The 57671-nt window shown below is 54.9% G+C and carries 52 protein-coding genes (1 of these 52 running past the window's edge); 36 read left to right on the top strand and 16 right to left on the bottom strand.

All coding sequences use genetic code 11. The features are described from left to right. Positions 1 to 598: the 3' portion of a chitoporin gene (chiP, locus tag INF61_RS08060; protein ID WP_017694280.1), read on the top strand. 800 nt of this gene lie to the left of the window's left edge; 598 of the gene's 1398 nt are visible here — the last part of the coding sequence; its start codon lies off the left edge, out of view; it ends in the stop codon at positions 596 to 598. Between the two features lie 47 nt (positions 599 to 645). Further along, on the top strand, positions 646 to 972 hold the full coding sequence (chiQ, locus tag INF61_RS08055) for a ChiQ/YbfN family lipoprotein (RefSeq protein ID WP_193547737.1): 327 nt from the start codon (positions 646 to 648) through the stop codon (positions 970 to 972). Between the two features lie 142 nt (positions 973 to 1114). Here chiQ and fur read toward each other — a convergent pair whose 3' ends face one another. From fur to ybfF, 4 genes are all read right to left on the bottom strand, one after another. After that, positions 1115 to 1561: a ferric iron uptake transcriptional regulator gene (gene fur / locus INF61_RS08050; RefSeq protein WP_010428651.1), complete on the bottom strand. Its 447-nt coding sequence runs from the start codon at positions 1559 to 1561 to the stop codon at positions 1115 to 1117. A gap of 291 nt (positions 1562 to 1852) precedes the next feature. Continuing rightward, positions 1853 to 2383 carry a flavodoxin FldA gene (gene fldA, locus INF61_RS08045; RefSeq protein ID WP_003858653.1) on the bottom strand — a complete coding sequence of 177 codons (531 nt, stop codon included), beginning with the start codon at positions 2381 to 2383 and terminating at the stop codon, positions 1853 to 1855. A gap of 155 nt (positions 2384 to 2538) precedes the next feature. After that, positions 2539 to 2826: a LexA regulated protein gene (gene ybfE / locus INF61_RS08040; protein ID WP_003858652.1), complete on the bottom strand. Its 288-nt coding sequence runs from the start codon at positions 2824 to 2826 to the stop codon at positions 2539 to 2541. Positions 2827 to 2954: 128 nt separating this feature from the next. Next, positions 2955 to 3728, bottom strand: a complete 774-nt coding sequence (gene ybfF / locus INF61_RS08035) for an esterase (RefSeq protein WP_193547677.1) — start codon at positions 3726 to 3728, stop codon at positions 2955 to 2957. A gap of 183 nt (positions 3729 to 3911) precedes the next feature. On the opposite strand from ybfF, the gene seqA reads away from it, so the two are divergent. Beyond that, positions 3912 to 4457 (top strand): replication initiation negative regulator SeqA, encoded by a 546-nt coding sequence (seqA, locus tag INF61_RS08030; RefSeq protein WP_003858650.1) that lies wholly within the window; start codon positions 3912 to 3914, stop codon positions 4455 to 4457. 24 nt (positions 4458 to 4481) lie between these two features. Next, complete coding sequence (pgm, locus tag INF61_RS08025) at positions 4482 to 6122, top strand: phosphoglucomutase (alpha-D-glucose-1,6-bisphosphate-dependent) (RefSeq protein WP_015571122.1); 1641 nt, start codon at positions 4482 to 4484, stop codon at positions 6120 to 6122. A 145-nt stretch (positions 6123 to 6267) separates the two neighbouring features. Here pgm and potE read toward each other — a convergent pair whose 3' ends face one another. From potE to kdpF, 9 genes are all read right to left on the bottom strand, one after another. Beyond that, positions 6268 to 7581: a putrescine-ornithine antiporter gene (potE, locus tag INF61_RS08020; RefSeq protein ID WP_017694147.1), complete on the bottom strand. Its 1314-nt coding sequence runs from the start codon at positions 7579 to 7581 to the stop codon at positions 6268 to 6270. Continuing rightward, positions 7578 to 9776, bottom strand: coding sequence for an ornithine decarboxylase SpeF (gene speF, locus INF61_RS08015; RefSeq protein ID WP_047637504.1), 2199 nt, complete (start codon positions 9774 to 9776; stop codon positions 7578 to 7580). The genes potE and speF overlap by 4 nt, the downstream gene beginning before the upstream one ends. Positions 9777 to 10031: 255 nt before the next feature. Beyond that, positions 10032 to 10136 carry a leader peptide SpeFL gene (gene speFL, locus INF61_RS08010; RefSeq protein ID WP_003858645.1) on the bottom strand — a complete coding sequence of 35 codons (105 nt, stop codon included), beginning with the start codon at positions 10134 to 10136 and terminating at the stop codon, positions 10032 to 10034. Positions 10137 to 10414: 278 nt separating this feature from the next. Beyond that, a complete protein-coding gene (kdpE, locus tag INF61_RS08005) occupies positions 10415 to 11092 on the bottom strand; it encodes a two-component system response regulator KdpE (RefSeq protein ID WP_003858643.1) in 678 nt (225 codons plus the stop codon). Then, a complete protein-coding gene (gene kdpD / locus INF61_RS08000; protein WP_015571120.1) occupies positions 11089 to 13776 on the bottom strand; it encodes a two-component system sensor histidine kinase KdpD in 2688 nt (895 codons plus the stop codon). Before kdpD ends, kdpE begins: the two co-directional genes overlap by 4 nt. Continuing rightward, positions 13777 to 14352: a potassium-transporting ATPase subunit KdpC gene (gene kdpC / locus INF61_RS07995; protein WP_032652982.1), complete on the bottom strand. Its 576-nt coding sequence runs from the start codon at positions 14350 to 14352 to the stop codon at positions 13777 to 13779. 12 nt (positions 14353 to 14364) lie between these two features. Beyond that, positions 14365 to 16413 (bottom strand): potassium-transporting ATPase subunit KdpB, encoded by a 2049-nt coding sequence (kdpB, locus tag INF61_RS07990; RefSeq protein ID WP_017384978.1) that lies wholly within the window; start codon positions 16411 to 16413, stop codon positions 14365 to 14367. 18 nt (positions 16414 to 16431) lie between these two features. Further along, positions 16432 to 18111 (bottom strand): potassium-transporting ATPase subunit KdpA, encoded by a 1680-nt coding sequence (gene kdpA / locus INF61_RS07985; RefSeq protein WP_017384977.1) that lies wholly within the window; start codon positions 18109 to 18111, stop codon positions 16432 to 16434. Then, the gene (gene kdpF / locus INF61_RS07980; RefSeq protein WP_003858638.1) at positions 18111 to 18200 is read right to left on the bottom strand and encodes a K(+)-transporting ATPase subunit F; all 90 of its coding nucleotides are present in this window, start codon (positions 18198 to 18200) and stop codon (positions 18111 to 18113) included. The genes kdpA and kdpF overlap by 1 nt, the downstream gene beginning before the upstream one ends. 309 nt (positions 18201 to 18509) lie before the next feature. On the opposite strand from kdpF, the gene INF61_RS07975 reads away from it, so the two are divergent. From INF61_RS07975 to nei, 7 genes are all read left to right on the top strand, one after another. Further along, on the top strand, positions 18510 to 18716 hold the full coding sequence (locus INF61_RS07975) for a YbfA family protein (protein ID WP_003858637.1): 207 nt from the start codon (positions 18510 to 18512) through the stop codon (positions 18714 to 18716). Between the two features lie 602 nt (positions 18717 to 19318). Beyond that, entirely contained in the window at positions 19319 to 20731 is a 1413-nt protein-coding gene (phrB, locus tag INF61_RS07970) for a deoxyribodipyrimidine photo-lyase (protein ID WP_017694142.1), read from the top strand. Positions 20732 to 20741: 10 nt separating this feature from the next. After that, on the top strand, positions 20742 to 21485 hold the full coding sequence (locus INF61_RS07965; RefSeq protein ID WP_026094364.1) for a type 2 GTP cyclohydrolase I: 744 nt from the start codon (positions 20742 to 20744) through the stop codon (positions 21483 to 21485). A 14-nt stretch (positions 21486 to 21499) separates the two neighbouring features. Further along, positions 21500 to 22156, top strand: coding sequence for a 5-oxoprolinase subunit PxpB (gene pxpB, locus INF61_RS07960; RefSeq protein WP_045907116.1), 657 nt, complete (start codon positions 21500 to 21502; stop codon positions 22154 to 22156). Next, on the top strand, positions 22150 to 23082 hold the full coding sequence (gene pxpC / locus INF61_RS07955; protein ID WP_015571116.1) for a 5-oxoprolinase subunit PxpC: 933 nt from the start codon (positions 22150 to 22152) through the stop codon (positions 23080 to 23082). Before pxpB ends, pxpC begins: the two co-directional genes overlap by 7 nt. After that, positions 23069 to 23809: a 5-oxoprolinase subunit PxpA gene (gene pxpA / locus INF61_RS07950; RefSeq protein ID WP_045907115.1), complete on the top strand. Its 741-nt coding sequence runs from the start codon at positions 23069 to 23071 to the stop codon at positions 23807 to 23809. Before pxpC ends, pxpA begins: the two co-directional genes overlap by 14 nt. Before the next feature lie 18 nt (positions 23810 to 23827). Then, positions 23828 to 24619 carry an endonuclease VIII gene (gene nei / locus INF61_RS07945; RefSeq protein WP_193547676.1) on the top strand — a complete coding sequence of 264 codons (792 nt, stop codon included), beginning with the start codon at positions 23828 to 23830 and terminating at the stop codon, positions 24617 to 24619. A 2-nt stretch (positions 24620 to 24621) separates the two neighbouring features. On the opposite strand, the gene INF61_RS07940 is transcribed toward nei, so the two are convergent. Then, the gene (locus INF61_RS07940) at positions 24622 to 25470 is read right to left on the bottom strand and encodes an AraC family transcriptional regulator (protein ID WP_023296132.1); all 849 of its coding nucleotides are present in this window, start codon (positions 25468 to 25470) and stop codon (positions 24622 to 24624) included. A gap of 196 nt (positions 25471 to 25666) precedes the next feature. Here INF61_RS07940 and INF61_RS07935 point away from each other — a divergent pair, with 196 nt between their 5' ends. The 4 genes from INF61_RS07935 (at position 25667) to INF61_RS07920 (ending at position 30820) form a co-directional block, all read left to right on the top strand. Next, complete coding sequence (locus INF61_RS07935; RefSeq protein WP_193547675.1) at positions 25667 to 27448, top strand: DUF2264 domain-containing protein; 1782 nt, start codon at positions 25667 to 25669, stop codon at positions 27446 to 27448. 36 nt (positions 27449 to 27484) lie between these two features. After that, on the top strand, positions 27485 to 28747 hold the full coding sequence (locus tag INF61_RS07930; RefSeq protein WP_058688880.1) for an oligosaccharide MFS transporter: 1263 nt from the start codon (positions 27485 to 27487) through the stop codon (positions 28745 to 28747). Positions 28748 to 28768: 21 nt separating this feature from the next. After that, positions 28769 to 29959, top strand: coding sequence for a glycoside hydrolase family 88 protein (locus tag INF61_RS07925; RefSeq protein WP_058688884.1), 1191 nt, complete (start codon positions 28769 to 28771; stop codon positions 29957 to 29959). Positions 29960 to 30040: 81 nt separating this feature from the next. Then, complete coding sequence (locus INF61_RS07920) at positions 30041 to 30820, top strand: oligogalacturonate-specific porin KdgM family protein (RefSeq protein ID WP_193547674.1); 780 nt, start codon at positions 30041 to 30043, stop codon at positions 30818 to 30820. 40 nt (positions 30821 to 30860) lie between these two features. Here the strand turns inward: INF61_RS07920 and INF61_RS07915 are convergent, their stop codons facing one another. Then, complete coding sequence (locus INF61_RS07915) at positions 30861 to 32144, bottom strand: citrate synthase (protein WP_006809584.1); 1284 nt, start codon at positions 32142 to 32144, stop codon at positions 30861 to 30863. A 639-nt stretch (positions 32145 to 32783) separates the two neighbouring features. On the opposite strand from INF61_RS07915, the gene sdhC reads away from it, so the two are divergent. From sdhC to sucD, 8 genes are all read left to right on the top strand, one after another. Further along, positions 32784 to 33188, top strand: a complete 405-nt coding sequence (sdhC, locus tag INF61_RS07910; RefSeq protein WP_026080740.1) for a succinate dehydrogenase cytochrome b556 subunit — start codon at positions 32784 to 32786, stop codon at positions 33186 to 33188. Further along, complete coding sequence (gene sdhD, locus INF61_RS07905; protein ID WP_003858621.1) at positions 33182 to 33529, top strand: succinate dehydrogenase membrane anchor subunit; 348 nt, start codon at positions 33182 to 33184, stop codon at positions 33527 to 33529. Before sdhC ends, sdhD begins: the two co-directional genes overlap by 7 nt. Further along, on the top strand, positions 33529 to 35295 hold the full coding sequence (sdhA, locus tag INF61_RS07900) for a succinate dehydrogenase flavoprotein subunit (RefSeq protein WP_032652993.1): 1767 nt from the start codon (positions 33529 to 33531) through the stop codon (positions 35293 to 35295). The genes sdhD and sdhA overlap by 1 nt, the downstream gene beginning before the upstream one ends. A gap of 15 nt (positions 35296 to 35310) precedes the next feature. After that, the gene (locus tag INF61_RS07895; RefSeq protein WP_023303307.1) at positions 35311 to 36027 is read left to right on the top strand and encodes a succinate dehydrogenase iron-sulfur subunit; all 717 of its coding nucleotides are present in this window, start codon (positions 35311 to 35313) and stop codon (positions 36025 to 36027) included. A gap of 238 nt (positions 36028 to 36265) precedes the next feature. Beyond that, complete coding sequence (sucA, locus tag INF61_RS07890; RefSeq protein WP_003858615.1) at positions 36266 to 39073, top strand: 2-oxoglutarate dehydrogenase E1 component; 2808 nt, start codon at positions 36266 to 36268, stop codon at positions 39071 to 39073. A 14-nt stretch (positions 39074 to 39087) separates the two neighbouring features. After that, entirely contained in the window at positions 39088 to 40314 is a 1227-nt protein-coding gene (gene odhB, locus INF61_RS07885; protein ID WP_003858613.1) for a 2-oxoglutarate dehydrogenase complex dihydrolipoyllysine-residue succinyltransferase, read from the top strand. A gap of 85 nt (positions 40315 to 40399) precedes the next feature. Continuing rightward, entirely contained in the window at positions 40400 to 41566 is a 1167-nt protein-coding gene (gene sucC / locus INF61_RS07880) for an ADP-forming succinate--CoA ligase subunit beta (RefSeq protein WP_017384968.1), read from the top strand. Then, positions 41566 to 42435: a succinate--CoA ligase subunit alpha gene (sucD, locus tag INF61_RS07875; RefSeq protein WP_003858609.1), complete on the top strand. Its 870-nt coding sequence runs from the start codon at positions 41566 to 41568 to the stop codon at positions 42433 to 42435. The genes sucC and sucD overlap by 1 nt, the downstream gene beginning before the upstream one ends. A gap of 86 nt (positions 42436 to 42521) precedes the next feature. Here sucD and INF61_RS07870 read toward each other — a convergent pair whose 3' ends face one another. Beyond that, the gene (locus INF61_RS07870; protein ID WP_017384967.1) at positions 42522 to 43238 is read right to left on the bottom strand and encodes a GntR family transcriptional regulator; all 717 of its coding nucleotides are present in this window, start codon (positions 43236 to 43238) and stop codon (positions 42522 to 42524) included. A gap of 170 nt (positions 43239 to 43408) precedes the next feature. Between INF61_RS07870 and mngA the strand changes: the two genes are divergently transcribed. The 13 genes from mngA (at position 43409) to cpoB (ending at position 57490) form a co-directional block, all read left to right on the top strand. Beyond that, the gene (gene mngA, locus INF61_RS07865) at positions 43409 to 45325 is read left to right on the top strand and encodes a PTS 2-O-a-mannosyl-D-glycerate transporter subunit IIABC (protein WP_193547673.1); all 1917 of its coding nucleotides are present in this window, start codon (positions 43409 to 43411) and stop codon (positions 45323 to 45325) included. 23 nt (positions 45326 to 45348) lie between these two features. Then, positions 45349 to 47985: a mannosylglycerate hydrolase gene (gene mngB / locus INF61_RS07860; RefSeq protein ID WP_193547672.1), complete on the top strand. Its 2637-nt coding sequence runs from the start codon at positions 45349 to 45351 to the stop codon at positions 47983 to 47985. Between the two features lie 678 nt (positions 47986 to 48663). Continuing rightward, positions 48664 to 50232 (top strand): cytochrome ubiquinol oxidase subunit I, encoded by a 1569-nt coding sequence (cydA, locus tag INF61_RS07855; protein ID WP_003858601.1) that lies wholly within the window; start codon positions 48664 to 48666, stop codon positions 50230 to 50232. A gap of 15 nt (positions 50233 to 50247) precedes the next feature. Further along, entirely contained in the window at positions 50248 to 51387 is a 1140-nt protein-coding gene (gene cydB, locus INF61_RS07850; RefSeq protein WP_193547671.1) for a cytochrome d ubiquinol oxidase subunit II, read from the top strand. A gap of 14 nt (positions 51388 to 51401) precedes the next feature. Further along, on the top strand, positions 51402 to 51515 hold the full coding sequence (gene cydX, locus INF61_RS07845) for a cytochrome bd-I oxidase subunit CydX (protein WP_003858598.1): 114 nt from the start codon (positions 51402 to 51404) through the stop codon (positions 51513 to 51515). Continuing rightward, positions 51515 to 51805 carry a cyd operon protein YbgE gene (ybgE, locus tag INF61_RS07840; protein WP_003858596.1) on the top strand — a complete coding sequence of 97 codons (291 nt, stop codon included), beginning with the start codon at positions 51515 to 51517 and terminating at the stop codon, positions 51803 to 51805. Before cydX ends, ybgE begins: the two co-directional genes overlap by 1 nt. Positions 51806 to 51953: 148 nt before the next feature. After that, complete coding sequence (gene ybgC / locus INF61_RS07835) at positions 51954 to 52358, top strand: tol-pal system-associated acyl-CoA thioesterase (protein WP_003858593.1); 405 nt, start codon at positions 51954 to 51956, stop codon at positions 52356 to 52358. Then, positions 52355 to 53047, top strand: coding sequence for a Tol-Pal system protein TolQ (tolQ, locus tag INF61_RS07830; RefSeq protein WP_003858590.1), 693 nt, complete (start codon positions 52355 to 52357; stop codon positions 53045 to 53047). Before ybgC ends, tolQ begins: the two co-directional genes overlap by 4 nt. A 3-nt stretch (positions 53048 to 53050) precedes the next feature. Beyond that, the gene (tolR, locus tag INF61_RS07825; protein ID WP_003858589.1) at positions 53051 to 53479 is read left to right on the top strand and encodes a colicin uptake protein TolR; all 429 of its coding nucleotides are present in this window, start codon (positions 53051 to 53053) and stop codon (positions 53477 to 53479) included. A gap of 28 nt (positions 53480 to 53507) precedes the next feature. After that, the gene (tolA, locus tag INF61_RS07820; protein WP_193547670.1) at positions 53508 to 54743 is read left to right on the top strand and encodes a cell envelope integrity protein TolA; all 1236 of its coding nucleotides are present in this window, start codon (positions 53508 to 53510) and stop codon (positions 54741 to 54743) included. 100 nt (positions 54744 to 54843) lie between these two features. Next, positions 54844 to 56136 (top strand): Tol-Pal system beta propeller repeat protein TolB, encoded by a 1293-nt coding sequence (gene tolB / locus INF61_RS07815; RefSeq protein WP_017384962.1) that lies wholly within the window; start codon positions 54844 to 54846, stop codon positions 56134 to 56136. Positions 56137 to 56170: 34 nt separating this feature from the next. After that, positions 56171 to 56692, top strand: a complete 522-nt coding sequence (pal, locus tag INF61_RS07810; protein ID WP_003858578.1) for a peptidoglycan-associated lipoprotein Pal — start codon at positions 56171 to 56173, stop codon at positions 56690 to 56692. Between the two features lie 9 nt (positions 56693 to 56701). Beyond that, positions 56702 to 57490, top strand: a complete 789-nt coding sequence (gene cpoB / locus INF61_RS07805; RefSeq protein WP_003858574.1) for a cell division protein CpoB — start codon at positions 56702 to 56704, stop codon at positions 57488 to 57490. Positions 57491 to 57671: the final 181 nt, after the last annotated feature.

The following is a 57671-nucleotide window of genomic DNA, read 5'->3' as shown; positions in this document are numbered from 1 at the left end:
CTATCAGTTCTACGGTACGCGCGACAAAGTCAGTGATGGCAGCGTAAATGATATCTATGACGGCACCGCGTGGTTACAGGCGCTGACCTTCGGCTACAAGGTAGGTCAGGTTGATTTACGTCTGGAGGGAACATGGGTCAAGGCTGAAGGGCAGCAGGGCTACTTCCTGCAACGTATGACGCCAACCTACGCCTCTTCCAATGGTCGTCTGGATATCTGGTGGGATAACCGCTCTGACTTCAACGCCGACGGCGAAAAGGCGGTCTTCTTCGGCGCAATGTATGACCTGAAGAACTGGAACCTGCCTGGCTGGGCAGTGGGTGCGTCCTACGCGTACGCCTGGGACGCGAAGCCAGCAGATATGGCTACGCCAGACGCCTACTACGATCCGAATTACCGTCTGAAAGAGTCTTCATACAGTCTGGATGCGATTTACACCCTTCAGGAGGGCCGTGCGAAAGGCACGATGTTCAAACTGCACTTCACCCAGTATGACAACCACTCCGATATCCCGAGCTACGCGGGCGGTTACGGCAACATCTTCCAGGATGAACGTGACGTGAAATTCATGGTCATTGCGCCATTCACAATCTTCTGATGAACACGCAGGCGGGCGAAATCCCGCCTGCATGGAGACTGCATATGATGAAAAAAATGGTAATCGTTGCGCTGCTGGCATCGGGGCTGGTGGCGTGTGCGCAGGATCAGGCGCAGAAAGAAGACTCCCGTCTGAAGGAGGCGTATAGCGCCTGCATCAATACAGCACAAGGATCGCCAGAGAAGATTGAAGCCTGCCAGAGCGTGCTGAATGTGCTGAAAAAAGAGAAAGCGCATGAGCAGTTTGCGACGCAGGAAAATGTTCGCGTGATGGATTACCAGGCCTGTATCCAGGCGCGGAAAAGCGGTAACGATCAGGAAGTGGCGAAGCGTTGCGATAAGATCTGGGACGAGATTCGCAATAACACTAAATAAGTTGCTTTATGCCCGGTGGCGCTGCACTTACCGGGCCTACAACGGTGTCACAGCCCGTAGGCCCGGTAAGCGCAGCGCCACCGGACTTTTTTCAGGCAAAAAAAAGCCAACCTTACGGCTGGCTCAGAGTATGAACACGATATTATTTCGCGTCGTGCGCGTGGTCGTCTTCGCGGCAATCGCCTTCAGCGCAGTGACCGTACAGGTACAGGCTGTGGTTGGTCAGGCGGATGCCATGACGGGCGGCGATTTCACGCTGGCGTGATTCAATGGAATCATCGCTAAATTCAATGACCTTGCCACAGTCGAGGCAGATCAGGTGATCGTGGTGATGCTGCTGAGTCAGCTCGAACACGGATTTACCGCCTTCGAAATTATGACGAGTAACAATGCCCGCGTCATCAAACTGGTTCAGCACACGATAGACGGTTGCCAGCCCAATCTCTTCACCCATATCGATAAGACGCTTATAAAGGTCTTCCGCACTGACATGGTGATTGTCTGGCCCCTGAAGCACTTCAAGGATTTTTAACCGAGGAAGCGTTACTTTCAGGCCAGCTTTCTTTAATGCGGTATTGTTGTCAGTCATGCGGAATCTGTCCTGTTGCTAAACGATTCACTTCAAAAGAAGAAGTGACAGAAAATGCACTTGGGATAATGCGTCTCATTATAGAACTGCCATGGCTAAATGAAAACTGCAAGTCTCAAGCAAAGTATGCTTATAAAAACGTGGTATCACCAACAAACTTGTTCGATGGCACCCACTTTTTACCAGGGGGATATTGTACAGGTCTGGGCGAAAAAGTTAAAAGTTTGTAGCAATTAATTTAATCGGTTTTACCTGGAAAACGGGCGCAACCGGAGTTGCGCCGCAGGGATATCAGGCGTTAAGGATATCGTCCAGGTTCAGCTCTTCACGAACCTGCTTAACCCATTTTTCTACACGCTCAGCGGTCAGCTCTGGCTGACGGTCTTCATCAATGGCCAGGCCAACGAAGTGATCGTCATCTGCCAGACCTTTGGACGCTTCGAAATGGTAACCCGCCGTTGGCCAGTGACCGACGATCGCCGCACCGCGTGGCTCAATGATGTCGCGAATAGTGCCCAGCGCATCACAGAAATACTCAGCATAGTCTTCCTGATCGCCACAGCCAAACAGGGCAACCAGCTTGCCGTTGAAGTCTACTTCTTCCAGCGTCGGGAAGAAATCGTCCCAGTCACACTGTGCTTCACCGTAGTACCAGGTCGGGATGCCCAGCAGCAGGATGTCATAGCCCTCGAGATCTTCTTTGCTGCTCTTGGCGATGTCATGCACATCAGCAACGTCTTTACCGAGCTGTTTTTGAATGTTTTTTGCGATATTTTCAGTATTGCCGGTATCACTGCCAAAGAAAATGCCGATGATTGCCATGAGTAAAATAACCTCTTGAAACTTAATGGTATGGTGGCCCAAATTGTCCACGGATAAGGGCAATAATAGCAGAACAGGCAACCCTGCGGAAACAGCTATCACGCAGGACTGCACTCTGTGCTACATGAAAAAGGTAATATTGGGGATTTTCTGACTCACGCCTTGCCGCGTAACGTCTCAAGCTGGGCGATCAGCATCTCTTCGATCAGTTCGCTGCGGCTGATGTTGCGCGCGTCAGCTAACTCGTTAAGCGCATCGACGGCATCGGCATTCAGCTTCAGTTCGACACGCTTAAGCCCACGATTTTTATCGCGTTTAAGCTGGTTGCGTTTATTGATACGCAGCTGTTCATCGCGCGAAAGCGGATTCGTTTTCGGTCGTCCCGGTCGACGCTCATTCGCGAACAGATCTAGTGTCGTACGGTCCGTTTGTTCTTTGGCCATGATTCTGAGACTTCGGGGGAAACACGCCGCCCTGCTAATGCCCGGGCGATAAGCGCGCCATCATACATCACCCAAATCCACACGCCAACGACTGGAAGCCCGTCGTCTTCCGGTCGCTGGCTTTTTAATCAATTCGCTGTATCAGTAAGATAGCGGCGAATGGCGCGCAGGACGGCATCCGGTTTTTCCGCGTGTACCCAGTGCCCGGCACCCGCAATAACGTGAGCGCGAGCCTGCGGGAATTGCGCCAGCAGCGTGTCACGGTACGCATCAGTGACGTAAGGGGAGTTGCCGCCGCGAATAAAAAGGGTAGGGTGCGGCCAGGCGGGGACGGTTTCCCAGCCCACAATATGCGAATACTGATCCCACAATACCGGGACGTTAAAGCGCCATTGTCCGTCAACAAACGATTTCAGCAGGAACTGGACCACGCCTTCTTCATCGAGATGCTCACGCATAACGGCACCCGCCTGCTGGCGGGTTGCGACACCCGCTTCGGTGACCGCATTGATGGCGGCAAAAATCTCATCGTGACGGCGAACGTCGTAATTGACGGGCGCAACGTCGATGACCACCAGCCCGGAAATACGCTCAGGGGCCAGCGCAGTGAGCGCCATCACCGCTTTGCCGCCCATTGAATGCCCGATAAGCGTCGCTTTCTGGATATTATTCGCATCGAGGGTGTCCCGCAGATCCTGCGCCATGGCTGCGTAGGTCATCTCCTCCGAGCGCCCAGAAAGACCGTGATTGCGCATATCAACCTGGAGGATCGCGTGATCGGTCACTAAATCGCGCGCCAGCACACCCAGATTATCCAGGCTACCAAACAGGCCGTGAACCAGTACGATGGGAGAATTATTGTTCGGCGATTGTGCAGTTTGCGCTCGGGAATTCAATTTCATGGCAAAGTTCTTTTTTTAGGTTTGTCAGGTTAGGGTATCATGTTGACCATTCTGCCGCCCGGGGGCAAGGATCCAGTTTAATCTGACTTTTGCCGCCAACCTGGTTTGACGCTATCCGCTGTTGGGATTTGACCTTATAATCTCAACGACTTGTATTCAGATAAGATATCGCACTGGATTAAGATGAAAACAATCGAAGTTGATGACGAACTCTATCAGTATATTGCCAGCCAGACGCGGCATATTGGGGAGAGCGCGTCCGACATTTTACGGCGCATGCTTAAAATTTCCGCCGCCTCACAGCCCACTCCTGTCACTAAAGATGTCGTGTCTCAGCCGAGCGTTGTTGCACAAGTAAAACCTGCCGTCATGCCGGCAAAAGACAAAGTGCGCGCGATGCGCGAGTTGCTGCTGTCCGATGAATATGCCGAGCAGAAAAAGGCGGTTAACCGCTTTATGCTGGTGCTGTCTACACTTTACTCACTGGATAACAACGCATTTGCAGAAGCGACAGAGTCGCTGCACGGTCGCACGCGCGTTTACTTCGCAGGCGACGAGCAGACCCTGCTGCAAAATGGCAACCAAACCAAGCCCAAACACGTTCCCGGTACACCATACTGGGTGATCACCAACACCAATACGGGCCGTAAGTGCAGCATGATCGAACATATCATGCAGTCCATGCAGTTCCCGGCGGAATTGATCGAAAAGGTTTGCGGTACAATTTAACCCTTGCATCAGAAGGACCAGGCAATGGCAAATCACAGCCGTGCAGGACAACCTGCACAACAAAGCGATTTGATTAACGTCGCTCAACTGACCGCGCAGTACTACGTGCTGAAGCCGGTGGTGGGCAACGCAGAACACGCAGTGAAGTTTGGTACATCTGGCCACCGCGGTAGTGCGGCGCGCCACAGCTTTAACGAACCGCACATTCTGGCCATTGCTCAGGCCATCGCGGAAGAGCGCGCCAAAAATGGCGTCACCGGTCCGTGCTATGTAGGGAAAGATACCCACGCCCTGTCTGAACCTGCTTTTATCTCCGTGCTGGAAGTGCTGGCGGCGAACGGCGTAGACGTGATTGTTCAGGAGAACAACGGTTTTACGCCAACGCCAGCGGTTTCTAACGCTATTCTGGTACACAACAAAAAAGGTGGCGCGCAGGCTGACGGCATTGTGATCACCCCGTCCCACAACCCACCGGAAGATGGCGGCATCAAGTACAACCCACCTAACGGTGGCCCGGCGGATACCAACGTCACAAAAGTGGTGGAAGATCGTGCCAACGCGTTACTGGCTAACGGTCTGAACGGTGTGAAACGCATCTCGCTGGATGAAGCCATGGCCTCCGGCCACGTGAAAGAGCAGGATCTGGTGCAGCCGTTCGTGGAAGGGCTGGCGGATATCGTCGATATGGCCGCTATCCAGAAAGCCGGTCTGAAGCTGGGCGTGGATCCACTGGGCGGCTCCGGTATTGAATACTGGAAACGCATTGCCGAGCACTACAAGCTGGATCTGACCATCGTGAACGATCACGTCGATCAGACCTTCCGCTTTATGCACCTGGACAAAGACGGCGCGATCCGTATGGACTGCTCCTCCGAATGCGCAATGGCTGGCCTGCTGGCGCTGCGCGACAAGTTCGATCTGGCGTTTGCCAACGACCCGGACTACGACCGCCACGGTATCGTCACCCCGGCAGGGCTGATGAACCCGAACCACTACCTGGCTGTTGCAATCAATTATCTCTTCCAGCACCGTCCGCAGTGGGGCAAAGAGGTCGCGGTGGGTAAAACGCTGGTCTCTTCCGCTATGATTGACCGTGTGGTCGATGCGCTGGGTCGCAAGCTGGTGGAAGTGCCGGTGGGCTTCAAGTGGTTTGTTGACGGTCTGCACGACGGCAGCTTCGGCTTTGGCGGTGAAGAGAGCGCGGGGGCATCCTTCCTGCGCTTCGACGGCACCCCATGGTCAACCGATAAAGACGGCATCATCATGTGCCTGCTGGCGGCGGAAATCACCGCGGTCACCGGTAAGAACCCGCAGGAACATTACAACGAGCTGGCGGAACGTTTTGGTGCGCCAAGCTATAACCGTATTCAGGCTGGCGCCACGTCTGCGCAAAAAGCAGCTCTGTCAAAACTCTCTCCGGAGATGGTCAGTGCCAGTACCCTGGCTGGTGACCCGATCACCGCGCGTCTGACGGCGGCGCCGGGTAACGGCGCATCGATCGGCGGCCTGAAAGTGATGACCGAAAACGGCTGGTTCGCCGCGCGTCCATCCGGTACGGAAGATGCGTACAAAATCTATTGTGAAAGCTTCCTCGGCGCTGAGCATCGTCAGCAGATTGAGAAAGAAGCGGTAGAGATTGTCAGCGAAGTGCTGAAAAACGCGTAAGTCGTGATCTGGTGCGGGCTGATGCCCTCACCCCGGCCCTCTCCCACTGGGAGAGGGAGAAAACATAAAAAACGGCAACCTCAGGGTTGCCGTTTTGCATTGACCTCGTAGGCCCGGTAAGCGCCAGTGCCACCGGGCTTCTTTTTTAACTATGTTTATTCTTCAGTTCAAACCGTGGTGAGACCAGACCGTACAGCGTCCAGCCCATGAATGTCACCATCGCCCCATACAGCATCGCCTCCTGACCGGACGAGTAGAGCGCATAGAAGCTGTAAATCGCCCCAATCAGCGCCACGATATTGGCCGCCCGGGCTTTGCGCGGATCCACCTTCGCCACCTTCTGAATAATCACCAGCGCCGCCATCGACAGAATGTACGGAATGATGTTCGTCACCACCGCCAGGTTGACCAGCACGTTAAACTGGCTGTTCAGCGACGGGCTAATGGTCATCAGCGACAAACCGCTCTGGAAAACCACAATCGCCAGCATACCCTGCACCGGTGCATCCGCTTTGGTGACGCGGGAGAAGATTTTCGGGAAATAACCTTCGTCAGCGGAAGATTTGAATACCTGGGCGATGGTGAACTGCCAGCCCAGCAGCGAGCCGCAGCAGGACATCACCATCAGTCCCATGATCACTTTCCCTACCTCCGGCGTAAACATCTGCGCAAACGCCAGTCCGAACGGCGCCGTGGAGTTAGCCAGATCCATGTTGGGCACAATTCCCGCAATCACGTTGGTTGAGACGATATAGATCACCGCCGCCCCCAGCGTCCCGCCGAGTACCGCGATCGGCACATTTTTCTCCGGGTTTTCCACCACTTCCGCATTCGCACAGGCCGACTCCAGCCCGAGGAAGGCCCACAGCGTCATGGCGATGGACGATCCCACGGCGGTGAAGAACGGTACGTGATGCGGATTCCAGGAATTGGCGTACAGCGTCGGGCTGAACCAGAACCAGCCGATGATGCACAGGCCGACAACCGGGATGATGACGCCCCAGACGGTGATGCTGCTGAGCTGTCCGGTGATGCGCGCGCCGCCAAAGTTAGCGACGGTGCAGATCCAGAGCACGCCGATGGTCGCCAGCCCAATTTGCACCGGGGTCAGCGTCGCGCCAAACAGCTCTGTGCCGTAACCGACAGCGGAAATGGCAATCGCCACATTGGCGATCAGCAGCGACACGCCGTAGGTATAGTTCGCCATAAAGTTACCGGACTTACCAAACGCATATTCGGCATAGCCACCCATCCCGCCGGACTTGCGGCTAAACATGCCGCACTTGGCAAACGCCCACGCCAGCGCCATCGAACCCACGGCGGTAACAAGCCAGGAGATAATCGAAATCGTCCCCACTTCAGCGAGCTTGGTGGGGAGCATGATGATCCCCGAACCCATCATATTCACCATGGTGAGAATAGTGAGTTGCACCACGCCCATCTTGTTGGCCTTACTCATAATTTTTCTCCTTTCAGCAGCGATGGCTGAGCGGCAGGTTGTTTGATGACGTAGCAGCGCACCTGTTTGCGACCGTCACACTCCTCGACGTAAACCCCCTGTAACTCCGGCGCAAAACCCGGCAGCAGATTGATCCCGTCTTCCAGCGCGGCGAAATAGCGCAGCACGGAACCGCCCCAGACTTCTCCCGGCACCACGCACAACACCCCCGGTGGGTAAGGCAGCGCGCCTTCCGCGGCGATACGGCCTTCCGCGTCGCGCAGGGACACCAGCTCGACCTCACCGCGCAGATAGGCATAGTTCGCCTCCTGCGGGTTCATCATGACGCGTGGGAAGTGAGACTTGCGGAACATCTCTTTCTGCAACTGCTTCACGTTTTGGCGGGCGTAGAGGTCATGCATCTCCTGACAAATCTGACGCAGGGTATAATCCGCATAACGTTCCGGATGTTGCTTATAAAGAGAGGGCAGAACCTCTTTCAGCGGCACATCGCTCTGGAGCAGTTTTTCGAAGCGCACCAGCTGGGCGACGAGCTGCTGCAATTTGCCCATGTCCTCCGCCGGGGTGAGCAGGAATAGAATGGAATTGAGGTCGCATTTTTCCGGCACGATGCCGTTTTCACGCAGGAAGTTGGCGAGGATGGTCGCGGGCACGCCGAAATCATCGTACTCACCGGTGCGGGCGTTGATGCCCGGCGTAGTTAGCAGCAGTTTGCAGGGATCGATAAAATACTGATGCTCGGCGTATCCCTCAAAGGCGTGCCAGCGTTCGCCCGGAACGAAATGGAAGAAGCGCAGATCGGTCGCAATCTCTGCCGTATCCCAGCTTTCCCATGGACGGCCATCCACCGTCTCCGGCACGAACGGACGAATAAACTGACAGTTCTGAAGGATCAGTTTCCGCGCTTCGATACCCGTCACCACGCAGTCCATCCACATGTTGCGCCCACTTTGCCCCTCGTGCATGCGGGCGTTGATATCCAGGGCGGCAAACAGCGGATAAAACGGGCTGGTGGAGGCGTGCATCATAAAGGCGTTGTTGAGGCGTTTATGCGGGACATAGCGCGGCTGGCCTTTTATGTGGCTGTCCTTCTTATGGATTTGCGAGGTTTGCGAGAAGCCCGCCTGCTGCTTATGCACCGACTGGGTCACCAGAATGCCCGGATCGTTTTCGTTCAGCTCCAGCAGCAGCGGCGAGCAGTCGGCCATCATCGGGATAAACTGCTCGTAACCCACCCAGGCGGAGTCAAACAGAATGTAATCGCACAGGTGACCAATCTTATCCACCACCTGACGGGCGTTATAAATGGTACCGTCGTAGGTGCCCAGCTGGATCACCGCCAGACGGAACGGACGTTCATCCCGCGCACGGCCAGGCGCGACCTCTGACACCAGCTCCCGCAGGTAGCTCTCGTCGAAACAGTGTGCGTCGATACCGCCGATAAACCCGTACGGGTTGCGCGCCGTTTCCAGATACACCGGCGTCGCGCCCGCCTGTAACAGCGCCCCGTGGTGATTAGATTTATGGTTATTGCGATCGAACAGCACCAGATCGCCTGGCGTGAGCAGGGCATTGAGCACCACCTTGTTGGAAGAGGAGGTGCCGTTCAGCACGAAGTAGGTTTTATCCGCATTAAAGACTTTTGCCGCATGCTGCTGGGCGATGCATGGCGCGCCTTCGTGGATCAGCAGATCGCCCATTGCCACGTCGGCATTGCACAGATCGGCGCGGAAAAGCGTTTCGCCAAAGAAATCGACAAACTGGTTTCCGGCCGGATGGCGGCGGAAGAACTGGCCTCCCTGATGTCCGGGGCAGTCAAACGCGCTGTTCCCCTGCTGGACGTAATCGACCAGCGCGCGGAAGAACGGCGGGCGGAGCTGGGTTTCGTACTTCTGCGCAGCCGCTTCAAGCTGACGTCCGTAGTACGCATTGCTGGTGTCGGAGTACTCAAAAACGCCGTGAATACGCGACAGAAATTCAGCCGGAACCCTTTCTTCTTTATGCGTGGCAATAAACACCGGAATACCGAATCCCGTGGCTTCTATTTCTTCTATGGCGCCATTGAAAATATCGCTGACGGCCAGAACCACGGCTGCCACATCAATATAATCTGATGCGGTGATATCCACGATGTCGCGCGAAGTGGTAAAGCATTCAGGGCAGGCACGGCTGACGGCAATTTTTAACGTTTTCATCTTTATCTCTTTATTTCAGGCAATATGGGGCCCTCGACTTCTTGCGGTAAAGAAATCGATTATTTCCGGAAAAAAAAGCAAAGCGTGTCCGCTGATACGAAATCAGTTAATTGCTTTTTTGCTGAGTAGAATTCAGTCCGCCCGGTTGCGGAGAATCTGAATCACAAGGAATGAGCGCAGGTGTTCACAGGCAACAGCCTGTAAAATAGCGTTTTTCAGGATAACCTGTAAGCAGATGCGCCAGAAGTCGAAGGACTACCGGGCGTTAAAGAGATGAAAGTCAAAACAGTTACGGTGGGCAAACATCATGATATGTGTTGTCCGCCTTATATGGGGCATTAAACGATTATTGTTTTCCATGTTCAGTTTCCTTTCAGTAATTGAAAGCATGGTCATTTTATCCAGGAAAAAGGGATTAACTGTGAAACAGATCACCAATAACCGATCATTTCAGAAATAATTAGTCGTTTTGAGTGAATAACGCAGATCAAAATGCTGTTTTGTTGGTTCGGTGTTAAATTGATGTTTTAATTGTGTTTAAAGAGGGCGAATATAGACATGAAAATAAACTCATCGTTATTTTCATGGCTTTATTAAGGCTGGTATGTTTTTTATTTAAAATTAAAGTGAATACTTATTCAGATCATAAACCGATATCCGATACCGGTTTCTGTTAATAAATGACGAGGACGCGCGGGATCGGCTTCAAGTTTCTGGCGAAGGTGTCCCATATAAATGCGTAAATAGTGACTATGCTCGACAGCATTCGGTCCCCAGACCTGGCTTAACAGCTGTCGCTGCGTTAACACTTTTCCGTGGTTATTGAGCAGCACGGCCAGCAGCCGAAATTCGATAGGCGTAAGGTGGATCTCTTCTTCCCCTCGCACGATGCGGCGGGCGGCAAGATCGACGCGGATATCGCCAAAGGCGTACACCGGATCAGAAGGGGACGTGGCACTGTGTCGACGCAGCGCCACACGAAGCCGGGCCTGTAACTCGCCAATGCCAAACGGTTTGATCAGATAATCATCCGCTCCGGCATCCAGCGCGGCGATTTTATCCGTCTCTTCGGTGCGGGCAGAGAGCACCAGAATGGGCATCTGGCTCCACTGACGCACCTCACGAATAAAATCGATGCCGTCGCCATCCGGAAGTCCCAGATCCAGGATCACCAGATCTGGCTTGCGGGTGGCGGCTTCAATTAACCCCCGTTGAAGCGTACCGGCTTCATGCACGCGCAAGCCGTCGCCTTCCAGCGCGGTACGCAGAAATCGGCTGATAGCGAGCTCATCTTCAACAATCAGAACGTTAATCACAAATCCTCTGGTAATTCATCAAGTTCTGGTGGGGTTTCAAGAGGAAGTGTAACACAAAAGCGTGCCCCACCTTCCGGGCGGTTCTCTGCGGAAATGGTGCCACCATGCACGTCGACAATCGCCTGGCAGATCGCCAGACCCAGCCCAACGCCCGGAATGGCGGATTCCTTATTACCGCGCGCAAATTTTTCGAATATGGCGCGCTCCTGACCGGCCGGAATACCCGGCCCGTTATCCCAGACGTCGAGCCGCAGCACACGTTTATCCACCCTGGCAGCAATCCCCAGCCGGGCCTTTGTCCCGGCGTATTTAGCCGCGTTTTCCAGCAGATTAATCAGCACGCGCTCAAACAGCGGGCCATCCACATGGATTAACGTCAGGGGTTCCGGCATGTCCAGCTCAATATGGCGCCCGCCGAGACCCGGCTCCAGCATCTTCAGCGCACTGCCGACAACCTCCTCAAGGGTGAGCCACTCTTTTTTGAGGTTAAACCCGCCGGACTGAATGCGCGCCATGTCCAGCAGGTTGTTCACCAGGCGCGTGGTATTCAGCACGTGCTGGCGAATTTCGCTGGCCTGCATCGCGTGCTTTGATCCTTCCGCCGCCAGATCCAGCGTCAGAATTTCGGACTGGCCAAACAGCACGGTAAGCGGGGTGCGCAAATCGTGAGACAGCGCTGCCAGCAGCGAATTGCGAATACTTTCGCGCTCGCTTGCCAGCCGCGCCTGCTCTTCGCTGGCGGTGAGCGCCAGCCGTTCAAGGGCGCTGGCGACCAGCAGGGTGAAGGTTTCCAGCAGGCGCTGCTGCTCTGGGATCATCAGCTGACGCAGGTTAGACGGCTCGACGATGACCAGCCCGTGATTTTTATCCGCGCTGCGCAGCGGCAGGATCTGGTAAGGCACGCCGGGCAGCGTGTCGGTGCCGGCGCCGGCAGGTAACCCCTTATCGAAACTCCAGCGGGCAATCGCTTCATCCCAGGGCGTCATCCCCGAAGGGGAGGTCAGCGGGCGAAGGCGCCCCTGTTCGTCGGGGAGCAAAATCAGGTTACTGGCATGAAAGGTCGAACGAATAAACTGCTCGCTGGTCTGCACGATATCTCGCTGCGTGCGGCCAACCGCCAGCGATTTTGACATTTCATACAGATGGCGCGTGCGCTGCTCGCGATAGCGGGCAATGCGTGCCTGGTAGCGTACGCCTGCCGTCAGATTCCCGATCACCAGCCCGACGGTAAGCATCACGGCAAAGGTCAGAATGTACTGCACGTCCGAGACAGCAAGCGTCCCGCGCGGAGCGATAAAAAAAAGGTCGAAGCTGATGACGTTGATCACCGTTGCCAGCACCGACGGCCAGCGGCCATAAAAGAGCGCGACCACAACGACGCCGAGCAGATAAATCATGACCAGATTGGCGGCGTCGAAGGCGATGAGCCACTGGCTGGCAATCACCGTAATCAGGGCGCAAAGGACTACTGCCACCAGGCAACCCCGGATCTGAATGCGCCATTTATCGCCAAAGGTGCGAGCGTCCGGCGTACGGTTGGGCAGAGGGGCGGGCTTGTCATCCAGCGCGACGATGACTAAATCAAGATCCGGCGCGCGGCGGGCCAGCCTGTCGGCAAAAGATTCGCGGCTAAACCAGCGGCGATGCTGTCGACGTCCAATGACAATCTTGCCCAGGTTGTGCTCGCGCGCGTAGCGCAGAATGGCTTTATCTTCCTGCGGTTCGGAAAGGGTGGCGGTTTCGGCACCCAGCTCCTGCGCCAGCCGCAGCGCGCTCAAAATGGCGCGACGCTGATTTTCTGGCAGACCATGCAGCTGCGGCGTTTCGACGTAGACCGCGTGCCAGACGCTGCCAAATTTCGCTGCCAGCCGGGCGGCGGTGCGAACCAGTTTTTCGTTGCCGCTGCCGTGACCAATGCATAACAGAATGGCGTCCCGCGTGTGCCAGACGCGCTCTTGTCCCTGTAGGTCTCGCCAGGCGCGCATCTGGTCATCAACGCGATCGGCGGTGCGGCGCAGGGCCAGCTCGCGCAGGGCAATCAGGTTTCCTTTGCGGAAAAAATGTTCGATGGCGCGTTCGGCCTGGCCGGCAATATACACTTTGCCTTCGTGCAGGCGCTGGCGCAGATCGTCCGGCGGCAGGTCAACCAGTACGACTTCATCGGCAGAATCAAAAAACGGATCGGGGACGGTTTCCCGCACCTGGATACCGGTTACGCCGCTCACTACGTCGTTCAGGCTTTCCAGATGCTGAACATTCACCGTGGTGAAGACGTCAATGCCTGCCTCAAGCAGCTCCTCAACATCCTGCCAGCGCTTCGGATGGCGGGAGCCTGGCGCATTGCTGTGCGCCAGTTCGTCCATCAGGATCAGGGCAGGGCGGCGGGCGAGGGCGGCATCAAGATCAAACTCCGTGACCAGCCGCCCGCGATGGCTGATACGCTGGGGCGGCTGCGTCGCCAGCCCCGTCAGCAGCGCAGCCGTCTCTTTGCGACCGTGGGTTTCCACCACGCCGATGAGAATATCAAGCCCCTGCGCCCGAAGCCGCTGGGCTTCCGTCAGCATGGCGAAGGTTTTCCCGACGCCCGCGCAGGCGCCGAAGAAAATTTTCAGCTTGCCGCGGTGGGCTTCAGCCGTCTGTTCAAGCAGCCTGTCCGGATCCGGGCGCATGGGCTCGTCGGTCATTTAGTTCTTCCTTAGCGCGTCCAGCGCCAGATTCAGCTCAACAATGTTCACTATCGGCATGCCGATGAAGCTGACCAGCGGCTTTTGCGTATGTTCTGCGACCAGCTGGCTCACCTGCTCGACGGTCAGCTGACGGGCGGCTGCCACGCGTGGGATCTGCCACACCACCGCATCCGGCGTCAGGCTGTAATCCAGCCCGCTCGCGGAAGCGGTGATCAGCTCAACCGGCACCTCACGGCTGGCCTGCGGATTCGCGGCGCGCAGGGCGGCAACGCGTTCAGCAACGGCTTTGTCCAGGTCAGGATTACTGCCAGCCAGATTGCTGCCGCCGGAGGCCATTGGATTATACGGGCTTTCCGCAGTGGCGGAAGGGCGTCCCTGGAAGTAGCGCGGGTCCGTAAAGTTCTGCCCAATCAGACGCGAGCCGCGGTTTTCACCGTTCTGGATAATCAGCGAGCCGTTGGCCTGATCTTTAAACCACCACTGGCCCAGCGCGGTAGTCATCAGCGGGTAAAGCCCGCCGGTAATCAGAGACAGCAGAATAAACAACAGTATAGCGGGACGTAACATCGTCATTGGATCCACCTTTTAAACCAGCCCGAACAGCGTTAACAGCATGTCGATAACCTTGATCCCAATAAAGGGCACCACCAGCCCACCCAGACCGTAAATCCACAGGTTACGGCGCAGCATGGCGGCGGCCGTCAGCGGCTTATAGCTCACCCCTTTCAGCGCCAACGGAATAAGAAAGACAATAATCAGCGCGTTGAAGATCACCGCGCTCAAAATGGCCGAGGCCGGAGAGTGCAGGTGCATCACGTTCAGGGCATTCAACTGCGGGTAGGTTGCCGCAAAAGCCGCCGGAATGATGGCGAAATACTTCGCCACGTCGTTGGCGATACTGAACGTGGTCAGCGAGCCGCGCGTCATCAGCATCTGCTTCCCGATATGTACCACTTCGATCAGCTTGGTCGGGTTCGAGTCGAGATCCACCATGTTGCCCGCCTCTTTTGCCGCCTGGGTACCGGAGTTCATCGCCACCGCCACGTCGGCCTGCGCCAGCGCTGGGGCGTCGTTGGTGCCGTCGCCGGTCATCGCCACCAGACGGCCTTCCGCCTGATACTGGCGAATGAGTGCCAGCTTCGCTTCCGGCGTCGCTTCGGAAAGGAAATCATCCACGCCCGCTTCGGCGGCAATGGCCGCCGCAGTCAGACGGTTATCCCCGGTGATCATCACTGTTTTAATGCCCATCTTACGCATCTGGGCGAAACGCTCTTTAATACCGCCTTTAACGATATCCTTCAGGGCGATAACCCCCAGAACGCTTGCACCTTCCGCCACCACCAGCGGGGTTGCTCCCTGACGCGCCACGCTTTCCACCAGGTTGTCGACTTCCGGGGGGAAGTGTCCATTATTGGCTTCAATATGACGGCGAATGGCATCAACGGACCCTTTACGGATCATCCGGTCCTGAATGTTAATTCCGCTCATTCGGGTTTGCGCCGTAAAGGGCACGAACGTGGCGTGCAGGCTCTGAACGTCGCGCTGGCGCAGGTTAAAGCGCTGCTTGGCGAGGATCACGATACTGCGGCCTTCCGGCGTTTCATCGGCCAGCGAGGAAAGCTGCGCCGCGTCAGCCAGCGTTTTTTCATCCACGCCGGGAGCAGGTAGAAAGTCAGAGGCCTGGCGATTGCCCAGGGTGATGGTCCCGGTTTTATCCAGCAGCAGCACGTCTACGTCACCCGCCGCTTCAACGGCGCGTCCGCTGGTGGCGATGACGTTCGCGCCCAGCATCCGGCTCATCCCCGCCACGCCAATCGCGGAAAGCAGGCCGCCGATAGTGGTGGGGATCAGACAGACGAGCAGGGCGATCAGTACGGTGATGCTAACCGCTGTACCGCCGTAGGCGGAGAAGGGCCACAGGGTCGCCGTTGCCAGCAGGAAGACAATGGTGAGCGCCACCAGCAGAATGGTCAGGGCGATCTCGTTCGGCGTTTTACGACGCTGTGCGCCTTCCACCATGGCGATCATCCGGTCGAGAAAGGTTTCGCCCGGGTTAACGCTGCACTGGATCACCAGCCAGTCGGAAAGAATGCGCGTTCCGCCGGTAACTGAGGCGAAATCTCCGCCCGACTCACGGATCACCGGTGCGGATTCCCCGGTAATGGCGCTTTCGTCTACCGACGCGCCGCCCTCGATCACCTCACCGTCGCAGGGGATGATGTCGCCAGCTTCCACCAGCACCACGTCACCTTTGCGCAGTTCATCCGCCGGAACGTGGTCCATCTGCGCGCCGTATTTAGGTTCGCGTAATTTGCGCGCAAAGGCGGTTTTTTTTACCCCTTTCAGGCTGTTGGCCTGCGCCTTACTGCGGCCTTCCGCCAGCGCTTCGGCAAAGTTGGCGAACAGCACGGTAAACCACAGCCACAGGCTGATGGCGCCGGTAAAGGTTGCATTCCCTGAAAGCTGTCCCGTTCCCATGGCAATCGCCAGTGCGGTGGTGAGTAAACTTCCAGTCCAGACAATAAACATCACCGGGTTGTGCCACTGCACGCGCGGGCTCAGTTTTTTTACCGCATCCATGAGGGCCTGACGAACTAACGTCGGTTCGAGCAGGGCCAGTTGTTTACGACTCATGACAAATTCTCCGCAAAATCAGCGTAAAGAGAGATATTCCGCAACCGGGCCTAACGCGAGGGCGGGGATAAAGGTCAGGGCACCCACCAGCAAAACGGTGCCAATCAGCAGGCCGACGAACAGCGCGCCGTGAGTCGGTAACGTACCGGTGGTGGTCGGCTGGATCTTCTTATTCACCAGTGTTCCAGCGATCGCCATGACGGGAATAATCACGCCGAAACGTCCGATGAACATGCAGAACGCCAGCAAACAGTTCCAGAACGGCGAGTTGGCGCTTAATCCTGCAAAGGCGCTGCCGTTGTTGTTGGCGGCAGACGAAACGGCGTAAAGCACTTCGCTAAAGCCGTGAATGCCCGTGTTAAAGATGCCGTTGCGCCCGGCGTCGGTCATCAGCGCCAGCGCGGTACCGAGCAGCACAAGGGTGGGGGTGACCAGAATTGCCAGCGCGGTTAATTTCATTTCGCGGACGTCGATTTTTTTGCCGAGATACTCCGGCGTGCGACCGATCATTAGCCCGGCGATAAACACGGCGAGCAGAACGAACAACAGCATGCCGTACAGCCCCGAACCGACCCCACCGAAAACTACCTCGCCAATCTGCATCAGCCACATCGGGATCATGCCGCCGAGCGCGGTAAAAGAGTCGTGCATGGCGTTCACTGCCCCGCAGGAGGCCGCCGTGGTGACCACCGCATAGAGGCTGCTGGCAAGAATGCCGAAGCGGCTCTCTTTGCCTTCCAGGTTGATATTGCTGTTAGCCCCCAGCTGCATGAAGTGGCTGTTGCCGTTCCATTCGGCCCACATCACCAGTGCTACGCAGACCACGAAGATCAACGACATCGCCCACAGCAGCGTACGTCCCTGGCGGCGATCGTTAACCACATCGCCAAAGGCGAAGCAGAGCGCGGCGGGGATCAGGAAGATCGCCAGCATCTGTACAAAATTGGTTAATGCCGTTGGGTTTTCAAACGGATGCGATGAGTTGGCGTTGAAGAAGCCGCCGCCGTTGGTGCCCAGCATCTTGATCGCTTCCTGCGACGCCACCGGCCCCATAGGAAGGAGTTCCCTGGCCCCTTCAAGCGAGGTGTAAGGGGTATAAGGCAGCAGGTTTTGCAGAGTGCCTTGCTGAATAAAGAACAGGGCAATAATCAGCGCAACAGGCACCAGGATCCAAAGGGTGATGCGCGTGACATCAACCCAGGCGTTGCCGAGGGTGCTGACATTCTGACGGGCAAACGCGCGCGTCAGGGCGAAGATCACCGCGATACCGCTGGCCGCAGAAAGAAAGTTTTGCACGGTTAACCCGGCCATCTGGCTGAAGTAGCTGAGCGTGGTTTCACCAGCGTAAGACTGCCAGTTGGTGTTGGTGACAAAGCTGACCGCCGTGTTCAGCGCCAGATGCCAGGATAAACCCGGTAATTGCTGCGGGTTCAACGGCAGACTGCCCTGGAGCATCAGCAGCGTAAAGAGGGCAATAAGCCCCAGGATATTCAGAAGCAGTATCGCCATCAGGTACTGGCGCCAGTTCATTTCCCGGTCGCTGATACCTGAAATGCGCCAGAGCACGTTTTCAATATTTCGCGTGCCCGGCAATGGCACGTTGTTTATCAGACGCGCCAGCGCTGTTCCCAGCGGCCTGGCGAGCACAAACAGCACCAGTAAAAAGCTGGCAATAAGCAAAAACGCCTGAGCAGCCATCAGAATGCCTCCGCATTAATCAGGGCATAAATCAGATAACCCAATAACAGGAACACCAGCACGATGCCGGCAATCAGACCTGCACTCACAATCCACCTCCGGGTGACTTTTGTTGTTGTACAAACGGTAGGATTTATGGCGCAAAGATTTCGCAAAAATCAGAAGGGCAGGTGTAAAAAAAGTATAAAAAGGGAAAGACCACATTTTAACTATTGGTAAGTAAATCGTTAACTTTTTTGTAACTTAATTACAGGCGGGAATGTAAATATTCACGAAATGAATGAAAATAAGTGGTCGGATGAGTAGTAAAATTACAAACAAAGCGGTATTATTTTAACCAGGTCACAGATTTCACATTTTCCGGAGACGGTTTCCGGCCAACTACAGGGGAGAAAATTATGGATCTTTATAAAGAGTTTCCGGCTCATATCATTTTCATGCGTCGCACTTTCGCCGTAGTGGCTGGCGTGTTGGCCCTGCCGGTGATGCTGTTCTGGAAAGATCGCGCACGTTTCTACAGTTACCTGCACCGCGTCTGGGCGAAAACCAGCGAGAAGCCGGTGTGGATGGATCAGGCCGAGAAAGCGACCTGCGATTTCTACTGATACGGTGTGACATCGTAGCCATAAAAAAAACCGCCTACAGCAATGTGGCGGTTTTTTTGTCCCTAGGGATTCGCGGTCCGTTGGGTGGTTTTCAAGCTCTCACACAGAGGCTTACAAGCATACTTCTGCTGGTTTAATAAGCAAACGCTTCACTCCTAAATAAATTCTTAAAAACAGGTTCAATGGATGACGCTTTGCTCACGTGATGCCTACTATGCAGCGTCCCTTTCCGCCATCTCGCAAATGGGCACCGGTCCCGGGAAAGGTGTTACCACAACCGTGAGTCAGGCTCCACACAGAGCTTGTGTCCACCGATTTATCACCGGTGGTGATAGGTGGAGCGGTTAGCAGCAGGGACCGCATAGTGAAACGCTATTTATGCATCGCGTTCATTGTCGCCAGCGCACTCGTTGTAAAGAGTGATAAACCGGATGTGTTTATTGCCTTTACCCTGATAGCGCAGGACAAGTAGCGTTAAGGCCGCCTCGGGCGGCCTTTTTTATTTCATCCCGTCTACACTTCATGGCAAAGTAGTTCAATGCATGCCTTTTTCCTTTTACGGCATGCCCTTACGGACATAATGGACAATTGCCAGGAGTTTTATGCCCACCCATCTGGTTTGGTTTCGCGCGGATTTACGCATTCACGACAACTTCGCTCTCGCGGCGGCCTGCCGCGCGAAAGACGCGAATGTGCTGGCCCTGTTTATCGCCACGCCTGAACAGTGGCGGCAGCATGACATGGCGCCCCGGCAAGCGGCACTACTCAGCGCGTATCTGAATGACCTGCAACATTCACTGGCCGAAAAAGGCATTCCGCTGATCTATAAAGAGGCCCATGATTTTGCCGCGCAGCGCCAGACGGTGCAGGCAATCTGCCAGCAGCACGCAGTAACACATCTTTATTACAACTATCAGTATGAATTCAACGAGCAACAGCGGGATCGTCAGCTGGAGAAAACCCTTGCGGGCGTGGTCTGTGAAGGCTTTGATGACAGCGTGATGCTCGCGCCGGGCAGCGTAATGACCGGCAGTCACGAGATGTATAAAGTTTTCACGCCGTTTAAAAATGCCTTTATCAAACGCCTGAAAGAGGGGCTGCCTGAGTGCGTTACCGCCCCGGCCGTGAGAGGGGAAACGATAACGGATCTGCCTGAGATCAGGCTGAATTATCCTCAGCAGTCGTTCGATGAAACAGTATTCCCCGCCAGCGAGAAAGCGGCTATCGCCCGGTTGCGTCAGTTCTGCACGCAGGGGGCGGCGGAGTACGAGGCGCGTCGGGATTTTCCAGCGACTGAAGGCACCAGCCGCTTGTCGGCCTGTTTAGCGCTGGGCGCGCTCTCTCCGCGCCAGTGTTTACATCGCCTGCTGGCGGAACAGCCTCAGGCCTTAGACGGGGGTGCGGGCGCAGTGTGGCTGAACGAACTGATCTGGCGTGAGTTTTATCGCCATCTGATGACGTATCATCCTGATTTGTGTAAACATCGGCCCTTTATTCGCTGGACCGAACAGGTACAGTGGCAGTCGAATGAGAAGCTGCTTAAAGCATGGCAGCGTGGGCTCACCGGCTTCCCGATTGTTGATGCGGCTATGCGGCAGCTCAATGAAACCGGGTGGATGCATAACCGTCTGCGTATGATTACCGCCAGCTTCCTGGTGAAGGATCTGCTTATCGACTGGCGAACCGGAGAGCGTTATTTTATCTCTCAGCTGATCGATGGCGATCTGGCGGCGAATAACGGCGGCTGGCAGTGGGCGGCCTCCACCGGAACGGATGCGGCTCCCTATTTTCGGATCTTCAATCCGACCACGCAGGGACAACGATTTGACGCCGACGGCGAGTTTATCCGTCGCTGGCTGCCGGAGCTTAAGGATGTCCCGGCCAAAGCCATTCATGAACCCTGGGTATGGGCGGATAAACAGCGTGTTACCCTGAACTATCCCCGTCCCATTGTCGACCATAAACAGGCGCGCGTCGCCACGCTGGCGGCGTACGAAGCCGCCCGAAAAGTTTGAGAGAATGATGATGAAAAACAGTGAACTGGAACGCCTGATTAACGAAAAACTCAACACGGCTTCGTTTAGCGACTACGGCCCGAATGGCTTGCAGGTGGAGGGGCGCGAGGCGGTGCAAAAAATCATCACCGGCGTAACGGCAAGCCAGGCGCTGCTGGATGAGGCGGTGCGTCAGGAAGCCGATGCGGTGATTGTCCACCACGGTTATTTCTGGAAAAACGAATCACCGATTATTCGCGGCATGAAGCGCAACCGACTTAAAACGCTGCTGGCGAATGACATCAATCTGTACGGCTATCACCTGCCGCTCGATGCGCATCCTGAACTGGGAAATAACGTTCAGCTTGCGCAGCTGCTGGGGATTACCGTGATGGGTGAAATTGAACCTCTGGTGCCGTGGGGCGAACTGTCGATGCCGGTTCCGGGTCTGGAGCTGGCTTCGTGGATCGAAGCGCGGCTGGGGCGTCGTCCGCTGTGGTGCGGCGACACCGGGCCGGATACCGTGAAGCGCGTGGCATGGTGCACCGGCGGCGGCCAGGGCTTTATTGACAGCGCGGCGCGTTTTGGTGTCGACGCCTTCATTACCGGCGAAGTCTCCGAGCAGACCATTCACTCAGCCCGTGAACAAGGCCTGCATTTTTACGCGGCGGGCCATCACGCCACCGAGCGTGGCGGCATCCGCGCCCTCAGCGAGTGGCTGACGGAAAATACCGATCTGGATGTGACGTTTATTGATATCCCTAATCCGGCCTGATGAGAGGTAGTTAAGTGCAGCGAGCGCGTTGTTATCTTCTGGGTGAAACCGCGGTAGTTCTGGAGCTTGAGCCTCCGGTGACGCTTGCTACGCAAAAGCGTATCTGGCGTCTGGCTCAGCGACTGCCCGAGCTACCCGGCGTGGTTGAAGCTATTCCGGGTATGAATAATATCACCGTGGTGCTGCGTGATCCGCACACGGGGGCGCTGGATGCCATTGAGCGTCTGCAACGCTGGTGGGAGGAGAGCGAGGCGCTGGAGCCGGAATCGCGGACGATTGAGATCCCGGTTGTCTATGGCGGCAAGGGAGGCCCCGACCTTGGCGTGGTGGCCGAACACTGTGGATTAACGGAGAAGCAGGTTGTGGAGCTGCATAGCTCAGTCGACTATGTTGTCTGGTTTTTGGGATTTCAGCCGGGTTTCCCCTATCTGGGCGAGTTATCGCCCCAGCTGCATACGCCGCGCCGGGCTGAGCCGCGCCTGAGCGTACCGGCGGGCAGCGTGGCGATTGGTGGCGAGCAAACGGGAATTTATCCGCTCGCCTCACCGGGAGGCTGGCAGCTGATTGGGCACACGTCCACGCCGTTATTTGAACCAGGCCAGGACGCGCCCATACTCCTGCGTCCGGGGGATACCCTGCGCTTTATCCCGCAGAAGGAGGGGGTATGTTAACGCTTATTCGCGCAGGGCTTTACACCTCGGTACAGGATGCCGGGCGTTTTGGGCTGCGTCAGTCGGGCGTGAGCTACTGCGGTGCGCTCGATCGCCCTTCGCTGGAGATTGCCAACCTGCTGGTAGGTAACGCAGGCAGCACGGCGGCGTTAGAAATTACGCTGGGTCAGTGCGTGATTGAGTTTGGTCAGGAAACCTGGTTTGCCTTAACCGGCGCGGGCTGTGACGCGACGCTGGACGGCAAAGCGGTGTGGACCGGCTGGCGCCTGCGGGCGAAGGCCGGGCAGCGTCTGACGCTCAAGCGTCCTCTGCACGGCGTGCGCAGCTATCTTGCGGTGGCGGGGGGGATCGACGTGCCGGAGGTGTTGGGCTCATCCAGCACCGACCAGAAAGCGGGAATGGGCGGCCATGAAGGACGGCTGCTGCGTGACGGCGATCGTCTGCGAATAAAGACCTCAACGCGCCATTTCACCACCACGCAGGGCGTGAAACAGCTGCTGTGGGGGAACGTGATCCGCGCCTTACCAGGACCGGAATACCATGAGTTTGATGAAGCCGCGAAAGAGTCTTTCTGGCGCTCGCCGTGGAAGATCAGCCCGCAGAGTAACCGCATGGGTTACCGGCTTCAGGGGCAGCCGCTGACCCGCACGACTGACCGGGAGCTGCTTTCCCATGGTCTGTTGCCCGGGGTGATTCAGGTGCCGGGCAACGGGCAACCCATCGTACTGATGAACGATGCGCAAACCACGGGGGGATATCCGCGTATTGCCTGCATTATCGAAGCGGATCGCTACCATCTGGCGCAAATTCCTCTCGGTCAGCCCATTCATTTTGTGCAGTGTTCGCTGGAGGAGGCGCTGAAAGCCCGGCAGGATCAGCAGCGTTATCTCGAACAGCTGGCGTGGAGGCTCGATGGTAAAGATTGATTTAAACGCCGATCTGGGGGAGGGCAGCAACGCCGATGCGGCGCTGATGACGCTGGTCTCCTCGGTGAATATCGCCTGCGGGTTTCATGCCGGCGATGCGCAGACCATGCTGGCGAGCGTGCGCAATGCCATGAAAAACGGTGTGGCGATTGGCGCTCACCCCAGCTTTCCCGACCGGGAAAACTTTGGTCGCACAGCGATGGATCTGCCGCCTGAGACGGTTTACGCGCAAATGCTCTACCAGATCGGCGCGCTGGAGGCGATAGTGCGCGCTGAGAATGGCGTGTTGCGCCACGTCAAGCCGCACGGCATGCTCTATAACCAGGCGGCGAAAGATCCGGCGCTGGCGGATGCCATTGCCCGTGCGGTGCGGGACTGTAATCCGCAACTGATTCTGGTAGGCCTGGCGGGCAGCGAGCTTATCCGTGCCGGAGAGCGGCTGGGGCTGACGACGCGGCAGGAAGTGTTTGCCGATCGGGGATACCTGCCGGACGGTAGCCTGGTTCCGCGTACGCAGGCCGGTGCGCTGATCACCGACGAAGGTAAAGCACTGGCGCAGACGCTGGAGATGGTGCGCTTCGGGCGAGTAACCTCAACGGAGGGGACAACGGCAAACGTTCAGGCTGATACGGTGTGCTTACACGGTGACGGCGAGCATGCGCTCCAGTTTGCGCGACGCCTGCGGGCGGCGTTCTCGGCAGAGGGCATTGTTGTCAGCGCAGAATAATCATGAAAGGACAATAACATGCCAGAAGGTCCGGAGATCCGCCGCGCGGCGGATAGCCTGGAGGCGGCGATAAAGGGCAAACCTCTGACACACGTCTGGTTTGCCTTTCCTCAACTCAAGCCGTTTGAATCGCAGCTGGTGGGGCAGACGGTGACCCACATTGAAACGCGCGGCAAGGCGTTACTCACCCACTTTTCCCATAACCTGACGTTATACAGCCATAATCAGCTTTACGGTGTCTGGCGGGTGGTGGAGGCGGACGAGCAGCCGCAAACGACCCGCGTGCTGCGCGTGCGGCTACAAACGGCGGATAAGGCGATCCTGCTTTACAGCGCCTCTGATATCGAAATGTTAACGCTGGAGCAGCTGCTGACGCATCCGTTCTTACAGCGGGTCGGGCCGGACGTGCTCGACATGCGTCTGACGGCAAGCGATGTGAAAGCCCGGTTGTTATCCTCCACATTCCGCAACCGGCAGTTTTCCGGGCTGTTGCTCGATCAGGCATTTCTGGCGGGGCTGGGAAACTACCTGCGGGTGGAGATCCTCTGGGAAGTGGGGCTGGCGCCGCAGCACAAAGCGTCGCAGCTGAGCGATGAACAGCTGGAGGCGCTGTCGCACGCGTTACTGGATATTCCACGGCTGTCGTACAACACGCGCGGCGTGGTGGATGAGAACAAGCATCACGGGGCGCTGTTCCGCTTCAAGGTGTTTCATCGGGCGGGTAAAAAGTGTGAGCGGTGCGGCGGGGTGATTGAGAAGGCGACGATCTCTTCCAGGCCGTTTTACTGGTGTCCGAACTGTCAGAGATGACGTCATGGTGTAGCGTAGGTCTTGCGATACTGTAGGGGCGTTTTCCCCATATTTTTACGAAAGCAGGTTATAAACCAGGCGTATTCGGAGAAGCCAACCTGTGCGGCAATCTCCCGTACCGTAGCATTGCTGTGCAGTAATAATTCGCACGCCTGGCGGATGCGCCTCATCGTCAAATATTCCTGAATCGTCCCGCCGGTTTCATCGTGGAACCGGCGGGATGCATGTCCTCGGGAACAACCCATGGCTCTGGCGATCTCTTCCAGCGTACAGCGCTGATGAAAGCGGGTTTCGAGCCAGCGGATAATATTCGCCGAAAAGGTATTCTGCCCGGTAGCCTGCTCCTGCCAGGGTAACAGGCTGATCAACTGCATCACCAGAAATGCGCTGTCACTGATGCTGAATGTTTCACTTTTCATCAGGGCTTCAAAGCGATCCAGTACGTTCTCAATGACGGGTTGTACATCGTGCACATCAAAGACCCGGGCTTTTTCTCCGCGACCACACAACTGGCGAAGCAGTTTTTGCTGACGGGGGAAATCACGCAGATAGTGGTCAATCACTGAGCCGTTAAAGTGCAGCGTCGTGCGGTGGTAGATATTGCGTGCGTCCTGCTCGACGTAAACTTTGTGAAGTTTCCCCGGTGGGAAAATAAAGATCCGCCCGGGTTTAACGGTATATTGCTGATGCTCCATCAACGCGATCCCAACCCCCTGGGACACCGATAAAATTTCCACACATTGATGCCAATGATAGTAATTCGCTGGCATATCTTTCATGCGGTTAAAGTAGATCGACCTGTCTGTGAGATTGATATGTTCCAGATAACTGTTGTCTTCGGAACGCTGCATGGTAGCCCCTGGCTGCCTCGGAGAGGATGTGAACAAACTTAAACTTTTATCATCTTAACCAAATTTTACCGCCAAAATTCCAGCCAATATTGTTCTCAATAAACTGCGCTGTTTGAAAATACGACAATTATCACATTTGTCTGCGTCTCTGACTCCTTATGATGCCCCGAATCATCAAATGAAACGAGGTTTCATTATGCAGGTAAAGAACGATTATTGCCAACTCGCAGAGGGTTGGATTGCCGCTGCTGTGCCCCATCTGACCCGGGAAAATACCCGTTTGCACATTGGGGAAACGGCAGCTCACTATACAGACGATATCGCGGGTATTGAGGGCTTTGCACGCCTGATATGGGCGCTTGCGCCGCTGTTGAGCGGCGGCGAAGCGGAAGGGTATAGGGAAATATTTTTACAGGGCATCCGTAGTGGTTGCGACCCTCAGCATCCAGACTACTGGGGCGATCTGTCTGACAACGACCAGCGCTGTGTCGAAATGGCGGCGTTTGGCCTGGCGCTGGCGCTACCTGACACCGGGATCTGGCAGGCGCTTTCGGCTACTGAACAGGACAATCTGGAACGCTGGCTGCGCCAGAGTGCCGAAATAACCATCCCCGATAATAACTGGCATTTTTTCCCGGTCCTGGTTCAGGTTGGACTGAAACGGGTAGGGCGCCATTACGATATGATGGTGATTGATAAGCATCTGAACGCGGTTGAACCCTTCTGGCTGGGTAACGGATGGTATTCCGACGGCGCCGGAAAGCCACGCGATTACTACATTTCCAGCGGTTTTCATTTTTACAGCCTGTTGTATAGCCACTTTATGCAGGATGTCGATCCGTCGCGTTGTCTCTGTTATCGCCAGCGGGCGCATCAGTTCGCGGGCGACTACCTCCACTATTTCACCTGCGACGGCAATGCCATCCCCTTTGGCCGTAGCTTGACCTACCGCTTTGTGCAGGCCGCATTCTGGAGCGCAGTGGCCTATACCGGGCTGGATGTTTTCTCGCCAGGGGTCGTCAAAGGCCTGATCCTTCGCCATCTTGACTGGTGGATGGCGCAGCCCTTTATGGATAATGACGGCTTATTTACCCTGGGTTATACCTATCCGAACCTGGTGATGACGGAAGATTACAATAGCCCGTGCTCACCCTGGTGGGCATGCAAAACATTATTGATTCTTGCATTACCGGATGATAGCCCGTTCTGGCAGGCTGAGGCCGCACCGCTGCCAGCGCGGGAAAATATTCATCAGATAAAAGAGGCCGGGCAAATCATCGTACATGCCGACGAAAACCGGCACGCATGGATGCTGATGTCGGGTCAGTACGATCGTAATAACTTCGTCAATTTCGAGGCGAAATACAGCAAGTTTGCCTATTCCAGCCATTTTGGATTCACGCTTACGCGGGGAAATGACGCCCTGAATCATGCGGCATGCGATTCGATGCTGATATTCAGTGAGCAGGACAACTACTGGCGCGGACGTCGCGAGTGCACCTCTGTCGACATGACTGACGCCTGGCTCCGCAGCACCTGGCAACCCTGGCCGGATGTATTTGTCACGACCTGGCTTATCCCGCATCAACAGGGGCACATCCGACTCCACCGGGTTGAAACCCAGCGCGCGCTCGACAGCGTCGAGGGTGGATTCGCCATCAATCGTCATTTACTCGCGGAAACAAGTAAAGCTTCTCATGAGGTAGCCCTGAACACCTTGTCCGGGTGTAGCCAGATTGTGGATCTGCTCTGCGAGCGTCACGCGCTGACCGTCACGACGCCTCCCAACAGCCACATTCTCCATGCTGCACCGGGCGAGATCCCCTGCCTGGGCGCCGTGCTTGAACCCGGTACGCACTGGCTGGCGTGTGCCGTAACGGCCACGATGGCCTCTGTCCTGCCGCCACCGATGACGCTGGCCTTCGATCGCCTGAGCCAGGTTCTCACGCTGAACACGAAAACCCTACACATACAATAGCTGGCGCACCTGGCGTGCGTGCGGAGAAAGATAACCATGAACCCTGTTCAATCAACACGTTCGGCTTATATCAAACTAAGCCTCTTCGTTTTTCTGTTTACCTTTACCTGGGCTGCAAGTTTTGGGCTTTATGCCATCTGGCTGGGGGATAAAGCCGGACTTGATGGCATAGAAATTGGCACCGTGTTCGCCGTTAACGGCGTTTTTGCTGTCATTTTTAAGCCTATTTATGGCTATATCATGGACAAAATGGGCATGAAAAAACATCTGCTTTACTTTGTCTGCGCCGTTTCAGCAATGATGGCTCCCTTTTTTATCTGGTGCTATCTGCCGCTGCTGGAGACTCATTTTGTCAGCGGCATGATCGTCGGCGCCTTGTTTTTCAGTCTTGGATGGTACGCAGGCGTTGCGGCCGAAGAGTCTTATGTCGATCGTTTCAGCCGTTTATACGATATGGAGTTTGGCCGTATCCGCATGTGGGCCGCACTGGGATGGGCGTCGGCCTCCTCATTTTCCGGTTACCTCTATAACATCTCGCCAAAAATTAACTTTGTTATCAGTAGCGCTTCCGCACTGTGCATGCTTGCGGTGCTGCTGACGCTCAAAGTCGATCATTTCGGTCAGGAAGAGAATAACGTTCTGTCGAAAGAAAAAATTGTGATTGGCGATGTATATAACCTGCTACGTAACAAAAAATTCTGGACCTTTGCGCTCTACATCGCCGGCGTGGCATGGATGATGTTTATCGCTGAACAACAGTTTTCACGCTACTTCGTCACCTTCTTCAGCACAAAAGAAGAGGGGAATGCCATGTTTGGTTATATGAGTACAACGCAATCTGCGACGGAGTTTTTCGGCATGATGTTAGTGCCTGCCCTCATAAATCGCATTGGAGCAAAACAGGGGTTATTGCTCACCGGACTGGTGATCAGCCTGCGATTAATTGTTTCCGGGCTGACAAACGATCCGGTCATTATCTGCCTTATCAAACCCCTGTACGGGATCGAAATCGCCCTGATTCTGGTCTCGGTCTTTAAGTACATTGCCGAACATTTTGATAAGCGTGTCAACGCCACGATGTATCTGCTGGGGTATCAGGCGATGATCTATGTGGGATCAATCGTTGTTGCGCCTCCGGCCGGCTATGCCTACCAGACAATTGGGTTTGAACACACCTATCTGGTTATGGGGCTGATAGCACTGGTGTTTACGGGGATTTCTGCTTTTACCCTCTCCGCGTGTTACCAGCATAAAAAGGTCCCGGACCTTCCGTCACCGGGTCAGGAAGCCCTTCACTGAAGCAACGAGAACGAGAGAATGATGTCTGAGAATATACGTAAGGAACCGATTGTCCCTGTTATGCTTCGCCATGGTGAGCGCGCGGCGATTGCAACGAAAATCCGTGATGCCATGCCGCTTATCGCCAGCGCGGTTGAACGGAACATGACCTGGTTCGGACAGCGCTTTCCCGATGCGGCCTGCCGTAACGGTCAGTATCCGGTGATTGATAATCAGGAATGGACGACCGGTTTCTGGACCGGGCAGCTGTGGCTCGCCTGGGAGTGGACCGGGGAAGCGAGCTATCGCACATTAGCCGAACAGCACGTCCGCTCATTTGGCGAGCGGATTGCCAAACGAGATTGTACTAACCACCACGATCTGGGGTTCTTATACAGTCTTTCCTGTATCGCAGGCAGCAAACTGACGGGCGACAGAGAGGCAAAATACATCGCCCTACAGGCTGCTGAATTGTTAATGGAGCGCTACCATCACCGCTGCGGCATTATTCAGGCGTGGGGAGAGCTGGATAACCCTGAGCAGCAGGGAAGAATGATCATCGACTGCAATATGAATTTGCCGCTGTTATATCAGGCCAGCCTTGCCACCGGGGAGCCACGCTATGCTGAAGCGGCGAAAAGGCATATTGAACAGGCCCGACGCTATATCGTTCGTGAAGATGGTTCTACATTCCATACGTACTATATGGATGTCAGAACCGGTGAGCCACGGTTTGGCAATACCCATCAGGGGTTCTCTGATGATTCCTGCTGGTCGCGCGGGCAGGCCTGGGGCGTGTATGGTTTTCTGCTTAATTATCTCTACACCGGTGATAAAAAGCTGCTGGCGCTGAGCCAGACCCTGGCGAACTACTTTATCAACCGGCTGCCGGACGATCTAATTTGCTATTGGGATTTGGCGTTAACCGACCCGAATAGCGAGCGAGACAGTTCTGCCAGCGCCATTCTCGCTTGTGCACTGTTGGAGCTGGTGAAACAGCTACCGGTGACTCATCCTGATCGTGAAAGCTATGAGGCACTAGGGTTAAAAATCATTGAAAGCATGATCGATCGCTATCTCAATCTGACGCATCAGCAGGGGGAAGGACTTCTCAACCATTCTGTTTATCATTTTAAAGGTAACGTTGGCGTAAATGAATGCTGTGCCTGGGGAGATTATTTCCTGATGGAAGCCATCGCGCGGGCAACGTCGTCATGGAATAGTTACTGGTAATATCTCGCTCTCCCTGTTCTCTAAATTATGTCTTTAATCAGGCAGGGGAGCGCTTATCTCTGTAATGGCAAGGATAATATAATGAAAGGAAAAAGCGTAATTATATTCGCTGCAATAACGTTTTCTTCACTGGGTGTGTGTGCAGAAAATAATAATACTATTACTGCTGCGCAGGTAAAAGCGACACCGTATACTACGGTGTTCTTTGCCCCGCGTACGCAATACCGCACCGCCAGTGAAAGTTTTTTACAACGGTTGATGTTAACAGGCGTTGTTCAGGATCCTGACAGCATCCTGAAAAGCATGTACTGGAGTTTTGAAACCGATGCCGATTTAGGTAAGCACATGGATCAGTGGAAAAGCAGTTACCAGGAAGCGGAGTTCAATAAGCCCTTCTCGCTAGGTGCCAGCCAGTTCTGGCTGGAACCAGGAACCGTTTTTCATTGGGAATCGGCAGGGTCACGCATCGATCCCTACATTGGCATTGGTTACCATTTTGATCCAACGTTGGGGGCGGTACTGCGCTATCGCTACAATCATCAGAATCATGACAGTGAAACACGTCAGGGTGAGTGGGATGATTCGTCGGAGCATCGCGTGGATATTTATCTGACAAAATATTTTACTCCAGACTTTTGGGTGCAATATAACCCAACGTATTACAGTAAAACGCACTCTGATAAATTCGTGTATGCCAATGGTAAAAACCACACCTTACAGCACAACGTTGTTTTTAATTTCCATACTACGCCACGGTTTTATCCCTTCTTTGAACTTGGCTATCTTGATGAATATAAAGATGGAGATGATACAAAAAGTGAATATCAGCTGCGAGTGGGGTTCAAATACAATTTAAACTAAAAAAACGCGCCCTTGGGCGCGTTTTTGCAGATGTAACGAATTAACGTTTAATATCTGATTTGAAATCACGCTGCTCGTAGCCGGTATACAGCTGACGAGGACGCGCGATTTTCATGCCTTCGCTGTGCATTTCGTTCCAGTGCGCAATCCAGCCCACGGTACGGGCCATGGCGAAGATTACGGTGAACATGGAAGACGGAATGCCCATCGCTTTCAGAATAATGCCAGAGTAGAAATCGACGTTCGGGTAGAGTTTCTTCTCAATGAAGTACGGGTCGTTCAGCGCGATGTGTTCCAGCTCCATCGCCACTTCCAGCAGATCATCTTTGGTGCCCAGCTCTTTCAGCACTTCGTGGCAGGTCTCACGCATGACGGTCGCGCGCGGGTCGTAGTTTTTGTAAACACGGTGACCGAAGCCCATCAGACGGAAGGAGTCATTCTTGTCTTTCGCGCGGCGCACGAACTCAGGAATGTGCTCAACGGAGCTGATCTCTTCCAGCATCTTCAGTGCCGCTTCGTTCGCGCCGCCGTGCGCCGGTCCCCACAGGGAGGCGATGCCCGCAGCGATACAGGCGAACGGGTTCGCGCCGGAAGAGCCCGCGGTACGGACGGTAGAGGTCGAGGCGTTTTGTTCGTGGTCAGCGTGCAGGATCAGAATACGGTCCATCGCGCGTTCCAGCACCGGGTTCACTTCGTACTCTTCGCACGGCGTGGAGAACATCATACGCAGGAAGTTACCCGCGTAGGAGAGGTCGTTGCGTGGGTACACAAACGGCTGACCGATAGAGTATTTGTAACACATCGCCGCCATGGTAGGCATTTTAGACAGCAGACGGAACGCCGCGATATCACGGTGACGTGGGTTATTCACGTCCAGAGAATCGTGGTAGAACGCCGCCAGCGCACCGGTAATACCGCACATGACCGCCATCGGATGAGAGTCACGACGGAACGCATGGAACAGACGGGTAATCTGCTCATGGATCATGGTGTGACGGGTCACGGTGGTTTTAAATTCATCGTACTGGGCCTGCGTCGGTTTTTCGCCGTTCAGCAGGATGTAGCACACTTCCAGATAGTTGGATTCGGTGGCTAACTGATCGATGGGGAAGCCGCGATGGAGCAGGATACCTTCGTCACCGTCAATGTAGGTGATTTTGGATTCGCAAGATGCGGTGGAGGTGAATCCAGGGTCAAAGGTGAATACCCCTTTGGAACCCAGCGTACGGATATCAATAACATCCTGACCGAGCGTGCCTTTTAGCACATCCAGTTCAATAGCATCATCACCATTTAGGGTGAGTTTTGCCTTTGTATCAGCCATTTACGGTCTCCTTAGCGCCTTATGCTTAAGACTGCGCTTTACCGGATTTGCTTTCAGCTGTTAATCATCGTTACCAGATTGTTATTTGGCTTACCGCTCAGCTCACGAGGAGAAACCAGGGTACAGAGCTATGGCGCCTTGCAGGTAAACGAATGAAATATCAGTGAAACAACAGCAAATCAGCGTTTTTGCAGTCCGAATTATTCAAACCTGTATATCACTAATAACTGTCCTGATAACTTCGGTCAATACCATCACACTGTTACATAACTATTTGTCAGGTGAAAGAGAGACCTCATAACTTTTGCGCATTATATGCCTTTTCTGATGACGTTTGTAACAATATTGTTTAACATTTGTCAAATCAGATGATTAAAAATTAAAAAGATGTTGTTATCGTGACCCCGATCACTGTTCCAGAGAAAACCCAACAAACTGTATGTAGGTTAATTGTAATGATTTTGTGAACGGCCTATACTGCCGCCAGGTCTCCGGAACACCCTGCAATCCCGAGCCACCCAGCGTTGTAACGTGTCGTTTTAGCATTTGGAAGCAATGTTTTGCATGACGCGCAGTTATAGAAAAGGAACGCTGTCTGACCCGCATCGCAGTCCGGAGGAAGGAAACAATAAGAACAGCATGTGGGCGTTATTCATGATAAGAAATGTGAAAAAACAAAGACCTGTCAATCTGGATCTGAAAACGATCCGATTCCCTGTAACAGCAATAGCGTCCATTCTGCACCGTGTTTCTGGTGTGATTACGTTTGTGGCGGTCGGTATCTTGCTGTGGTTACTGGGAACCAGCCTCTCATCCCCTGAAGGATTCCTCCAGGCCTCAGCCATTATGAACAGCTTCTTCGTGAAATTTATCATGTGGGGCATTCTGACCGCGCTGGCCTATCACGTGGTTGGCGGCGTTCGCCATATGCTGATGGACTTTGGCTACCTGGAAGAGACGTTCGAGGCCGGTAAACGTACCGCTAACATTTCATTTGTGATCACTGTCGTGCTTTCACTTCTCGCAGGAGTTCTCGTATGGTAAGCAACGCCTCCGCATTAGGACGCAACGGCGTACATGACTTCATCCTGGTCCGTGCTACCGCCATCGTTCTCACCCTTTACATCATCTATATGATCGGTTTCTTCGCGACCAGCGGCACGCTGACGTGGGAAATCTGGAGTGGTTTCTTCGGATCGGCCTTCACCAAAGTGTTCACCCTGCTGGCCCTGTTCTCCATCCTTATTCATGCCTGGATCGGCATGTGGCAGGTGTTGACCGATTACGTTAAACCGCTGGCGATTCGCCTTCCGCTGCAACTGATTATTGTTGTTGCTCTGCTGGTTTACGTCATTTATGGATTTGTTGTGGTGTGGGGTGTGTAATGAAACTGCCAGTCAGAGAATTTGATGCTGTTGTGATTGGTGCGGGTGGCGCAGGTATGCGCGCCGCACTACAAATTTCCCAGAGCGGCCAGACCTGCGCGCTGCTCTCTAAAGTATTCCCGACCCGTTCCCACACTGTGTCTGCGCAGGGCGGTATCACCGTTGCGCTGGGTAATTCCCATGAAGATAACTGGGAATGGCATATGTACGATACGGTAAAAGGTTCCGATTACATCGGTGACCAGGATGCCATCGAATATATGTGTAAAACCGGCCCGGAAGCGATTCTGGAGCTGGACCACATGGGTCTGCCGTTCTCTCGTCTGGAAAATGGCACCATCTATCAGCGTCCGTTTGGCGGCCAGTCGAAAAACTTCGGCGGCGAGCAGGCGGCACGTACCGCAGCGGCGGCTGACCGTACCGGCCACGCGCTGCTGCACACGCTGTATCAGCAGAACCTGAAAAACCACACCACAATTTTCTCCGAGTGGTATGCGCTGGATCTGGTGAAAAACGCCGATGGCGCCGTGGTGGGGTGTACCGCCCTGTGCATCGAAACCGGTGAGGTGGTCTACTTCAAAGCCCGCGCAACCGTTCTGGCGACCGGCGGCGCAGGCCGTATCTATCAGTCCACTACCAACGCCCATATCAACACCGGTGACGGCGTTGGGATGGCGATCCGCGCTGGCGTGCCGGTGCAGGACATGGAGATGTGGCAGTTCCACCCAACCGGTATCGCCGGTGCGGGCGTACTGGTGACAGAAGGCTGCCGTGGTGAAGGTGGTTACCTGCTGAACAAACATGGCGAGCGCTTCATGGAGCGTTATGCGCCAAACGCAAAAGACCTTGCGGGCCGTGACGTGGTGGCGCGTTCCATCATGATCGAAATCCGTGAAGGCCGCGGCTGTGACGGCCCTTGGGGTCCACACGCGAAGCTGAAACTCGACCATCTGGGTAAAGACGTGCTGGAATCCCGTCTGCCGGGCATTCTGGAGCTGTCCCGCACCTTCGCGCACGTCGACCCTGTGAAAGAGCCAATTCCGGTTATCCCAACCTGTCACTACATGATGGGCGGTATTCCGACCAAAGTGACCGGTCAGGCGCTGACCGTGAACGAGCAGGGCGAAGACGTGGTCATCCCTGGCCTGTTCGCGGTAGGCGAAATTGCCTGCGTATCCGTGCACGGCGCAAACCGTCTGGGCGGCAACTCCCTGCTGGACCTGGTGGTATTTGGTCGTGCGGTGGGTCTGCATCTCCAGGAGTCTATTGCCGAGCAGGGCGCGCTGCGTGATGCGACCGATGACGAAATAGATGCCTCTCTTGAGCGCCTCAATCGCTGGAACGGTAATCGTAACGGCGAAGATCCGGTGGAGATCCGTAAGGCGTTGCAGGAGTGTATGCAGCACAACTTCTCGGTATTCCGTGAAGGTGACGCGATGGCCAAAGGGCTTGAGCAGCTGAAAGCGATCCGCGAGCGTCTGAAGAATGCCCGTCTGGATGATACCTCCAGCGAGTTCAACACCCAGCGCGTTGAGTGCCTGGAGCTGGATAACCTGATGGAAACCGCGTTCGCCACTGCGATGTCGGCAAACTTCCGTACCGAAAGCCGTGGCGCCCATAGCCGCTTCGACTTCCCGGATCGTGATGACGAAAACTGGCTGTGCCATTCCCTGTATCTGCCAGAGTCGGAAACCATGACGCGTCGTAGCGTTAACATGGAACCGAAACTGCGTCCGGCGTTCCCGCCGAAGATTCGTACTTACTAATGCGGAGACAGGATAATGAAACTCGAATTCTCAGTTTATCGTTATAACCCGGATGTAGACGATGCTCCGCGTATGCAGGATTACACCCTCGAAGCGGAAGAAGGTCGTGACATGATGCTGCTGGATGCCTTAATCCAGCTGAAAGAGAAAGATCCTACGCTGTCGTTCCGCCGCTCCTGCCGTGAAGGGGTGTGTGGCTCTGACGGTGTAAACATGAACGGCAAAAACGGTCTGGCCTGTATTACGCCAATTTCAGCGCTACAGCGTTCTGGCCAGAAAATTGTGATCCGTCCTCTGCCTGGCCTGCCGGTCGTGCGTGATTTGGTGGTGGACATGGGGCAATTCTATGCACAATATGAGAAGATTAAGCCTTACTTATTGAATAATGGGCAAAATCCACCCGCTCGCGAGCACTTACAGTCTCCTGAGCAGCGTGAAAAACTCGATGGGTTGTACGAGTGTATTCTCTGTGCATGCTGTTCTACGTCATGCCCGTCATTCTGGTGGAACCCGGATAAATTTATCGGCCCTGCGGGTCTGCTGGCTGCCTATCGCTTCCTGATCGACAGCCGCGATACCGAAACCGAGAATCGTCTGGAAGGGCTAAGTGACGCTTTCAGCGTATTCCGCTGCCATAGCATCATGAACTGCGTCAGTGTGTGTCCTAAGGGGCTGAACCCGACGCGCGCCATCGGCCATATTAAGTCGATGTTGTTGCAGCGCAGTGCGTAAGTAACAACGCCGGATGGCGCTGCGCTTATCCGGCCTACGTAACAGTAGGCCCGGTAAGCGTAGCGCCACCGGGCAAATTGCAGAAACCTTTAAAAACTGCCCTGAAGTTTAGACAGTTTCTAAAGGTTCCTTCGCGGGCCAAATGAAAAGAGCTCGCAGGTGAACCCCGGCACGTACACGTGGTGTGCGTGGTAGTTTCTACGGCGAAAGTAAGCATAAAAATGCTTAAGGGATCACGATGCAGAACGGCGCAATGAAAGCCTGGCTGGACTCTTCTTACCTCTCTGGTTCAAACCAGAGCTGGATAGAACAGCTCTATGAAGACTTCTTAACCGATCCTGACTCAGTGGACGCAAACTGGCGTTCCATGTTCCAGCAGTTGCCTGGTACAGGGGTCAAACCGGATCAATTCCATTCAAAAACACGTGATTATTTCCGTCGTCTGGCGAAGGATGCCTCACGTTACTCTTCTGCGATTTCCGACCCTGACACCAATGCGAAGCAGGTTAAAGTCCTGCAACTTATCAACGCTTATCGCTTCCGTGGTCACCAGCATGCGAATCTCGATCCGCTGGGACTGTGGCAGCAGGAACGTGTAGCGGATCTCGATCCGGCTTATCACGATCTGACCGAGGCCGATTTCCAGGAAAGCTTTAACGTAGGTTCCTTTGCCATCGGCAAAGACACGATGAAGCTGGGCGATCTGATTGACGCGCTCAAGCAAACCTACTGCGGCTCCATCGGCGCGGAATATATGCACATTACCTCCACCGAAGAGAAACGCTGGATCCAGCAGCGTATCGAATCCGTGGCAGGCCACGCGAATTTCTCAGCAGAAGAGAAAAAACGTTTCCTCAGCGAACTGACCGCAGCGGAAGGCCTTGAGCGCTATCTGGGCGCGAAATTCCCTGGCGCAAAACGCTTCTCACTGGAGGGCGGCGATGCGTTAGTCCCGATGCTGAAAGAGCTGATTCGTCATGCCGGTAAGAGCGGCACGCGCGAAGTGGTGCTGGGCATGGCGCACCGTGGTCGCCTGAACGTGCTGGTTAACGTGCTGGGTAAAAAGCCGCAGGATCTGTTCGACGAATTTGCGGGTAAACATAAAGAGCACCTCGGCACCGGTGACGTGAAGTACCACATGGGCTTCTCGTCAGATATCGAAACCGAGGGCGGTCAGGTTCACCTGGCGCTGGCGTTTAACCCGTCGCACCTGGAAATCGTCAGCCCGGTGGTTATCGGTTCCGTGCGTGCGCGTCTGGATCGTCTGGACGAGCCGAGCAGCAATAAAGTGCTGCCAATCACCATTCACGGTGATGCGGCGGTCACAGGGCAGGGCGTGGTTCAGGAAACCCTGAACATGTCGAAAGCGCGTGGTTATGAAGTGGGCGGTACCGTTCGCATCGTAATCAACAACCAGGTGGGCTTCACCACCTCTAACCCGCTGGATGCGCGTTCCACCCCGTACTGCACCGACATCGGTAAAATGGTTCAGGCACCCATCTTCCACGTTAACGCGGATGACCCTGAAGCCGTTGCTTTCGTTACCCGTCTGGCGCTGGACTTCCGTAACACCTTCAAGCGCGATGTGTTCATTGACCTCTTCTGCTACCGCCGTCACGGCCACAACGAAGCGGATGAGCCAAGTGCAACCCAGCCGCTGATGTACCAGAAAATCAAAAAACACCCGACGCCGCGTAAAATCTACGCTGACAAGCTGGAAAGCGAAAAAGTGGCGACGCTGGAAGATGCGACCGAGATGGTCAATCTTTATCGCGACGCGCTGGATGCGGGTGAATGCGTAGTGAAAGAGCTGCGCCCAATGAACATGCACTCCTTTACCTGGTCGCCGTATCTCAACCACGAGTGGGACGAGAGCTACCCGAACAAGGTTGAGATGAAGCGTTTGCAGGAACTGGCTAAACGCATCAGCACCGTGCCGGAAGCGATCGAGATGCAGTCCCGCGTGGCCAAGATCTATGGCGATCGCCAGGCAATGGCGGCGGGTGAGAAGCTGTTCGACTGGGGCGGCGCGGAAACGCTGGCCTATGCGACGCTGGTTGACGAAGGTATTCCGGTTCGTCTGTCCGGTGAAGATGCGGGTCGTGGCACCTTCTTCCACCGTCATGCGGTTGTACACAACCAGTCTAACGGTTCAACGTACACTCCGCTTCAGCACGTGCATAACGGTCAGGGCCAGTTCAAGGTCTGGGACTCCGTGCTGTCAGAAGAAGCGGTTCTGGCCTTCGAATACGGCTACGCCACCGCAGAACCCCGCACCCTGACCATCTGGGAAGCGCAGTTCGGTGACTTCGCCAACGGTGCGCAGGTCGTCATCGACCAGTTCATCTCCTCCGGTGAGCAGAAGTGGGGCCGTATGTGCGGTCTGGTGATGCTGCTGCCGCACGGCTATGAAGGACAAGGTCCGGAGCACTCCTCCGCGCGTCTGGAGCGTTATCTGCAACTCTGCGCCGAGCAGAATATGCAGGTTTGCGTGCCGTCCACTCCGGCTCAGGTTTACCACATGCTGCGTCGTCAGGCGCTGCGCGGTATGCGCCGTCCGCTGGTGGTCATGTCGCCAAAATCCCTGCTGCGCCATCCACTGGCGGTCTCCAGCCTGGAAGAGCTGGCAAACGGCACCTTCCTGCCGGCCATCGGTGAAATTGACGAGCTGGATCCGCAGGCCGTTAAGCGTGTCGTAATGTGTTCTGGTAAGGTTTATTACGACCTGCTGGAACAGCGCCGTAAGAACGATCAGAAAGATGTCGCCATCGTGCGTATCGAACAGCTTTATCCGTTCCCGCATCAGGCGATGCAGGAAGTGCTGAAACAGTACGCTCACGTTCATGATTTTGTCTGGTGCCAGGAAGAGCCGCTCAACCAGGGCGCATGGTATTGCAGCCAGCATCATTTCCGTGAAGTGATTCCATTTGGGTCTGCCCTGCGTTATGCAGGTCGCCCGGCCTCCGCCTCTCCGGCGGTAGGGTATATGTCCGTTCACCAGAAGCAGCAACAAGATCTGGTCAATGACGCGCTGAACGTCGATTAATTAAAGGATACATAATGAGTAGCGTAGATATTCTTGTTCCCGACCTGCCTGAGTCCGTAGCAGATGCAACCGTCGCCACCTGGCACAAAAAACCAGGCGACGCGGTAACCCGTGACGAAGTGCTGGTAGAAATCGAAACTGACAAAGTGGTACTGGAAGTACCGGCTTCAGCGGATGGCATTCTGGATGCAGTCCTGGAAGATGAAGGTACGACCGTCACTTCTCGCCAGATCCTGGGTCGCCTGCGTGAAGGCAATAGCGCGGGCAAAGAGTCCAGCGCCAAATCTGAAGAGAAAGCGTCTACTCCGGCCCAGCGCCAGCAGGCGTCTCTGTCCGATCAGACCAATGACGCGCTCAGCCCGGCGATCCGTCGCCTGCTGGCTGAGCACAGCCTCGATCCGGCAGCCATCAAAGGCACCGGCGTGGGTGGCCGTCTGACGCGCGAAGACATCGACAAGCATCTTGCAAAAGCGCCTTCTGAGGCGAAAGCGGAAGCGAAAGCCCCTGCGGCAGCACCAGCGGCACAGCCAGCTCTGGGCGCACGTAGCGAAAAACGCGTGCCGATGACCCGCCTGCGTAAGCGCGTGGCCGAGCGTCTGCTGGAAGCGAAAAACTCCACCGCGATGCTGACCACCTTTAACGAAGTCAACATGAAGCCAATCATGGATCTGCGCAAGCAGTACGGTGACGCGTTTGAAAAACGTCACGGTATCCGTCTGGGCTTCATGTCCTTCTACGTGAAAGCGGTAGTTGAAGCGCTGAAACGCTACCCGGAAGTGAACGCGTCTATCGATGGCGATGACGTGGTTTACCACAACTACTTCGACGTCAGCATGGCGGTTTCTACCCCACGCGGCCTGGTTACCCCGGTTCTGCGTGACGTGGATACCCTGGGTATGGCTGACATCGAGAAGAAAATCAAAGAGCTGGCCGTGAAAGGCCGCGACGGCAAGCTGACCGTTGAGGACCTGACTGGCGGTAACTTCACCATTACCAACGGTGGTGTGTTCGGCTCGCTGATGTCTACCCCGATCATCAACCCGCCGCAGAGCGCGATCCTGGGTATGCACGCCATTAAAGATCGTCCAATGGCGGTAGACGGTAAAGTGGAGATCCTGCCGATGATGTACCTGGCGCTCTCTTACGATCACCGCCTGATCGACGGCCGCGAGTCCGTAGGCTTCCTGGTTGCCATTAAAGAGCTGCTGGAAGATCCAACGCGTCTGCTGCTGGACGTCTAGTTTTTGCAGTCTTGCCCGGCGGCGCGTTGCTTGCCGGGCCTACAAAAGCACTACCTAACGATTACCTGAAGGATGGATAGAACACATGAACTTACATGAATATCAGGCCAAACAGCTGTTTGCCCGGTATGGCTTACCGGCTCCGGTGGGTTATGCCTGTACTACCCCGCGTGAAGCAGAAGAAGCCGCGTCTAAAATCGGTTCCGGCCCGTGGGTAGTTAAATGTCAGGTTCACGCTGGTGGCCGTGGTAAAGCGGGCGGTGTGAAGGTTGTTAAGAGCAAAGAAGAGATCCGTGCGTTTGCTGAACATTGGCTCGGCAAGCGTCTGGTAACCTACCAGACAGATGCGAACGGCCAGCCGGTTAACCAGATCCTGGTTGAAGCGGCAACCGACATCGCGAAAGAACTGTACCTCGGCGCAGTCGTAGACCGTAGCTCCCGTCGCGTGGTGTTCATGGCGTCTACCGAAGGCGGCGTGGAAATCGAAAAAGTGGCGGAAGAAACCCCGCACCTGATCCACAAAGTGGCTATCGATCCGCTGGCGGGCCCAATGCCTTACCAGGGTCGTGAGCTGGCATTCAAACTGGGTCTGGAAGGCAAGCTGGTTCAGCAGTTCACCAAGATCTTCATGGGTCTGGCGACCATTTTCCTGGAGCGCGATTTGGCGCTGATCGAGATCAACCCGCTGGTGATCACCACCCAGGGCGACCTGATCTGCCTCGACGGCAAGCTGGGCGCTGACGGCAACGCGCTGTTCCGCCAGTCCGATCTGCGTGAAATGCGCGATCAGTCTCAGGAAGATCCGCGTGAAGCACAGGCTGCACAGTGGGAGCTGAACTACGTCGCGCTGGATGGCAACATCGGCTGCATGGTTAACGGTGCGGGCCTGGCAATGGGCACCATGGACATCGTTAAGCTGCACGGCGGTGAGCCAGCGAACTTCCTCGACGTGGGCGGTGGCGCAACCAAAGAGCGCGTAACCGAAGCGTTCAAAATCATCCTCTCTGACAGCAACGTGAAAGCGGTTCTGGTGAACATCTTCGGCGGTATCGTACGTTGCGACCTGATCGCCGACGGTATCATCGGCGCGGTAGAAGAAGTGGGCGTTAACGTTCCGGTTGTTGTACGTCTGGAAGGGAACAACGCTGAACTCGGCGCGAAAAAACTGGCTGACAGCGGCCTGAATATTATTGCAGCGAAAAGTCTGACGGATGCAGCTCAGCAGGTTGTTGCCGCAGTGGAGGGGAAATAATGTCCGTTTTAATTAATAAAGATACCAAGGTTATCTGCCAGGGCTTCACCGGTAGCCAGGGGACTTTCCACTCCGAACAGGCGATTGCCTATGGTACGCAGATGGTTGGCGGCGTAACGCCAGGTAAAGGCGGCACCACGCACCTGGGCCTGCCGGTGTTCAACACCGTGCGTGAAGCGGTAGAAGCGACGGGCGCAACCGCGACCGTGATCTACGTACCGGCGCCGTTCTGCAAAGACTCTATTCTGGAAGCGATCGACGCAGGCATTAAGCTGATCATCACCATCACCGAAGGCATCCCGACGCTGGATATGCTGACCGTGAAGGTGAAGCTGGACGAAGCAGGCGTGCGCATGATCGGCCCGAACTGCCCAGGCGTTATCACTCCAGGCGAATGCAAAATCGGTATCATGCCGGGCCACATTCATCGCCCAGGCAAAGTGGGTATCGTGTCCCGTTCCGGTACCCTGACCTATGAAGCGGTTAAGCAGACCACCGACTACGGTTTCGGCCAGTCCACCTGCGTGGGCATCGGCGGTGACCCGATCCCGGGCTCTAACTTCATCGACATCCTGAAGCTGTTCCAGGAAGATCCACAGACCGAAGCGATCGTGATGATCGGTGAGATCGGTGGTAGCGCGGAAGAAGAAGCGGCTGCTTACATCAAAGATCATGTGACCAAGCCGGTGGTGGGTTACATCGCGGGTGTGACCGCGCCGAAAGGCAAACGTATGGGTCACGCGGGCGCGATTATCGCAGGCGGTAAAGGTACGGCTGATGAGAAATTCGCAGCACTGGAAGCCGCAGGCGTGAAAACCGTTCGCAGCCTGGCGGATATCGGTGAAGCACTGAAATCCATCATTAAGTAAGTCCTCTCTGCTCCCCGAATGGGGCGCGTTGAAGTATAAAAAAATGTCCGTTTCGACATGGTTGGCCGCTGTAAAGCGGCCTTTTTTTATTGCCTGCGTTTAGCCACCAGAGTGAATTTATAGTCGTCGGTGTTAAACACGTTGCGACTGTATTCAAATACCCGGCCGTCTTTCAGAAAGCCACGAGAGACTTTTTCCAGAATCGGTTTTGCCGGATCGAGCGCCAGGGCGGCAATCGCCTCATCCGATGGCATGACTGGCACCAGCTCCTGCTCGCTGCGATCGATCACCATCTTTTTGATCTGCTCAATGTAATGGTATTTCGACTGTTCCATCACTTCCCAGGTGAGGTCGGGGAACATCGCCAGCGGCATCCATGTCTCTTCCAGATTCACCGGCTTTTCCCTGATGAAGCGTACGCGCTTGACGTGCCAGACCTTATCATCCGGATTGAGCGCAAGTTTTGCCGCGAGCCGCTCATCGGCTTTCACCACTTCGAAGACGCTGACGTCGCTGTGCGTATCGACGTTGCGATCCGCTAACTTTTCGTAAAAACCGGTGAGCTGATAAATATCGTAATTCACCCGCTCCTCTTTTACATACGAGCCGCTGCCCTGAATACTTTCGATGATCTGCTCGTCGGCGAGCAGCTTCAAAGCCTGCCGCACGGTGACCCGGCTGACGCTAAACGCCTCCTGAAGGCTGGATTCCGTCGGCAGCGCGTCGCCAGGTTTTAACTCACCGGCATTAATTTTCTCGCGGAACGCATCGGCGATCTGCCGGTACATCGGTTTATTGCCCATTGTGTCGCGCCTTTTTAATACGTTTTCAGGGAATTATGCCTTCAGTGGTAAATTTGTAAATAATACAAATAAGATATAAATATCGGTGTTAGTGAAAATGATCACATAAATGTATTATCCGGTCTGCCACAATCCTGCCCAGACAATAACTTTGGATAGGTGAGGATCTTATGAACCTGACGACTCTGACCGACCCCCGTGCTGTCTGCGTGCAGGCGCAGTTTACCAGCCGTGATGAGGCAATCCGTCAGCTTGCGACGCGGCTGGTGGCGTTGGGCAAAATAGCCAACGCCGATACGTTTCTGGCAGACGTTTTCCATCGGGAATCGCTTGGCCCGACGGCGCTGGGCGAGGGGCTGGCCGTACCTCATGGTAAATCAGTGGCGGTAAACGAAGCGGCTTTTGCCGTGGCCACACTGCGTGAGCCGCTGGCCTGGGAAGGTGTGGACGGACCGGAGGAGGTCGAGCTGATTTTTCTGCTCGCCATTCCTCCCGCACAAGCGGGATCAACGCATATTCAGGTCCTGACGGAACTGACGTCTCGCCTGGCGGATGACGAGCTCAGGGCGCGCGTGATGACGGCGACCAGCGCGGAAGCGGTGCTTGCGGCGCTGGAAACAGCGCCTGACACACAAGAAACCGCCGTTGCGGAGAATGCCCCGACGATCGTCTGCGTTACCGCCTGTCCGGCCGGGATCGCCCATACCTACATGGCAGCGGAGTATCTCGAAAAAGCGGGACGTAAGCTCGGCGTCAATGTGGTGGTCGAAAAGCAGGGGGCAAATGGTATTGAGGGGCGCATCACCGCGCAGCAGTTGCAGGAGGCAAAAGCGTGTATCTTCGCGGCGGAAGTGGCGATCAAAGAGCGTGAGCGTTTTCAGGGGATCCCCGCCATTTCCGTGCCCGTCGCGGAACCCTTACGCCATGCGGAAGCGCTCATTGAGCGTGCGCTGGCGCTACAGCCTGTATCCGATGCGCGTCCTGCGCACGTCGACACGGACGCGAAAAAGTGCGTTAAAACCGAACTCAAGCAGGCGCTGCTCAGCGGTATCTCCTTTGCGGTGCCGCTGATTGTCGCTGGCGGCACGGTGCTGGCGGTGTCGGTACTGCTGGCGCAAATCCTGGGCTTGCAGCATCTGTTCGATCAGGAAAATTCGTGGCTGTGGATGTACCGCAAACTGGGCGGCGGGATGCTCGGTATTCTGATGGTGCCTGTTCTGGCGGCCTATACCGCTTACTCGCTGGCGGATAAACCTGCGCTAACGCCGGGCTTTGCGGCGGGTCTTGCCGCCAATATGATCGGCTCTGGTTTTCTCGGGGCCATCGTCGGCGGGCTGATTGCGGGCTACCTGATGCGCTGGGTAAAAAACCACATCCGACTGAGTAGCCGCTACAACGGCTTTCTGACCTTTTATCTCTATCCGGTGATTGGCGTGCTGGGCGCAGGCAGCCTGATGCTGTTTGTGATCGGCGAACCGGTGGCCTGGATCAATAATGCCCTGACCGCCTGGCTTAACGGTCTGTCCGGCGCGAACGCCCTGCTGCTGGGGGCGATCCTGGGCTTTATGTGCTCGTTCGATCTGGGCGGTCCGGTCAACAAAGCCTCTTACGCGTTCTGTCTGGGAGCGATGGCCAATGGCGTATACGGGCCTTATGCGATTTTTGCCTCCGTCAAAATGGTATCGGCCTTTACCGTGACGGCATCAACGATGCTGGCCCCGAACCTGTTTAAACAGTTCGAAATTGAAACCGGCAAGTCCACCTGGCTGCTGGGGCTGGCGGGCATCACCGAAGGGGCAATTCCGATGGCTATTGAGGATCCGCTGCGGGTCATCGGCTCATTTGTTCTGGGGTCAATGGCGACCGGTGCCATTGTCGGGGCGATGGGGATTGGGCTCTCCACCCCCGGCGCGGGCATTTTCTCTCTCTTCTTACTGCATGATGCCGGGCTGGGCGGCGTGATGGCCGCTGTTGGCTGGTTTGGCGCCGCGCTGGCTGGCGCCGCAATCTCTACGCTCATTTTACTGCTCTGGCGACGCCAGGCCGTGAAGAGCGGCACCTACGTGACTGAAGACATATCATCGTAAACACGCACTGACAGGAAACGAAGATGAAAGCTGTATCTCGCGTTCATATCACGCCACATATGCACTGGGACCGGGAGTGGTACTTCACCACCGAAGCGTCACGTATTCTTCTGGTCAATAATATGGAAGAGATCCTCACTCGTCTTGAGCAGGACGCAGAGTATAAATACTACGTTCTCGACGGCCAGACGGCGGTGCTGGAAGATTATTTTGCCGTGAAACCGGAAAACAGGCCACGCGTGAAGGCGCTGGTGGCGGCCGGGAAGCTGATTATTGGGCCGTGGTATACCCAGACGGACACCACCCTTGTCTCCGGCGAGTCGATTGTCCGAAATCTGATGTACGGCATTCGCGACTGTCTGGCCTTTGGCGAGCCGATGAAAATTGGCTATCTGCCGGACTCCTTCGGCATGTCCTCCCAACTGCCGCACATTTACAACGGTTTTGGCATCACGCGCACCATGTTCTGGCGCGGGTGTTCCGAGCGGCACGGTACCGATAAAACCGAATTTCTCTGGCAAAGTCAGGACGGCAGCGAAGTGACGGCACAGGTGCTGCCGCTGGGCTACGCGATTGGTAAGTACTTACCGGAGGATGAGGCCGAGCTGCGCAAACGGCTCGACACGTACTTCGAGGTGCTGGAAAAAGCCTCCGTGACGAAAGAAATTTTGCTGCCTAACGGCCATGATCAGATGCCGCTCCAGCAGAACATCTTTGCGGTGATGGATAAGCTGCGCGAAATCTATCCGCAGCGTCAGTTTGTGATGAGCCGCTTCGAGAAGGTGTTTGACCACATTGACGCGCACCGCGATGAACTGGCGACGCTGAAAGGGGAGTTTATTGACGGTAAATATATGCGGGTGCACCGGACGATAGGCTCCACGCGGATGGACATTAAAATCGCCCACGCCCGGATAGAGAATAAAATCGTCAACGTCCTTGAGCCGCTGGCCACGCTTGCCTGGACGCTGGGCTTTGAGTATCACCACGGTTTGCTGGAAAAAATGTGGAAAGAGATCCTCAAGAATCACGCCCATGACAGTATCGGCTGCTGCTGTAGTGACAAAGTGCATCGTGAGGTGATGTCACGCTTCGAGCTGGCGGAAGACATGGCCGATAACCTGACATGCTTCTATATGCGCAAGATTGTCGACAACATGCCGCAGAGCGAGGAAGACAAACTGGTGATGTTTAACCTCACGCCCTGGCCGCGTGAGGAAGTGATTAACACCACGATACGTCTGCGCGCCAGCCAGTTCCGCCTGCTGGACGATAGGGGGAATGAAATCCCTTACTGCCTGCGCAGCGCGCGTGAAATCGACCCCGGCTTGATTGACCGGCAAATTGTGCATTACGGCAACTACGATCCCTTTATGGAGTTTGATATCCAGCTCAATCAGATCCTGCCATCAATGGGTTACCGCACGCTCTATATCGAGCCGCACGTGGCCGGCAAGCTGCTGGCGGCAGAAAAATCGTCGGAGGCGTTACTGGAAAATGCTTTCTGGGAAATAACGTTAAACGACGACGGCACCCTGCGTCTGCTCGATAAAGCGTCCGGGCTTATCTATGACCGCGCGCTGGAAATAGAAGAGGGCTCGGATGATGGCGATGAGTACGACTACTCGCCTTCACGGGAAGAGTGGAGACTCACTTCCGCTCAGGGCGAGCATGAGGTTGAGGTGATCCACGAGGCCTGGCAGAGCAGGGCGGTGATCCGCCATCGCATGGCGGTGCCGGCGGATCTCGCCGAACGTTCTGCGCGTCAGCAGACGGGAACGCTTGAGGCAGAACTCACGGTCACGCTCAGCCATAACAGCCGACGTATCGACGTTGAGGCGCGTCTCGGAAATCACGCGGATGACCACCGTGTGCGGGTGCTGATCCCGACGCCATTTACCGCAGACACGGTGTTAGCCGATACCCAGTTCGGTTCGCTGACGCGACCTGTACAGGATGAAGCGATGGCGAACTGGCAGGAGGAGGGCTGGAAGGAAGCGCCGCTGCCGGTGTGGAATCTGCTCAACTACGCGGTGCTCCAGGAACGGCGTAACGGAATGGCCCTGTTTACCGAAGGGTTGCGCGAATTTGAAGTGACTGGCGAGCGTCAAAAAACGTTTGCCCTGACGTTGCTTCGCGGCGTGGGGGTGCTTGGGAAGGAAGATTTACTGCTGCGCCCCGGCAGACCGTCCGGGATCAAAATGCCGGTGCCTGATTCGCAGATGCGGGGCCAGTTAACCTGTCGCTTTAGCCTGTTCAGTTTTAATGGTACGCCCGTCAGTGCTGGCGTTGCGCAGCAGGCGAAGTCGTGGTTAACGCCAGCGCTCTGCTATAACAAAATCCCGTGGGATGCGATGAAGCTTAACCGCGCCTCTTTCACCACACCCGGTAGCTATAGCCTGCTAACGCTGGCGCCTAACGGATGCGTACTCAGTGCGCTGAAAAAAGCGGAGGATCGTGACGAGATGATTCTTCGTCTGTACAACCCTTCGGAGACCCGCTCCGGTGATGTGACTTTGTCTGTGAACCGTGAGGTCCAGGCCTGTTGCGAAACGGACATGAATGAGGTCCGCAAGGCGCAAGGGGAGGAGGGCTCAGCCATTACGGGACCTTTCCGGCCAGGCCAGTCACGCACCTTCAGCATAAAAATTGAAAGGTAATCTTCAGAATAATATAAAGGCCGCATTCCTGCGGCCTTTATTTCATCAAATAGTCACGAAAGGGTGTTAATTTTAAGATTATTAAAGGTGAATGAAATGTAATCGTTTCGGCGGGTAGCAAAGCGAAAGAAAAATACTGTGAAGCAGATAACATTATATGGTTATCTTCCGGCAAAATGCGTTTTTCTCGCGCGTTAATAAAAATCACAACTGTTTATATTATCTTCTGGCTTTTATAACCAATAACGCCTTTAAATATACATATTGTTAACAAGGTTTTTACTATCCGCACTACAAAGAAACATCATTAACAGCTCTGACTGTTTTTGATTTAAATCAATGTTTAATCCTTGGAAAAAGCCTCCGAAAGGCGTTAAATTGTTCCCGATCAAAATGGCCGAAAAGTGGTAATTTTGCTATAAATTGATCGCCGTCGAAAAACGTAAATCTGTTCGAATAAAAACCTGTTTATTGTAAGGGTTTTGCAGCGTATTATATTTACGGGATCAATTTGGTTTTTTCTTAACGTATTTGTAACCTTTCATCATTGCTTTTTCCTCCTGAAGAGAATAAGCAACGAAGAAGGGAAGCAGATAACTTTGTATTGGGGCATGCGTGTGGATCCTTATCTAACGGGGTTCACTCTCGGAGTCTTCATGCGATGAGCAAGGAGTCATAATGTTAGACGTAGTCGAACTGTCGCGCTTACAGTTTGCCTTGACCGCGATGTACCACTTCCTGTTTGTGCCGCTGACGCTCGGTATGGCGTTCCTGCTGGCCATCATGGAAACGGTTTACGTCCTCTCCGGCAAACAGATTTATAAAGATATGACCAAGTTCTGGGGCAAGTTGTTTGGTATCAACTTTGCGCTGGGCGTGGCAACCGGTCTGACCATGGAGTTCCAGTTCGGGACAAACTGGTCTTACTATTCCCACTATGTAGGGGATATTTTCGGTGCGCCGCTGGCCATTGAAGGTCTGATGGCCTTCTTCCTCGAATCCACCTTTGTAGGTCTGTTCTTCTTCGGTTGGGACCGTCTGGGTAAAGTCCAGCATATGGCGGTAACCTGGCTGGTGGCATTAGGCTCCAACTTGTCCGCACTGTGGATCCTGGTGGCGAACGGCTGGATGCAAAACCCAATCGCATCTGATTTCAACTTCGAAACCATGCGTATGGAGATGGTCAGCTTCGCTGAGCTGGTCCTGAACCCGGTTGCTCAGGTTAAATTCGTTCACACCGTGGCGTCTGGGTATGTGTGCGGCGCGATGTTCGTGCTGGGCATCAGCTCCTACTATATGCTGCGCGGCCGTGACTTCGCGTTCGCCAAGCGTTCTTTTGCTATCGCAGCAAGCTTCGGTATGGCCGCGATTCTGTCCGTGATTGTTCTGGGTGATGAATCCGGTTACGAAATGGGCGACGTGCAGAAAACCAAACTCGCCGCAATTGAAGCTGAATGGGAAACCCAGCCGGCACCGGCAGCGTTTACCCTGTTCGGTGTGCCTGACCAGGAAGCGCAGGAAAACCGCTTCGCCATTCAAATTCCTTACGCTCTGGGTATTATCGCCACGCGCTCCGTCGACAAACAGGTGACTGGCCTGAAAGATCTGATGGTGCAGCATGAAGAGCGTATCCGTAACGGGATGAAAGCCTACTCGCTGCTGGAACAGCTGCGCGCCGGCTCTACCGACCAGGCCGTTCGCGATCAATTTAACGACGTGAAGAAAGACCTCGGTTACGGTCTGCTGCTGAAACGCTATACCCCGAACGTCTCCGACGCGACGGAAGCGCAGATTCAGATGGCAACCAAAGACTCTATTCCACGCGTTGCGCCGCTGTACTTCGCGTTCCGCATCATGGTGGGTTGCGGCATTATCATGCTGCTGATCATCGCGGCCTCGTTCTGGTCAGTCATTCGTAACCGTATCGGTGAGAAAAAATGGCTGCTGCGCACCGCGCTGTACGGTATCCCACTGCCATGGATTGCTATCGAGTCCGGCTGGTTTGTTGCGGAATATGGCCGTCAGCCTTGGGCGATCGGTGAGGTGCTGCCAACAGCGGTAGCGAACTCCTCCCTGACCGCAGGCGACCTGATCTTCTCCATGCTGCTCATTTGCGGTCTGTACACCCTGTTCCTGGTGGCTGAACTGTTCCTGATGTTCAAGTTCGCGCGCCTTGGCCCAAGCAGCCTGAAAACCGGTCGCTACCACTACGAGCAGTCTGTTGCGACTACTCAGCCGGCACGCTAAGACAGGAGTCATCAAATGATCGATTATGAAGTATTGCGTTTTATCTGGTGGCTGCTGATCGGTGTTCTGCTGATTGGTTTCGCGGTCACCGATGGTTTCGACATGGGCGTGGGCATGCTCACCCGTTTCCTCGGTCGTAATGACACCGAGCGTCGAATCATGATCAACTCCATCGCCCCGCACTGGGACGGTAACCAGGTGTGGCTGATCACCGCAGGCGGCGCGCTGTTCGCTGCCTGGCCGATGGTCTACGCGGCTGCGTTCTCCGGCTTCTATGTGGCGATGATTCTGGTGCTGGCTTCTTTATTCTTCCGTCCGGTGGGTTTTGACTACCGTTCCAAGATTGAAGACACCCGCTGGCGTAACATGTGGGACTGGGGCATCTTCATCGGTAGCTTCGTTCCACCGCTGGTCATTGGTGTGGCGTTCGGTAACCTGTTGCAGGGCGTACCGTTCCACGTCGACGAATATATGCGTCTGTTCTACACCGGTAACTTCTTCCAACTGCTGAATCCGTTTGGTCTGCTGGCAGGCGTGGTGAGCGTGGCGATGATCATCACCCAGGGGGCAACCTATCTCCAGATGCGTACCGTAGGTGAACTGCATCTGCGTTCCCGCGCTACCGCTCAGGTGGCAGCGCTGGTGACGCTGGTCTGCTTCGCGCTGGCCGGTGTGTGGGTGGTGTATGGTATTGATGGATACGTGGTGACGTCCGCTATCAACCATGCTGCACCGTCTAACCCGCTGACCAAAGAGGTGGCGCGTCAGGCCGGTGCATGGCTGGTGAACTTCAACAATAACCCTGTGCTGTGGGCTATCCCGGCTCTGGGTGTGCTGCTGCCACTGCTGACCGTGCTGACGTCTCGTCTGGAGAAAGGCGCTCTGGCGTTCGTATTCTCTTCCCTGACGCTGGCGTGCATCATCCTGACGGCCGGTATTGCGATGTTCCCGTTCGTGATGCCATCCAGCACCATGATGAATGCCAGCCTGACCATGTGGGATGCAACGTCCAGCCATATGACGCTGAACTTAATGACCTATGTGGCTTGCGTGTTCGTTCCGATTGTTCTGGCTTACACCATCTGGTGTTACTGGAAAATGTTCGGTCGTATCACTAAAGAACATATCGAAAGCAACACCCACTCTATGTACTAAGTAAGGAGCTGAATATGTGGTATTTCGCATGGATTTTAGGGACGCTTCTTGCCTGTGCGTTTGGTGTCATCACTGCCCTGGCGCTTGAGCATGTAGAAGCGACCAAAGCAGGTGAAGAAAAGCACTAATGAATATTATCGCAACGTTATATGCGGTAATGGATAAGCGCCCCTTGAGGGCGCTTTCCCTCATTATGGCATTACTGCTGGCAGGCTGTATCTTCTGGGACCCGTCGCGCTTCGCGGCGAAAACCAGCGAGCTTGAAATCTGGCACGGCTTCCTGATTATGTGGGCGGTGTGCGCAGGCGTGATTCACGGTGTCGGCTTTCGTCCGAAAGCGCTACACTGGCAGGGCATCTTCTGCCCACTGATTGCCGATCTGGTTCTCCTCGCCGGTTTGATTTTCTTCTTCTTCTGAATAAGAAATGTCCGTTAACGTTATGGGCTTACCCTGGCCCATAAAAATTTACTCTCCGTTTACTTTCTCCCATTCCAAACCATCATTCCCGCGCGTATAGTAGCGAAGTTTGAAAGCTCCAACTTTTCTTGTATTACCGGGATGTAAAGTGAATACAACGCTGTTTCGATGGCCGGTACGTGTCTATTACGAAGATACCGATGCCGGTGGTGTGGTCTACCACGCCAGCTACGTTGCTTTTTATGAACGGGCACGCACAGAGATGCTGCGCCATCATCACTTTAGTCAACAGGTGCTGTTGGCTGAGCGAGTTGCCTTCGTGGTACGCAAGATGACGCTTGAGTATTTTGCGCCTGCCAGACTCGACGATATGCTCGAAGTCCAAACAGAAATTACATCAATGCGCGGAACTTCACTGGTTTTCACGCAGCGGATAGTCAATGCAGAGAACACGGTACTGAACTCAGCTGAAGTCCTGATTGTCTGTGTTGATCCAACCATAATGAAGCCTCGTGCGCTTCCTAAGTCTATTGTCGCGGAGTTTAAGCAGTGACTGACATGAATATCCTTGATTTGTTCCTGAAGGCAAGCCTTCTGGTTAAACTTATCATGTTGATTTTGATTGGTTTTTCAATCGCATCCTGGGCCATCATCATCCAGAGAACGCGTATCCTCAATGCCGCTGGCCGCGAAGCCGAAGCGTTTGAAGATAAGTTCTGGTCGGGTATTGAGCTTTCGCGTCTGTACCAGGAAAGCCAGGGACGCCGTGATAACCTTTCAGGCTCCGAACAAATTTTCTACAGCGGTTTCAAAGAGTTCGCTCGCTTACATCGCGCTAACAGCCATGCGCCGGAAGCCGTGGTAGAAGGGGCGTCGCGTGCGATGCGCATCTCCATGAACCGCGAACTGGAAAATCTTGAAACGCATATTCCTTTCCTCGGAACCGTTGGCTCCATCAGCCCGTATATCGGCCTGTTTGGTACGGTGTGGGGGATCATGCACGCCTTTATCGCCCTTGGGGCGGTGAAGCAGGCAACGTTGCAGATGGTTGCGCCGGGTATCGCAGAAGCACTGATCGCGACCGCAATCGGTCTGTTCGCCGCAATTCCGGCGGTAATGGCGTACAACCGTCTGAACCAGCGCGTGAACAAACTGGAACTGAACTACGACAACTTTATGGAAGAGTTCACCGCGATTCTGCATCGTCAGGCGTTTACCAGCACCGAGAGCAACAAGGGGTAAACCATGGCCAGATCGCGTGGACGAGGTCGTCGCGAGCTCAAGTCCGAAATCAATATCGTTCCGTTACTGGACGTGCTGCTGGTGCTGCTGCTGATCTTTATGGCGACGGCGCCCATCATCACCCAGAGCGTGGAAGTTGATCTGCCGGATGCGACAGAATCACAGGCGGTAAGCACCAATGACGATCCTCCGGTCATCATTGAGGTTTCCGGCGTAGGGCAGTACAGCGTGGTGGTAGAGAAAGATCGTATGGATCAGCTTCCGCCAGAGCAGGTTATTGCTGAAGCGCAACGACGCCTGGAGTCAAATCCGAAGACGGTCTTCTTAATCGGTGGTGCGAAAGACGTACCATATGATGAAATTATCAAAGCGCTGAACTTGCTACATAGCGCGGGCGTTAAGTCAGTTGGCTTAATGACTCAGCCTATTTAATCATCTGCGTAGTTTTTGGGAACCGATAGTGTCAAAGGCAACCGAACAGAACGACAAGCTTAAGCGAGCGATAATCGTCTCCGCAGTGCTGCACGTAATTCTTTTTGCAGCGCTGATCTGGAGTTCGTTCGATGAGCACCTTGATGCATCAGGCGGCGGTGGGGGGGCCTCCATCGACGCCGTCATGGTGGATCCTGGTGCGATCGTTCAGAACTATAATCGTCAGCAACAGCAGCAGGCGAGCTCTAAACGTGCTGAAGAGCAGCGAGAAAAACAGGCGCAACAGCAGGCGGAAGAGCTACGTGAAAAGCAGGCCGCTGAGCAGGAACGTCTGAAGCAGCTAGAGAAAGAGCGTTTGCAGGCGCAGGAAGCGGCGAAAGAGCAGGCAGAACAGCAGAAGCAGGCTGAAGCCGCTGCGAAGAAGGCGCAGGAACAGCAGAAGCAGGCGGAAGAGGCGGCAGCCAAAGCCGCGGCTGATGCAAAAGCGCAGGCTGACGCACAGGCGAAATTAGCGGCTGACGCGGCGAAGAAAGCCGCTGCTGATGCTCAGAAAAAAGCGGAAGCAGAAGCTGCGAAGAAAGCCGCTGCTGATGCCCAGAAGAAAGCGGAAGCAGAAGCCGCGAAGAAAGCCGCTCAGGAAGCAGAGAAGAAAGCTGCTGCCGATGCTGCGAAGAAAGCGGCTGCTGCCGAGAAGGCTGCGGCTGAAAAAGCGGCTGCCGCTGAAAAAGCTGCGGCTGATAAAAAAGCGGCTGCCGAGAAAGCTGCCGCAGCTAAAAAAGCAGCTGCCGAAAAAGCCGCAGCCGACAAGAAAGCTGCCGCTGAAAAAGCCGCTGCCAGGAAGGCCGCTGCTGAAAAAGCTGCCGCTGAAGCAGCCACCGCTGACGATATCATTGGCGACCTGAGTTCTGGTAAGAATGCACCGAAAACGGGCGGTGGGGCGAAAGGAAGTAACGCAGCACCGGCAGGAAGTGGTAACACTAAGAACAACGGTGCTTCTGGCGCTGAGATCAACGACTATAAGAATCAGATTGCTGCGGCTATATCCAGCAGGCTTAACGATAAATCATTGTATACAGGGAAAACATGCAGACTGCATATTAAACTGCATACTGATGGTACCGTGCTGAGCGTTGAGTCTGAAGGAGGCGATGACGCATTATGCCAGGCTGCACTTGTGGCAGTGAATCAGGCAAAACTGCCAAAACCTCCGTCACAGGCTGTCTATGAAGTGTTCAAAGACGCTTCGCTGAACTTTAAGCCATAAGCAGAGCTGCGGTTATCGGGTTCTGATAGTTTTGTGTATTTGAGTTTGTTAACCTTCTGCTAAATTATCCAGGACTTATTGTTCGGATAAGGGAGATATGATGAAGCAGGCATTACGATTAGCTTTTGGTTTTTTAGTACTGTTGACGTCAGCAGTGCATGCCACAGTAAGCATCGACATTACCGACTGGAACGACTCAGCGCGTCCAATCGGTGTCGTTCCGTTCCAGTGGGCAGGCCCGGGCGCTGCGCCTGAAGATATTGGCGGCATTGTTGCAGCTGACCTGCGTAACAGCGGTAAATTTAACCCCTTAGATCGTTCTCGTCTGCCGCAGCAGCCGGGTACCGCTCAGGAAGTTCAACCTGCTGCATGGTCTGCACTGGGTATTGATGCCGTGGTTGTCGGACAGGTTACTCCTGCGCCAGACGGCGGCTATAACGTCGCTTATCAGCTGGTGGATACCGGCGGTGCGCCGGGTACCGTTCTGGCTCAAAACACGTATAAGGTGAACAAGCAGTGGCTGCGTTACGCAGGCCATACGGCGAGTGACGAAGTGTTTGAGAAGCTGACCGGTATTAAAGGTGCGTTCCGTACCCGTATCGCGTACGTAGTACAGACCAACGGCGGCCAGTTCCCTTATGAGCTGCGCGTCTCTGACTACGATGGCTACAACCAGTTCACCGTACACCGTTCACCACAGCCGCTGATGTCTCCGGCATGGTCTCCGGACGGCTCTAAGCTGGCGTACGTGACCTTCGAAAGCGGCCGTTCCGCGCTGGTTATCCAGACGCTCTCTAACGGTGCTGTGCGTCAGGTTGCGTCATTCCCGCGTCACAACGGTGCGCCTGCGTTCTCTCCGGACGGTACCAAACTGGCGTTTGCCCTGTCTAAAACCGGTAGCCTGAACCTGTACGTGATGGATATTGGTTCTGGTCAGATCCGTCAGGTCACGGATGGTCGTAGCAACAACACTGAGCCAACCTGGTTCCCGGACAGCCAGAATCTGGCCTTTACGTCTGACCAGGCAGGTCGACCACAAGTTTATAAAGTGAATATCAACGGCGGAGCAGCGCAGCGTATTACCTGGGAAGGTTCTCAGAACCAGGATGCTGACGTCAGTGCCGATGGTAAAACGATGGTAATGGTCAGTACTGCGGGTGGTCAGCAGCACATTGCCAAACAAGATCTGGTAACGGGGGGCGTACAAGTACTGTCGTCAACGTTCCTGGATGAAACGCCAAGTCTGGCACCTAACGGCACCATGGTAATCTACAGCTCTTCTCAGGGGATGGGATCCGTGCTGAATCTGGTTTCTACAGATGGGCGTTTCAAAGCGCGTCTTCCGGCAACTGATGGACAGGTAAAATCACCTGCCTGGTCGCCGTATCTGTAATAATAATTAATTGATTACTAAAGGAATCTTAGAAATGCAACTGAACAAAGTGCTGAAGGGGCTGATGATCGCTCTGCCTGTTATGGCAATCGCAGCGTGTTCTTCTAACAAGAATGCAAGCAATGACCAGAGCGGCGAAGGCATGATGGGTGCCGGCACCGGTATGGACGCTAACGGCAATGGCAATATGTCTTCTGAAGAGCAAGCGCGTCTTCAGATGCAGCAGTTACAGCAGAACAACATCGTTTACTTCGATCTGGATAAATACGACATCCGTTCTGACTTCGCTGCAATGCTGGATGCGCACGCAAACTTCCTGCGTAGCAACCCGTCTTACAAAGTCACCGTAGAAGGTCATGCGGACGAACGTGGTACTCCGGAGTACAACATCTCCCTGGGTGAACGTCGTGCAAACGCTGTTAAAATGTACCTCCAGGGTAAAGGCGTTTCTGCTGACCAGATCTCCATCGTTTCTTACGGTAAAGAAAAACCAGCAGTACTGGGTCACGACGAAGCGGCTTACTCCAAAAACCGTCGTGCCGTACTCGTTTACTAAGAGAATTGCATGAGCAGTAACTTCAGACATCATCTGATGAGTCTGTCGTTACTGGTTGGAATAGCGGCCCCCTGGGCCGCTTTTGCTCAGGCACCAATCAGTAGTGTCGGCTCAGGCTCGGTAGAAGACCGGGTCACTCAACTCGAGCGTATTTCTAACGCTCACAGCCAGCTTTTAACTCAACTCCAGCAGCAGCTTTCCGATAACCAGAATGATATTGATTCCCTTCGTGGTCAGATCCAGGAGAGTCAGTATCAGCTTAATCAGGTTGTGGAGCGCCAGAAGCAAATTTTGTTGCAGATGGATAGCCTGAACAGCGGCGGAGCAGCAGCACAGCCAGCAGCAGGCGATCAAAGCGGTGCGGCAACGCCTGCACCTGCGGCAGATGCCTCCGCGTCGTCTGGTGCGCCTGTACAGAGCGGTGACGCGAATACGGACTACAACGCGGCCATTGCCCTGGTGCAGGACAAATCGCGCCAGGACGATGCTATCGTTGCGTTTCAGAACTTTGTTAAGAAGTACCCTGATTCCACTTACCAGCCAAATGCGAACTACTGGCTGGGTCAGTTGAATTACAACAAGGGTAAAAAGGATGATGCGGCGTTTTATTTTGCCTCTGTGGTGAAAAATTACCCGAAATCACCTAAAGCGCCTGATGCGATGTATAAAGTCGGCGTGATCATGCAGGACAAAGGCGACACTGCAAAAGCCAAAGCGGTTTATCAGCAGGTGGTTGCAAAATTCCCGGGTACAGACGGCGCCAAACAAGCGCAAAAACGTTTGAGTTCGATGGGTTGATTATCGCATGACCAGAAATCGCGTCATTTCTGGTCGTGCAGCATGATTCCTAAGCAGTTAAGTGATCTTCATCGAAATTTTTGTTGCGCAGAATTCTTAAATCAGTAATATATGCCGCCGTTGCCACGGGATATCAAACAACGTGAAAGCAGCGCAAAAGTGGGTCGTTAGCTCAGTTGGT

Origin of the sequence: Enterobacter cloacae complex sp. P18RS (genome assembly GCF_014982105.1) — a bacterium.
GTDB classification, from domain to species: domain Bacteria; phylum Pseudomonadota; class Gammaproteobacteria; order Enterobacterales; family Enterobacteriaceae; genus Enterobacter; species Enterobacter hormaechei_C.
This window is presented reverse-complemented; position numbering and strand designations above follow the sequence as displayed.

Bases quoted from the DNA above. Each gene is read 5' to 3' on its own strand.
- chiQ (WP_193547737.1), top strand. From the start codon at position 646: ATGAAAAAAATGGTAATCGTTGCGCTGCTGGCATCGGGGCTGGTGGCG.
- fur (WP_010428651.1), bottom strand. From the start codon at position 1,561: ATGACTGACAACAATACCGCATTAAAGAAAGCTGGCCTGAAAGTAACG.
- fldA (WP_003858653.1), bottom strand. From the start codon at position 2,383: ATGGCAATCATCGGCATTTTCTTTGGCAGTGATACCGGCAATACTGAA.
- ybfE (WP_003858652.1), bottom strand. From the start codon at position 2,826: ATGGCCAAAGAACAAACGGACCGTACGACACTAGATCTGTTCGCGAAT.
- ybfF (WP_193547677.1), bottom strand. From the start codon at position 3,728: ATGAAATTGAATTCCCGAGCGCAAACTGCACAATCGCCGAACAATAAT.
- seqA (WP_003858650.1), top strand. From the start codon at position 3,912: ATGAAAACAATCGAAGTTGATGACGAACTCTATCAGTATATTGCCAGC.
- pgm (WP_015571122.1), top strand. From the start codon at position 4,482: ATGGCAAATCACAGCCGTGCAGGACAACCTGCACAACAAAGCGATTTG.
- potE (WP_017694147.1), bottom strand. From the start codon at position 7,581: ATGAGTAAGGCCAACAAGATGGGCGTGGTGCAACTCACTATTCTCACC.
- speF (WP_047637504.1), bottom strand. From the start codon at position 9,776: ATGAAAACGTTAAAAATTGCCGTCAGCCGTGCCTGCCCTGAATGCTTT.
- speFL (WP_003858645.1), bottom strand. From the start codon at position 10,136: ATGGAAAACAATAATCGTTTAATGCCCCATATAAGGCGGACAACACAT.
- kdpD (WP_015571120.1), bottom strand. From the start codon at position 13,776: ATGACCGACGAGCCCATGCGCCCGGATCCGGACAGGCTGCTTGAACAG.
- kdpC (WP_032652982.1), bottom strand. From the start codon at position 14,352: ATGACGATGTTACGTCCCGCTATACTGTTGTTTATTCTGCTGTCTCTG.
- kdpB (WP_017384978.1), bottom strand. From the start codon at position 16,413: ATGAGTCGTAAACAACTGGCCCTGCTCGAACCGACGTTAGTTCGTCAG.
- kdpA (WP_017384977.1), bottom strand. From the start codon at position 18,111: ATGGCTGCTCAGGCGTTTTTGCTTATTGCCAGCTTTTTACTGGTGCTG.
- INF61_RS07975 (WP_003858637.1), top strand. From the start codon at position 18,510: ATGGATCTTTATAAAGAGTTTCCGGCTCATATCATTTTCATGCGTCGC.
- phrB (WP_017694142.1), top strand. From the start codon at position 19,319: ATGCCCACCCATCTGGTTTGGTTTCGCGCGGATTTACGCATTCACGAC.
- INF61_RS07965 (WP_026094364.1), top strand. From the start codon at position 20,742: ATGAAAAACAGTGAACTGGAACGCCTGATTAACGAAAAACTCAACACG.
- pxpC (WP_015571116.1), top strand. From the start codon at position 22,150: ATGTTAACGCTTATTCGCGCAGGGCTTTACACCTCGGTACAGGATGCC.
- pxpA (WP_045907115.1), top strand. From the start codon at position 23,069: ATGGTAAAGATTGATTTAAACGCCGATCTGGGGGAGGGCAGCAACGCC.
- nei (WP_193547676.1), top strand. From the start codon at position 23,828: ATGCCAGAAGGTCCGGAGATCCGCCGCGCGGCGGATAGCCTGGAGGCG.
- INF61_RS07940 (WP_023296132.1), bottom strand. From the start codon at position 25,470: ATGCAGCGTTCCGAAGACAACAGTTATCTGGAACATATCAATCTCACA.
- INF61_RS07935 (WP_193547675.1), top strand. From the start codon at position 25,667: ATGCAGGTAAAGAACGATTATTGCCAACTCGCAGAGGGTTGGATTGCC.
- INF61_RS07930 (WP_058688880.1), top strand. From the start codon at position 27,485: ATGAACCCTGTTCAATCAACACGTTCGGCTTATATCAAACTAAGCCTC.
- INF61_RS07925 (WP_058688884.1), top strand. From the start codon at position 28,769: ATGTCTGAGAATATACGTAAGGAACCGATTGTCCCTGTTATGCTTCGC.
- INF61_RS07920 (WP_193547674.1), top strand. From the start codon at position 30,041: ATGAAAGGAAAAAGCGTAATTATATTCGCTGCAATAACGTTTTCTTCA.
- INF61_RS07915 (WP_006809584.1), bottom strand. From the start codon at position 32,144: ATGGCTGATACAAAGGCAAAACTCACCCTAAATGGTGATGATGCTATT.
- sdhC (WP_026080740.1), top strand. From the start codon at position 32,784: ATGTGGGCGTTATTCATGATAAGAAATGTGAAAAAACAAAGACCTGTC.
- sdhD (WP_003858621.1), top strand. From the start codon at position 33,182: ATGGTAAGCAACGCCTCCGCATTAGGACGCAACGGCGTACATGACTTC.
- sdhA (WP_032652993.1), top strand. From the start codon at position 33,529: ATGAAACTGCCAGTCAGAGAATTTGATGCTGTTGTGATTGGTGCGGGT.
- INF61_RS07895 (WP_023303307.1), top strand. From the start codon at position 35,311: ATGAAACTCGAATTCTCAGTTTATCGTTATAACCCGGATGTAGACGAT.
- sucA (WP_003858615.1), top strand. From the start codon at position 36,266: ATGCAGAACGGCGCAATGAAAGCCTGGCTGGACTCTTCTTACCTCTCT.
- odhB (WP_003858613.1), top strand. From the start codon at position 39,088: ATGAGTAGCGTAGATATTCTTGTTCCCGACCTGCCTGAGTCCGTAGCA.
- sucC (WP_017384968.1), top strand. From the start codon at position 40,400: ATGAACTTACATGAATATCAGGCCAAACAGCTGTTTGCCCGGTATGGC.
- sucD (WP_003858609.1), top strand. From the start codon at position 41,566: ATGTCCGTTTTAATTAATAAAGATACCAAGGTTATCTGCCAGGGCTTC.
- INF61_RS07870 (WP_017384967.1), bottom strand. From the start codon at position 43,238: ATGGGCAATAAACCGATGTACCGGCAGATCGCCGATGCGTTCCGCGAG.
- mngA (WP_193547673.1), top strand. From the start codon at position 43,409: ATGAACCTGACGACTCTGACCGACCCCCGTGCTGTCTGCGTGCAGGCG.
- mngB (WP_193547672.1), top strand. From the start codon at position 45,349: ATGAAAGCTGTATCTCGCGTTCATATCACGCCACATATGCACTGGGAC.
- cydA (WP_003858601.1), top strand. From the start codon at position 48,664: ATGTTAGACGTAGTCGAACTGTCGCGCTTACAGTTTGCCTTGACCGCG.
- cydB (WP_193547671.1), top strand. From the start codon at position 50,248: ATGATCGATTATGAAGTATTGCGTTTTATCTGGTGGCTGCTGATCGGT.
- cydX (WP_003858598.1), top strand. From the start codon at position 51,402: ATGTGGTATTTCGCATGGATTTTAGGGACGCTTCTTGCCTGTGCGTTT.
- ybgE (WP_003858596.1), top strand. From the start codon at position 51,515: ATGAATATTATCGCAACGTTATATGCGGTAATGGATAAGCGCCCCTTG.
- tolR (WP_003858589.1), top strand. From the start codon at position 53,051: ATGGCCAGATCGCGTGGACGAGGTCGTCGCGAGCTCAAGTCCGAAATC.
- tolB (WP_017384962.1), top strand. From the start codon at position 54,844: ATGAAGCAGGCATTACGATTAGCTTTTGGTTTTTTAGTACTGTTGACG.
- pal (WP_003858578.1), top strand. From the start codon at position 56,171: ATGCAACTGAACAAAGTGCTGAAGGGGCTGATGATCGCTCTGCCTGTT.
- cpoB (WP_003858574.1), top strand. From the start codon at position 56,702: ATGAGCAGTAACTTCAGACATCATCTGATGAGTCTGTCGTTACTGGTT.